The organism is Stenotrophomonas maltophilia group sp. LNF247, from assembly GCF_054083135.1.
Genome location: NZ_JBSRQL010000001.1, coordinates 55,726 through 113,396, shown reverse-complemented (window position 1 = coordinate 113,396; position 57,671 = coordinate 55,726). Strand labels below are relative to the sequence as shown.

Here is a 57,671-nt window from a genome sequence, read left to right as displayed (position 1 = left end):
GCGCAACGCGATCATGTCATCGCTGACCAGCCGCGGGCGATGGTGCACGCTGGCCAGCACATCGTCCGGCCCGGTGTATTCCCAGACATGCTGCTGGCTGGGCGACGCCAAATCGACGGTCGGCATCATCGCCAGATCGGTCGGCACCTGCGGCGCGCCCAGCCGCTGCAACAGCGCCGGGCTGGCACTGGTGCACCAGACCCGGCGCGCCAGCACGCGTACCACCAGGTCACTGTCCTCCAGCGGCGGCGGTCGCACGCGGATCGCCACGTCCACACCCTCGCCCACCACGTCGACGCGCCGGTTGGTGGCCTCCAGCTGCACCGTCACCTGCGGGTGCAGGGCGAGGAAATCGGCCAACATCGTGCCGATGCGTGCATGCAGGATCGCGATCGGGCACGCCAGGCGGATCGTGCCGCGCGGCTCGGCGCGTGACATCGCAATTGCTTCTTCGGCCGCTTCGGCCTCGACCAGCATGGCCTTGCAATGGCGGTAGTAGTCCTGGCCGACCTCGGTGACCGAGAAGCGCCGGGTCGAACGCTGGATCAGGCGCACGCCCAACCGTTCCTCCAGCAGCGCGATACGCCGGCTCAGTTTCGACTTCGGCATGGCCAGCGCCCGGCCTGCCTGCGAGAAGCCGCCGTGCTCGATCACCATGGCGAAGTAGAACAGGTCGTTGAGGTCACAACGGCGGATATCTGCGATGAACACGGGGCGATCTCCTGCGGCCCACGGCCTGCGACCATTGTTCACCAGATAGGACTATGACGGCAAATATTGGCGCCTACCGGCCTCATTGTCGCGGCGATATCGTCTTCGCAACGAAGAACAGCGGCCGGCAGCCCCGGCCAGGAGATCGCCATGAAGCGTGTCACCGGTACCTACAGCGCCCCCCGCCCGCACTGGGTGGGCGACGGATTCCCCGCCCGTTCGATGTTTTCCTACAACACCCACGGCCAGCACCTGAGCCCGTTCCTGCTGCTGGACTATGCCGGCCCCTACACCTTCGCTCCCAGCGATACCCCGCGTGGCGTTGGCCAGCATCCGCATCGCGGTTTCGAGACCGTCACCATCGTCTATGAAGGTGAGGTCGCCCACCGCGATTCAACCGGGGCCGGCGGCACCATCGGCCCGGGTGACGTGCAGTGGATGACCGCTGCCTCCGGCATCCTCCACGAGGAATTCCACACGCCGGAATTCAGCAAACGCGGCGGCACGCTGGACATGGTCCAGCTGTGGGTGAACCTGCCGGCGCGCGACAAGATGGGGTTACCGGGCTACCAGACCCTGCTCGACGCACAGATCCCCTCGGTGGATCTGCCCGATGGTGCCGGCCGCGTGCGTGTCATCGCCGGCCGCTTCGACGGTCATGCCGGCCCGGCGCGTACCCACACGCCGATGGATGTCTGGGACATCCGCCTGCGGCAGGGCCACCACGCCGAACTGCCGGTGGCCGATGGCCGCACGCTGGCGCTGGTGGTGCTGAAGGGCTCGGTGCGGATCAACGGCGGCCAGCCGGTCGGCGAGGCACAGCTGGTCACCTTCGACCGCAGCGGCGAGGACGTGTTCGTCGACGCCGACAGCGACGCCACCGTGCTGCTGCTCAGCGGTGAACCGATCGACGAGCCGGTGGTGGGCTATGGCCCGTTCGTGATGAACAGCCAGGCCGAGATCGCGCAGGCGGTCAACGACTTCAACAGCGGCCGCTTCGGCCAGATCGCGCACTGATCGTTTCAATGCTGCGGGTATTGGCCCGCCGCACCTTCCGGGCCATCGCCCACCTTCTCCAGGAGACTGACCATGAGTACCCCCGGCAACTTCAACGGTGCCCGCCCGGTGATCGATCCGGACAACGCCGCGATGCTGCTGATCGACCATCAGAGCGGCCTGTTCCAGACCATCGGTGACATGCCGTTCACCAGCGTGCGCGCCCACGCCACCGCACGGGCCAGGATGGCCACGCTGGCAAAGATGCCGGTGATCACCACCGCCTCTGTTCCGCAGGGCCCGAACGGCCCGCTGATCCCGGAGATCCACGACGCAGCCCCGCATGCCCAGTACGTGCCGCGCAAGGGTGAGATCAACGCTTGGGACAACCCGGAATTCGTTGCCGCAGTGAAGGCCACCGGCCGCAAGCAGCTGATCATTGCCGGCACCATCACCAGCGTGTGCATGGCCTTCCCGTCAATCGCCGCCGTTGCCGATGGCTACCAGGTGTTCGCAGTCATCGACGCGTCCGGCACCTATTCGAAGATGGCCGAGGAGATCACCCTGGCCCGCGTGGTGCAGGCCGGCGTGGTACCGATGGACACCGCCGCGGTGGCCTCGGAGATCCAGCGCACCTGGAACCGCGACGATGCCCAGCAATGGGCCGAGGTCTACACGAAGACCTTCCCGAACTACCAGTTGCTGATCGAAAGCTACCTGAAGGCGCAGGAGGTGCAGAAGAGCCACGAACCGTTGGATTCTCAACGCAGCTGAGCTGTCCCGGTGCCGGCCGACCGCCGGCACTTCCCCGAACCAGGAGACCCATCATGTCCAGTGAACCGATCCGCGACCCGGTCAGCGACCACCTGCTGACCCCGCAGAATTCCGCCTTCATCATCATCGACTACCAGCCGGTGCAGGTGAACTCCATCGCCTCGATGGACCGCCAGCTGCTGGTCAACAACATCGTCGGCACCGCCAAGGCCGCCGTCGCCTATGGATTGCCGATCGTGCATTCGACGGTGAACGTCAAGACCGGCCTGAACAAACCGCCGATTCCGCAGCTGCGCAAGGTGCTGGGCGACTATCCCACCTACGACCGCACCACCATCAACTCCTGGGAGGACGTCGAGTTCCGCAAGGCGGTGGAAGCCACCGGACGCCGCAAGCTGATCATGACCGCGCTGTGGACCGAGGCCTGCCTGACCTTCCCGGCGCTGGATGCGTTGAAGGAAGGTTATGAGGTGTATGTGGTGGTCGACGCCGTCGGCGGTACCTCGCTGGCCGCGCACGATGCCGCGCTGCGCCGAATCGAACAGGCCGGTGGCCAGTTGATCAGCGTGCCGCAGCTGTTCTGCGAGCTGCAGCGCGACTGGGCACGTTCGGAAACGGTGCCGGCCTTCATGAACCTCTTCATTGAAACCGGCGGTACGGCGGGCATCCAGTTCTCGTACGATCGTACCGAGTGATTGCGTGGCGGCGCCGACCCTGGCTGGCGCCGCCCTTGGGAACGGTCGAGCATGGCTCGACGCTATAGACAGATGGAGAACGTGATGGCCTACGCACGCATTGTTTCGACCGCCGACAACTACCTGCACCACATCAGCAACGGCACATTCGATGTGGATGCGGACGAGCCTGCCTCGCTGGGCGGCCAGGGCAAGGGCTTCGCACCGTTCGACCTGTACCTGGCCTCGCTGGCGGCCTGCACCGCCATCACCCTGCGCATGTATGCGCAGCGCAAGGGCTGGGAACTGGGCGAGTTCCATGCCGAGCTGCGCTCGGAACGTGACGCGGATGGACGCTTCCACGTGCACCGCGTGCTGCATGCCAGCGCCGCGCTGAGCGATGCGCAGTGGCAGCGGTTGCTGGAGGTGGTGGAAAAGACCCCGGTGACCCTGGTGATGCGCGAAGGTGCACGCATCACCAGTGAGCGTGGGGCCGCAGCGTAGCCCCATCCACGCATGGCGTGGATCTACAGACGACGCTAGCCGGGCATGGCCCGGCGGCCGCTCAGCGCCGTGAATGCAGCACGGTGCGCTGGCGCATCGCGTTGAATTCCTGCTCCACCTGCTGGATATCCTCGGCCTGGAACCCGGCCGCGTCCAACAGCTGGTCGGCGGCGGCCGCCGCCAGCGGATCGTCGTCACGCTGGCGCCAGCAGCGCGCCGGCAGGAAGTAACCCACTTCGCTGCGCCCGCGCATGATCACCACCGGCCGGCCTGCATACAGCAGGAACTCCGCCAAGTGCTGGCGCAGCCCCTCCACCGAGACATAGGCCGGCCCGATGCCCAGCGATCGACTGGACGGTTCGGAACTTTCAAACAGCTTGCGACGGCTCATCCACTCCTCCATATGTGCAACGCGTGGTCTCCTTTCCCTAGACGGGCGCATCACTGCGCCCCCGCCACGCACTACCTGATCCACATCACGCCGTCACTCAGAACCCGGAATTGAACTCCAGCTGGAACACGTCGATCGACAGTGGAGCACCGGACACTTCCTTGGCCGCCATCCACTTGCCGCTGATCCAGCTGCGCGCGTCCAGCGCGTAGGCGCCGCCCACGTAGTAGCCGCGGGCGTTGGTGCCACCGAGGTGGAAGTTCGGGTCGTTGTAGGCATCGGGCAGCGCATCGGCCTCGATATGCTTGTAGCCCAGCAGCGCCTGCCACTGGCCCTTCTCCTTCAGGTCGGTGGCACCGAAGGTGGCCTGCACCATCCAGGCGGTGTCGCCACTGCGGAAGGTATCGATGCTGGCGGCGCCACCGGCACCGTAGTTGTTGACGATGCCGTTGTTGGCGCGGCTGAACATGGCCTGCTTGTCGTAGGCCAGGTTGCGGATGTAGTCGCCATCCAGGCGCAGGCCGATGCCCTGGGCCAACTGCGTATCCCAGCGCAGGTTGAGCGTGGCCAGGCGGAATGCCGAGGCCAGGCCGACATACTGCGGGGTCGGCGTGTTGGCCGGGTCCAGCGGATTGCGCGCGATGTCGCGGATCAGCATCAGGGTATTGCCCTTCTGCATGAACGCTGGGCGCGACCAGTCGGTATCGCAGCCCACCGCGCCCGCATATAGCGCGCACGGCGAGGACAGGCGGCCGCTGATGTTCCTGAAATCGTAATAGCCCAGTGCGGCACGCAGCGCATTGTCGTCGTTGAAGCGCCAGTTCATGCCGACCTGTGCACCGGACAGCCACTTGTTCTCGTTCGGGGTCTTGACCCGGCTCTGGCTGGGCGAGCTGTCGGAGGTGTACTCCAGCGGTACCACCGCAAGGTTGCCGAACAGCTCGAGATCTCCCCCGTTGAAGTCGTGTTTCAGGTTGGCGGCCAGGCCGTCGAAGTTCAGGTCGTTGGAGAACAGCGTATCGCTGGTCCAGAACGGATTGCCGAAGCGGCCGCCGCGCACCGTCACCCAATCGGCCGGGCTGTAGGCCAGCCAGGCCTGGTCCAGCCACACGTCCTTCTTGCTCAGGCCACCACCCAGCTGTTCGGTGGTTGACACCGGGCCATTGCTGCTGCCGCTGGCCAGGCGCACGCCGGCCGTGGTGTGCTGGCCGATGGTCGCCTCGATGCCCAGGCGGGCGCGGATGCGCCACAGGTTGCGGCGGTCCTGGCGGGTGTTCAGCAGCGGCGGCAGCTGCAGGTTGGTGTTGGTGTTGGTGTCGAAGCCGTTGCCGGAATTGATCGACGACCAGTTGCTCACGATGTCGCTGTTGCGTTCGGAGAAGAAGCGCGACTCGCTGCGCACGCGCATGTCACCGGTGACCTTGATGCGCTTGGTCCACTCAGCCACTTCGTTCGGTGCCGCCCAGCCCTCGGACCTGGCCTGCGCCATCACGTCCTGGCGTACTTCGTCACGAATGCCGTCGCGCACGCTCTGCGGCACGTAGGGCACGCGCACGTCGCCGGCCTCCAGGGCCACGCCACCGCTGGCGGCCGAAGGTGCGGTGGTCGTAGTGCGCGATGCGGCCGCTGCTTCAGCCTCGGCCTGCACCAGCAATGCCTGGCCGTCTTCGGGCTTCAGCGCGCCGCTGGCGATCAGGCCCTTGATCAGCTTGACCATGGTGGTTTCGGCGGCCATCGCACTGGCCGGGGCGGCCAGGCTGAGCAGCACGGCGCAGCACAGCAGCGCCCGTCGGGCCGGCCGCGGGCGGCGGGAGTCGGTTCGTGCGCGGACGTGGTCGTTCATCACGGTTCTCATCGAAAGAAGGGAAATCACGGAGGTCGGGAATCAGGCCCCGGGCCGGCGGCCCTGGATCAGCACGCGGGCGGGGAAATCGAGCGACGGCGGCGGTGCCTGGTCGACCTTGCCGATGCGTCGCAGCGCATCGAGCACGGCCGCGTCGGCCTCCTCGTTGCCACTGCCGCGCACCAGCTCGACCTTTTCCAGGCGGCCATCGTTGGACAGCCACACATTCACCTGCAGCTGGAACGCCAGGCGCTTGACCTTGTCGTCGCGCGAGATCGCCTGCTGCATCAGGTAGCCGAGGTAGCGCCCGTAGGTGGCATTGCCGGCACCACCGCGGCCGACGCCGGACGAGCCGCCGCCACTGCCGGACTGGATACCGAAGTTGTCACCACCGGCCTGCGCATCGGCATTCATCGTCACCGGGTCTGCATTGTCCGGCGTCGGTGTGGGCTCTTCAGCGGGCGTCGGCTGATCCAGCGGCTCCGGTTCGGGCATCGTTTCTTCCGGCGGCGTCTCCGGCTCCGGTGGCTTTTCCGGCGGCGGTGGCGGCGGCGGAGGGGGGGGCGGCAATGCCAGCATCGGCGGCTGCACCACCGGCCTGCGGGTGCTGGCGGTGTCCTTGAACAGCATCCACCACACGGCGATGCCGAGCACCAGCAAAGCGGCAAGCACCAACGCGAAGGTCACCAGCAACTGGCGTCCGCGCATGCCGGGCTCCGGCCGAGGGGGTTGATGGGCCGTCATGCCTCAGCCCTGCGCCTTGCCGGTGACCAGGCCAACCTGGGCCAGCTCCAGCCGCCGCAGCAGGTCCAGCACCTCGACCACACGGGCATACTGCACCTGCGCGTCACCGCGCACGATCACCGGGAAATCCGGGGTGGTCGCGCGCTCGGTGCGCAGGCGATCTTCCAGCTCGGCCATCGTCACCGGATAGGCATCCAGGAATACCTGACCACTGGGGTCGATGGTGATCGCCTTGGTCTTCGGCTTCTCCAGCGCGACGCTGTTGCTGGCCTTCGGCAGGTTGACCTCGATGCCGGGAATGGAGGCGTTGCTGGTCAGGATGAAGATCACCAGCACCACCAGCAGCACGTCGACGAAGGGCGTCACGTTGATGCCCTTCTCGCGCTTCTTGATGCCGAACTTCGCCTTCTGGCCCATGGCGCGCCCCTCAGCCCTGGACCGCGGCCGGGCCGCGCCCGTCCTGCTCTTCGGCCAGGCGCGCGGCGAACTCGTCGATGAACACCGCCATGTCGGCGCCGATCGCCTCGGCACGTGCTCCCAGGTAGTTGTAGCCGAACAGCGCCGGAATCGCGACGCCGAGGCCGGCTGCGGTACACAGCAGCGCCGCGGCCATGCCCGGTGCCACCGAATTGATGTCCACCGCGCCGGCCATCGCCGCCACCACGAACACCAGCATGATGCCGATCACGGTACCGAACAGGCCCACGTACGGCGCGCCTTCGATGGTGGTCGACAGCCAGTTCATGCGCCGTGCCATCGCTTCCTGCTCGCGCACCATCACCGCATCCATCGAGGCGCGGATCGCGGTGATGGTGGCGCCACTGAGGTAACCGCTGTTGCCATCGCGCTGGTGGCGCTGCTGCATTTCATCGATGGCCACCTGGTAGATGCGCCACAGCGAACCGTCGTGCATCGCGGTGGGTGCCTTGCCCTGGCGGTCCATGTCGGACAGGGTGCGCAGCGGCACACCGGACAGCTTGCCGAAGCTCTCGGTGAACACTGCATTGGCCTTGCTGGTACGGCCGAAGTGCCGCCCCTTGGCGATCATGATCGCCCACGACAGCAGCATCATCAGGCTGAGGATAGCGACCACCACCCAGGCGTCGAACGGCATCGCCTTGAGGATGAAGGCGAAGTGGCTCTGCCCGGCGGACTGCTCGTCGGCACCGTAGCTGATCAGGCGCGAGTCGGCGCCCTGTGCGGTGGCATCGGCCAGCAGCAGTGCCGCCGGTCGTGCCACGCGCGAGATACGCAGCTCATCCAGTGCGCCCTCGAAATTGGCAAGCGGCTGCACCGCGCCCGGCGCATCAGCGCCCACCACCGGCGCGGTGGTCAGCGCTGGCAGCTCGCCGCTCAGCTGGGCGACCACGCGGCCATTGAGGTACAACTGCAGTGCGCCCTTCTCCGCAGTCAGCGCCACATGCGCCCACTGCCCTTCCGGAATCGGCTGCGCCGGCGTGCTGCGCTGGCCATTGAGCTGCACGAACGGCACCCGGTTTTCGATGCCCAGCACCAGTTCGGACGCACCGTCGCGACGGGCGTAGATCGCCTGTGCAGCGTTGTTGCTGCCTGGCTTGATCCAGGCCGAAACAGTGAGCGGCGCGCCCGCCTCCTGCGCAAGCGATGCGCTGGCCGGCAGCGGCAGCGGGGCTGCACCCAACTGAACGCCGCGGCCGATCACCGAGCCTTCCGATGGCGGCACCACGGCACCGGCATTGTTGCCATAAGCGGTGGTGTCGCGTGCCGGCGCATTGGCCTCGGCGAAGTGATAGACCAGCGTATAGTCCGGATCGAACACCTGCTGGCCGTTGCCGCTGGCGGGGGCCTTTTCATTGCCGTAGTACATCCAGATCGTCTGCGGTGCCGCAGCGCTGACCGCCGGCACGTCCACCCAGACCAGCGCCAGGCCCAGCCTGGGATCGAACTGTTCGATCTGGTGGGCCAGCACGGTGCGGCCATCACCCGAGACAAAGCGCAGGTCGTTGCCCGCATCCTGGGTGCCGTCGAAGCCGAAGTTGCCGGTATGCAGGCGCAGCAGCAGCGGCGTGCGACCCGGGTCACCGGCCAGGCCCGCGCCCTGCGGGCCGGCGTCGACAGTGATCGGCTTGCGGTACTTCCATTCGGCCTGCCACCAATTGGCATCGGCCGCAGCGGCCGGCAGCGCAACCAGCGCGGCCAGCAGCAACAACACTCGGGAAAGCAAACGGTCCATGCGAAGGGTCTCCGGAGAACGCATGTTCAAGGGAAGGGTCAGTAGCTGGTGCTGATGTTGAAATGCAGGCGCGGGTCGTCCTTGCGCGTGACCGGGCCATCGGCATAAGGCCAGGCGTAGTCCAGGCGCAGTTGCAGGTGTTCACCGAGGCGCAGCTGCGCGCCCAGGCCGACCGAGGCCAGGTTGTACTTGTCGCGCTGCTCGGGCAGCGGCTGGCGCAGGCGCAGGTAGGCCGCGTCGGCAAAGCTGTAGACACGCAGGTCGGTACCGCTCCACAGCGACCACGCCGGGGTCCGCCATTCCAGGCTGGCCAGGCCGCCGTAGTCGCCGATCGTCTCGGCCGACAGGTAGCCACGCACGGTGTACATGCCGCCAGCAGCGAACTGCTCGGCCGACACCAGTGGCGCATCGGTTACCTGCAGCGCGCCACGCGCATACCACTGCCAGTCACTGCTGAAGGTGTGGGTGTTGGCCACGTCGGCCTTGAAGGCGACGAAACTCGGATCGGCCCAGTAGCGCTTCTGGCCGAAGGCGGTGGCGTCACTGCCATAGCCGAACAGGCGGCGGGTACCGGCCACCAGCTGGGTGTTGATGCTCAACTGATCCTGCTCGCCCTGGCGCACACCGACAAACCCCAGGGTGATCGGCGCGTACTTCAGCGGCGTCTTCAGGCTCTCCTTGCCCATCTGCGTGTCTTCCTCGGTGTCCTTGAAGTCCACGCCGAGGCTGAGCTGGCGCCACCACTGGCTGCTGCCGGCCAGTCGATAGTTGAGCTTGAGACCGATCGAATGGCCGTTGCCTACCACATTGGTTCCGCTGCCGGTACCGACCTGCCCGCCCGCGTTCAGCACGCGGCTGTCGGACTTGTAGCCGGAGGCTTCCAGGCTCCACGGCGTGCCTTCGAACGGCATCGCGTACGAGGCCGAGAACACCTTGGCCTGCTTTGTATCTTCCGGCGCCAGGTACACGCCGATGTTGGCGCTGTGCCCCCGCTTCCACAGGTTGTCGTAGGCCAGCGACGCACTCAGGCGCAGCTTCTCGGTGTCGGCGCTGTGGTCGTTGTTGAGTGACGCGCTGGCACGCCACGGCGACTTCTCTTCGACCTGCAGGTCCACATCCATCGTGCCCGGCACCTGGCCCTCCCGTACCAGCGGCATCACCTGGCGGCGGCCACCTTCGTTCAGCGCGGTCAGTTCCTTCTGCGCCTGGTCGAAGTCCGGCACCTTGCCTTCCGCCAGCGCCGGCACGCGCTCGCGGATGCGCTCGGGCGATTCGTGCTTCGTTCCCACGACCCGCAGCTGGCCGATCGGTGTCTGCTGTACCTTCAGCAGTACCACGCCACCGCTGACCTGCTGCTCGGGCAACTCCACGTAGACCGACTGGTAGCCCGCCTGCTGGTACAACGCATGGATGGCATCGCGCGCCTTTTCGACATCGGCCAGGGTCTTGCCTGGGCCGAGGAACGGTTCCACCGCGCGTTCGATCTGGCGCGGATCGAGCACGGTGTTGCCGCGCACGATGTATTCATTGATGTTCACGCTGGGCGCAGGTGCCGCCTCCTGCGCGAACAATGGCAGCGGCATCACGGCCAGGGCCAGCACCAGCGGATGCAGGCGCAGCGGAAGGCGGACGGCTCGGCACGGAACAGGAGTCATCGAAGGCATCGCGTCGTATCGAAGGGAGTGGCCAGGGAGCGGCGCGTGGGTCTACCAACAGGACGTGCACGTCGCGTCAAAACCGCCAACAGTTTTGTGACAGCACTGTCATCTTCTGACGGCGCCACAACGCACGCAGGCGGACCCCGCCTTCGCCACACGTCTTCATTGCAGAACGGCGATTGCCGCGGGAAGTTCGAGATGCGTGAATCATTGATAATGAAGCTGCGCCCTGCCCTCACCCTTGCGTTGCTGCTGGTGTTGGCCCCGCTTCGCGCCGACGAGGCGAAGAAGCAGGAAGGCGCCGCGCCGTGCATCGAAGTACAGGTCAACGGCGAGCGCATCCCCGCCTGGGAGTGCCTGCAACGCAAACTGGCCCCGGCGCCGAAATCGGCGAAGTCACCGGCGCTGCCTGAAGCCGAACGCGTGATGCGGCAGCCCGGCAACCAGCTGATGCAGTACAACCTGGAAGGCACACGACAGCGCATGGGCGATGCGTTCGGGCGCTCGGTGGTGCCGCAGCGACCTGCGCGCTGAGCCAGCGCCTTTGTAGAGCCGAGCCCATGCTCGGCTGTCTTTGCATTCATCGGCGATGCCGCGCAGGCGCAGCCGAGCGTAGGCTCGGCTCTACGGTGCCGCGGGCACGATGCCATCGGTCGGTACCGGCGGCAGCTCGGGCACCGGGAGGCTACGCGATTGCCCGGCCTGGTTCAGTTCCACCGCGCTGGCACTGATGCTGGCCAGCACCGTGCAGGGTCCGAGCCGTTGGCCGGGCGCATACGCTTCCGCCGGGCGTCCATCCACCGAGAGCAGGGCCAATGGCGCATGGTCACCGGCCATCACGCCCAGCACCACCACCTCGGTCTGCACTGCACCGGGGGACAGCAGCCGTACCAGCGGCAGGCTCGCCACTGCATCGAACATCGGTCGTACCGGCGCCACGGCCTTCGCCTCGCTGGCCGCGGCCGCTGGCGCCACGGCAGACAGGGTGACACTCCAATAGGCCACCACGGCCAGCAGCAGGGTTGCCGCCAGCAGCGTCAGTATGCGATTGCGATCCCAGCGCCTGCCATCCATGTTCCGCACCACCGCCACGTTCGTGTCCGCCTACGCTAGCAGCTGTGGCTGACGCTTTTGTTTCATCATGCCGGCCTACGCTGGCAGGTGTCGACACGGACAGGAGGCAACGTCGATGCAGCGCGTGCAGCGTGGTTTCACCCTGCTGGAACTGATGGTGGTGCTGGTGATCATCGGCATCTGCACGGCCGGAATCGGGCTGGGCCTGGGCAGCCTGCTCGACCCGGGCCGGCAGCTGCGACAGGAAGCCGAGCGGTTGGCGCAGCGCCTGCAGGTGGCGCGCGATGAGGCGCGCATCGATGGCCGCCCCCTGCGTTGGCAGGCCGACGCCAACGGCTATCGTTTCAGCCGCCGCGAAGGCAGCGGTTGGGTGACCGTTGAACACGATGATCTGCTGCGTCCGCAGAAGTGGCAGGCAACCGGCATTGCGGTGCAGCCCGCCAACCCCATTGAGCTGAGCCCGGAGTGGATCGGTATCGCCTGGGAGCTTGGCTTGTCGCTGGATGGTCGCAAACTGCGTCTTCGTGATGATGGCAGCGGACAGTTGCAGGTCGTGCAATGAAGCAGGCGGCACGCGGATTCACCCTGATCGAAGTGCTGATCGCATTGGCGATCGTATCGATTGCACTGGCGGCGGTGATGCGCTCGGTGGCAGTGGCGACCGACGATCAGTCACGGCTGCGTGACCGTCGCCTGGCACTGTTGTGTGCGCAGGATCGCTGGCAGGAACTGCGCCTGAGCGGACAGGCACCGCAGGATGACCGGCAGCGCTGCGTGCAGGGGCGCAGCAGCTTCCTGGTGCTTCAGCATCTGGGCACGGGCAGCGACGGCCAGCCGCAGCTGGAGCTGAGTGTGGTTGCCGAAGATGCACCCCGGCAGTCGCTGGCGCGGATGCAGTTGCCATGGACGGCGGCGCAATGACGCGCGCCGTGCGCGGTTTCACCCTGATCGAGGTGATGATTGCGATCACCATCATGGGCGTACTGGCGCTGATCTGCTGGCGGGCGCTCGACAGCGTGGCCAACAGCAATCAGCGCCTGCGCCAGGCCGATGCCGAGACCACGACGGCGCTGCGCGTGCTGCAGCAGTTCCAGCGTGATATCGAAATGCGCGCAGACGATGCGTTGATGAATGGCGCAGTGCGGCCGGCCGATCAACCGCAGCGGTTGCTACCGCCGTCGCTGGTGAGCGAGCGGCACCCGGATGGGAGCTTCGCGCTGGAGATCACCCGCAGTGTCGGCAGCGATGGGCTGCACTGGCAACGGGTACGCTGGTGGCGGCAGGGAAGTACGCTTTGGCGGGCCAGCGGCGCAGCGACGGATCGGTATCCCCTGCCGGCGCCGGATCTGTCGAAGGGCATTGCCGTGGCGCGCGAGGTACAGCGGTTCGAGGTGTGGGCATGGCAGTCCGGTGCCGGCTGGGCGCCGTTGCCGAGCGAAGGCGAAGTGCTGCCGGCCACCGGGCTGGAACTGCGGCTGGGCCTGCGTGATGGGCGTGGGCCGTTGAGTTACCGGCGCGTGCTGGAGCTGTAGGATTCTTCCCAGGCAAAGCATCCAGGCATGGCGTGGATCTACTGCCGAGCGGCTTCTACTGCCCGGCCTGCCCTGGTGGGTGCCGACCGTTGGTCGGCACTGAGGCTGGCCCAGCCATCCACGCATTGCGTGGATCTACTGCCGCTCCTGCCGCCGGGCACTCTCCTGCACCCGGCGGCGTTGTGTCGGTGGTCCTCACCGCTGATGGCCGTTCCCTGCCCTCCGTGCCGTCCTGGCTGGGGCCGCCACCGCTCCTTGGCGGCTGGCCCGATGCTGTCCGTTCTTCCGGCCCGATCGCATCCACGCATGGCGTGGATCTACCTTGGTGCCGACTGTTGATCGGCACCGTTGCAAGAGGCCTACCGGCGCTGCGTGCCCTCGTCGCGACTTGCCTGCGGGAACTGGAAGGCACTGTTGGCGTCATAGCCAGCGTTGGCAGTATTGCCACGCGCCGGCGGGTTGATGCTGCTGGTGCCGCTGCCGAAACCGAGGATCTGCACGCTGATCACCGATGGCTGGTTGCGCCGCGCATCATCCTGGCTCTTGCGCATCACATCCTGTGCCGCCTGGCTGGCGCTGTTGGCTGCTGCACTGGCCGAGGCCAGCGCGTTGACGTTCACCGTGGCCAGCACGGGCAGGCCCTTGCTTTCACCCTGTACCTGGATGTTGGCGGCGTTGAGCACCTGCAGCGCGGCCAGGTTGATGTTGCCCGAGACGCGGATGCCAGCTTCGCCCGCATCGATGGTGCCCAGCGGCGCGATCAGGTCGACATCGCCCGGCCGCACTTCGGCAATGGGGTTCAACGTTGCGATGCCTGCACCACTGGCCGGGGCCTGCGGCGACAGGAGCACATTGCCCCAGCCGTCATAGACGCGGCGCGGTGGCGTGTACAACAAGGTGGTCTGCGAACCACGGCCGGCATTGATGTCACCCTGCTCCGACCAGGCCAGGATGTCACCGCCGAACGTTGTCATCACCCGCGACAGGCCCAGCAGCACGCTGTCCTGGCTGAACAGCCGGATGTCACCCTGCCCCTGGGTCACCAGCCCGGCACTGGCCGGCGGCACCACGCCCTGCACACCCACCACGATCTGTCCGCCCGGCGCCATCAGCTCGATGTTGCCGCCGGCTTCGGTACGCACGCCGGAGCTTCCGTACAACAGGATATCGCCGGTACGGTCGATGGCCGTTCCGGCAGCGTCCTTGTCCGGCATCAGCGTGGCGATGGCCTCGCGGCCGCGCAGGTAAGAACCAACGCGTGGCCCATTCCGATCATTGTACTCGCGCCCACCTTCACGCAGTTCGGCGTAGTAGACCTGGCGCAGGAAGATGCGCTGCTGTTCCTTCGGCAGCCGGTCGAATGCCGCCAGGGCCTCGGCGCCACCAACCGCCAGACCGAAGCGCTGCTGCAGCCACTCCCTCAACTCCTTGTCGTAGATCTTCACCGCCTTGCCCGGTTGCGCAGCCAACGATTGCGAGGGATCGGCGAGGTTGGCCGGATCCAGGTAGCGCGTGCGCAGTGCATCGAAATCAATGGCCTGATTGCCCGCCGTCAAGGCAATGCTTGCGCCCGGGCGCGTATCGCCCTGCACGATGCCGCCCAGGCTGACGATGCTTCCTGCCTCTTCCTGGCGCAGCTGGCGACCGGCGCTGACCTCGACATTGCCCGGGCCGGCCACCGTCAGATTGCTGCGGATGATGTCCCGGCCCGCCTCGATCCCGCTGATATCGGTTCCGCGGGTGTTGAGCGCGGTGACATCGGCGCTGATGACATCGCGGCCGGCGCGCAGCCGTACCGCCGAGCCCGCCTCAAACCAGTCAAATACGGTACGTCCGCCATTCTGGCCATTGCGCGAGAGCTGCCGCCTGCTGCCGCTGCCCAGCCCGATGATATCGCCGGCCACGGCATAGAACCGGCTGACCGCCGTCGGCGTAGCCGACAACGACGCACCAAGCGCGGTATTGGGACCGAACGCGAAATACGGCAGCACGGTGTCAGGGCTGGCGGCGTTCCCATCGACGGATACATTGCTGCGCACCGTTCCCGCGTTTCCGGGCCCCTGCGCGATGAAGCCGGGATCGAACGGACCAGGGATGCGGGCATCACTGCTGGAGCGCGCGATCTGTGTCGCTCGGTTGGCGGCCAGGATCGATCCTCCCGCCAGCACCTCCAGCCGTCCCGACGCCGAGGGCGCCAGCAGGATGACGTCCTGGGCATCAGGCACACTGCCGCTGCGCAGATTGGCGAGATTGATGTTGCCCGAGGCTGCAATGGCGGTGAACCGGGAGGGATACAACCAGTAGTTGAGATAGATGTCGCCATTGCTGGCGTTGATTTCGACCACCTCCCTGGCCTGATTGCTGCCGCTCGCATGCTGCGTGCCCACCAGGCCCGGCGACAGATTCCCGCCGGCGGAGAACAGGTCCAGCGCGGTGCGCGGCGTCCATAGCGAGAACCAGCTCGTGCCAGACGCGCGGCTGCCATCATCCAGCACGATCGTGTTGAAATTGGCCACGGGAACCCGGCCTGGATCGGCGGCACTACCCAGCACCACGTCGCCGCGCGCCTGCAACTGCGCGGTTGAGTCGCCCAGCACCAGCACCGGTCCGGCCATCGCAACCGGGCTGTCGGCCACCAGCGGATCCTTCAGGCCCAGTTGCCCATAGCTGGCCTGGACTGTACTGAGGCCACCAATGCGCGCAGCGTCGATGCGGGTATTGCCACGAACATTGGTCACCACGCCATTGACGTCCAGGTCCTGCTGATCCGATGTGCTGCCACGACTGCTGGCACGCAGGCCCGGATTCAGTGCACCCCCGCTGCGCAGGGCCATGTCACCACCGCCGGTGACATGCAACTGGCCATCGACCACGCGCCCGGTTGATCCGACCGCGACCGAAAGCGCACTCGAATGCGGCGAGATCTCGTATCCCAGCGCGTTGCCCATGCTGTCCAGCATGCCTATATGGCGGCCTGCGTCCAGGCTCAGATTGCCGCCCCCCAACGTCCCTAACCCGGTAAAGCCCACCAGGCGGGGGGTTGCATCCAGTTCGGGCCTCACCGTGCTGTAGGTTCCGAAATTGATCCACCAACTGGTCGGCGTCTGCACGACACCGCCGGTGGTGCCCGTTCCCTGCCGCCACAACCAGTTGCCCACCGCTGCGCTTGAGTGGCCAGCCTGGTCGCGCTGGACCGTGCCCGATTCCGCGCGGAAGCTCCATGTATCGCCGATGATGTCGCGCCCCGCCTCGATGCGCAGATTGCCGCCCTGGTCCGGATACCACGCCTGATAGCTGGCGAGGGCCGCGTCGTAGGCCCCGGAGGCCTGGGTCGAACCAAGCAGCAAGGTGTTCTCCGGCTTCGGCGCACGCGCCGCGTTGAAGCGCGGATCGCTGCCATCACCCAGATGGGTGGGCGTCCCTGCGGTGTAGACACCGAAGCCGGATTTCATGCGCACGTCCTGCGCCGCCAGCAGCGCCAGGTCTCCCTTGCCGGTACGCAACACGCTCCAGGCCGGCGAGCCCAGGCGCTTGCCGTAGGTAGTGACTTCGGTAAGCGTGCCGCCGCCGTAGCAGTAACCGGTGACTGCACAGATATCTTCCTCGGACATGCCCATCTCGGCGCCAAGTTCCGACGCAGGCCTGCCGACCCAGGACTCGTCCCCCCACCACATCAGCGAACCCTCCTTGTCCACCAGGCGCGGCGCCGCGCCGCAGAACGGTCCCAGTTCACAGATGTCACCTTCGGCGACACCCAGCATTTCAGCCGCCTCCCGGGGCGACTTGCCGACCAGACTGTCGTCCCCCCACCAGAACAGCGAACCTTCCAGGTTGACGACACGATCGCCTTTCCATTCCGTCGTGGTGGTCACTGTACCGATGGTGCTGTAGTGGCTGTCGGCGAGCACGATGCTGCCGTCACTGCCCCAGCGACGCGTGCGCGGATCGGCAGACGCTGTATCTGCACCAGCCACCGCAGTCAGGTCCCATGACGTGGTCCCTTCGGGCAACATCGAGGCCAACGCCCAATTGCGCCCCTGTCGGCCGCTGGCGTCGGCCACCCGCAGCTTCACCGGAGCGTCGCCGGCCAGTTCCACCTTGGTCATCGAGGGGATGATGGCACCGGCGTGCAGATCCAGCGCGCCGGAGAGCCGCATCACCATCGGCAACGCCACTCCGGCAGGCCAGACCTGGGCCGCCACCGGTGCCGGACTGCGCAGGCGGAAGCCGGCGCCCAGCCGTGCGCCTGCCTGAAGGGTGAGCGCCTGGGCCAGCACGGTGCCTGCTGCCAGCACCTGGCCGCCATCGGTGGTCACCGCCGCCCCCAGCACACTGCCGGCGGGCAGCGTGAGCTCTGCGGAAAGTGTCATGGCCACCGGCAGCACCGTACCCGACGGCAAGGTCAGCGCCTGGAACGGCAGGTCGTAATTCAGTGTCGCACCGGCGCGGAACTCAGTGCCGATCTGGAGCTTGACGCCCTCGCCGGGCACGATCAGATCGCCACCAAATGCGGTGTTCGGCGAGCCCGCGCTCCGCCCTTCCAGCAGCACCCAGCCGTCCTCATCCGGGTTGGCAGGCGGCGGTGCGAAACCGTCGTTGATGCTGCCGTAGACGTTGATATCGCCCTCGGCGCGCAGCACGAGCGCGGCCGATTCACCGAAGCCACGGCGCGCTGGATCAGTCCGGTTCGACTGCGGTCCATAGCGGTAGCCGGACAGATCGATATCACCGGCCACCACCAGGTCGCCACGCGGATTGTCACTGCTGCTCCGCGCCACCAGCTGCACGCCGGGGCGCAGGCGGTAGCTGCCCAGGGCGCTGGTGCGCTGCTGCAATCCCGTGTTGGCCAGCGCGGCATTCATCCACAGGCTGTTGTCCGGGTCCACCACCGTATCCAGCCATTGCTGGTTGATCACCTGCGGACGATGGCCGTGCACGTCTGGAGCGCTGGCCAGCGGCGCCGAATCGTAGCTGCGGAAGGCGTTGACCTGGAGGTCGCCGGCGCCGGCAATACGGATGCCGCTGGCCACTTCGATTGCTGCATCGTTGCTGCCCACGCGGGGCACGTTGAGCTTGACGCTGCCGCGTGGGCGGCCGTCGTTCTGGCCCGGGCCGCTACCGGTCGCCACCGACGTACCGGCGCGCAGGTCCATCGAGGAAGCCGCACCCAGCTGCAGGCTGCCGTTGGCCGAGGTCAGTTCAATCATGGCCCGGTTCGGGCTGTCGATGATCTTGCCGTAGCTGTCCACGCGCAGGCCGCTGCCATGCGCGTCCAATGTGCCATCGATACGCAGCACGTCGCGGGCGGACAGGCGGATGCTGCCGACCTGTTCGCCACTGGCATCAACGCGGCCATTGACCTGCAGGCTGCCGCCATCGACGCTGATATCAACGTTTCGGGCCTTCACCTCATCGCCGATCACCAGGTCGCCTTCACTCAACTGGAAGGTCCGGCCACCGGTGATGCCACCGGCGGTAAGCCGAGCGTTCAGGCCGGAGAAGTCCTGCAACCGGCGTGCACGCACCACCAGCTCGCCACCGTCATAGGGCACTTCGGTCCCACCGGCATCGTAGCGACCGCTGGCGCCGCCCAGCAGGGTCCCGGCCAGATCGATACGGCCGCCCTGCGGGCCCAGTGCAGCAACGGTCAGGCGGCCGCCGCGGTTGTTGCGGGCGGAAAGATCGATACGCGACCCGGTGTCGGCAACGATGTCACCTTCGCGGCTCGTCAGCGCCACGTCGCCGCCCCAGCTGTACTTGTCCACGTCGAACAGGCTGACCTTGCGGCCGGCCATGTCAAGCACCGCGTTGCTGCCAAGCGTCATGCCCTGGCGGGCATTGGCTTCGAACCGGCCGGACGCCAGCGCCACGCGGCTGTCGATGCCGATCCGTTCGGCCGTGATCGACAACTCTGCACCCAACGCATCGCTGCCCGTGGTCGCCGCAGCACCGCGCAGCTGCACCGTTCCTCCATTGCGGATGGCCAGCTGCGCACCCGCGTTGCCGGTCAGCAGCGGGGTGACGATATCCAGCGCGCCGCCATTCAACTGCCAGCCGCTGCCTGCCACGTAGTCGCCCTGGCGCTGGAAGACGTCCAGGCTGCCCTTGCCGGAGAACAGCATGCGATCCGACGCCGCCAGCGTTACGCCGGCGAAGCCGAGCACCTGGCGATCTGCGGCCACCGTCGAGCTGGACCGGGTGAAGGGCGCACGCCCCAGCTCCAGCACCCGCGTATTGATCTCCAGCTGCCCTTGGCCAAGCCGGCCCACCATCGCCTCGCCGGCTGGTTGGGTCTGCTCACCGCCGGCCAATGCGGTGCCGGCCAGCGTACCGTCCCAGACCAGCGTATCGGCGAAGATGCGCGCGCGGTCGGTAGCGCTGCCGTAGCCGTGAATGGCAGGGGCACCCAGCACCAGACTGCGTAGACTGCTGCGGCCGGTCGCACTGTCACGCGTATCCAGGTCCACGCTGCCGAACACATTGATGGCATCGCGCGCGGTCAGGCTGAGCGCCTCCAGCGCCGGCGCGCCGGTGGCGGTGTTTCCGCGCAGTAATCGCTGCAGTACCTCCTGGTTCATGGTCATGCCGGCCGGCAGGCCACCAGCTGCCGCTGCCGTCGCAATGGCTTCGGCACTACCGAGGTTGAGGGCCGACATGCCCAGGCCGAGCTGGCGCGTGCCATAGCTCACTGCGTCGCCAATGTTCAAGGCGCCGTCGGTGACCACATTGATGCTGCCTGCCGACAGCAACCGGGTCTGGCCACTGCAGTCCACCTCGCATCCGCCGATGTCGATCGCCACCGGACCGGCGGCACTGCCGCCCTGCGCACTGAGCGCCGTCAAGCGCTGGTTGGACACGGCAAGCAGGCCGCCCGACACCAGATAGGGCGCCGTGGGCTGCGCCACGCGCGAGGGATCGGCTGCGGCCAAGGTATCGATCGAAGCGCCCTGCTCGACCAGGATCCCCTTGCCCCCGAACGCAGCCGACAGCAGCACTTCCTGCGCCGTCAGGGTGACGCCGTTGCGCACCACGATGTGCTGCGCGCTGCCCTCCAGCGAATACGTCGTCGCGTCACGTCGCAGCACGCCGCCGATCAGCATCGTTTCCGGGCGGAACGCATTGAGCGCCGAATCGAAGAGGGTGGCACCGCTTCCACTGCCGGCACTAACGCCCTGGGTGGCAATCTCCAGCATCGCCTCATTGGAAGCGAGCAGATTGACCGAAAGCGTGCCGCCCCGTCCGTCATTGCTGCCGGCGTTGAAGCGTGACACGCCCTGGAAGATCGCGGCTGGCACGCTCGAACGTCCGGCGCCATCACCCAGCACCAGGTTGAGGTTGCCGGCATCCGTTGGCCGCCAGCGCAGCGCTTCACCACGCCGCTCGGCCACGCCCTGTACGAACGCGCTGTAGGAGGTCTCGTTGTAGCTGGCATGGCGGCGCACCACATCCGCCGGCGTCAGCACCAGATCAGTGAGCAGCGATGAGACTCCACCCCCCAGGCTCTGCGCCTGGTGTCCACTGACGCGCCAGGAACCGGTGCCGGTCGCCACTGGCTGTCGGCTGCCGACGGCGCTTTCAGCCCCGACTTCGACGCGGAATGCGCCCTTCTGCAGTGCGTAGCTGGCCGGCAGCAGCGTGTAGGTTCCCGCCGGTAGGCCTGGAACCCCGGCAGGGATGACAATCTGCTGGCCAACGCGCGGATCGGCGCTGCCGTCAGCGAGCGCCTGCGGCGCCTGCGTGCCCGAGCGTCCCGGCATGATCGCGTAGACCGCATTGTCACTGCCGCTGAAGCGGTAGCGCGGGTTCGCATCCGCCAGCGCATGCCGCAGGACGTCCACCGAGCCACCCCGTCCGGCCACGAATGCAGCGCCGGACAGCTCGCCGCCGCCGGACATGTCCAGCACGCTGCCCGCCACGCCATTGAAGGCGTTGGCCACGATGTCGATACCGATCGGGATGTTGTTCGAGCCGGGGCCCAGCACATCGAAGTCGGCACCGTTGCGGCGCCAGCCAACACCATCCACGGTGCCGCCAAACGGCAGCTGCAGGCCCGCTCCGCTCACCGACGTCACACTGCCTGCAAGCAGGTCGACGCGGCCGGCGACATCGGCGTTGAACTTCCGGCCGCCGAGCTGCACATGGCCCCACGGCACCTGCACATTGCCGCCCTGCACCACCGTCGCCGCCACCAGCTCCAGGCTTCCGAACGCAGAATCCGGTGCCGGTTGCGCGCCGCCTGCAATGCCATGAATGCGCAGCACGGCGTCGGGGTTCTGCCAGAACGGCTCGCCTGAAGGTCCGATGTCGGGGACGCCGGCCACGATGCGTCCCTTGGCCCGGGCTGCCGGGTAGAGGCGTGCGGCGCTGATGTCGATAGACCCCGGGCTTGCCAGCGTGGAGACCAGCGAACTGCTGGCGACCGGGGCCAGCAAGCGGATGTCACCGCGGCTGCGCAGCGCGACCTGATCAAAGCCCGCCAGCCAGGTCACATCGCGCAGGTCGATCAGATCGGCGCCCACCTCCAGGCGATGCTGCCGGCCGGCGTCGAGGGGCGCCTCCAGCGGGCGCAACGTGCCTTCGCCGGCCGGTTGCCACCAGCGGCCCTGCGCAAGGCGGACATACGGCGCGGCCAGTTGCAGGTGGCCGCCCTCGCTGCCACCCGGGACGAAGCCGAGGTAACGCTCGTTCAAGCCCTGGATGCGCAGGCTCTGGTCCATGCGCAGATTGACATCCCCCTGCGCACGGATGACACCGAACAGGGCCAGATGATCGAAACCACCGGCCTCGATCTGCTCCACCGACAGTGCCGCATGGCCGTACTCAAGGCGTGCAGGCAGGTCCGCCGTCTGCGCGGCGTGCTGGGTCAGTGAGATCATCCGCGGTGCCAGCACGTCCTTGCCGTCTGCCGTCCTGCCGTAGGTGCCACCACCGAAGGCAACCCCCAGGGTGCCGCCGCGCGCGCCGTCGCCGCCGGCCGCTGCGTTCAGTTCACCCTGCAGGTACAGGGAATTGCCGCTGCGCAGCACGATGCTGCCGCCATCGCTGTCCACGCGGGTGCGCCCGCTGCCATCGATATCGAGCAGCGCCGACGCACCGGAGGCATCCAGGCGCGCCCCACGCTCCACCACCACGAAGGTATCGGGTGGCAGGTGGCGTACGTTGTCCTGGTCTTCCCAGTCCAGCGCGCCCCCGATCTCGATCGTTCCGCCCTTGCGCACCTGCCCGCGCAACGTCCCGCGCGCGTCGCGCAGCGAAACGGTATCGCCACTCACGTCCAGCAGCGCGCCATCGGCGATCGTCCACTGGCGCTCGCGGCGTGCATCACCACGTACACCGGATGGATCGAACGCCTCATCCAGGCGGATGCGGCCGCCGGCTGCCCTCAGATGACCGGCCACGCTCAGGTTGCCGGCGCTGGACAGTTCGATCGACTGGCCCGGGTCGACCTCGATCCTGGCCCCCTTGCCAACGCGCAGGTCGGCCGTGGACAGCAGATGCCCCGCGCGCAGTGTCAGGCTCGCGCCGCCACGCTGCGCCACGCGACCACTGCTCGGATCGGCCTCGTACAACGATGGCATCCAGACCTGCACGCCCTGCTCGCGGACCAGAGCCTGTGCTGCGCCGTCGGCCAAGCGCAGCGCAGGTCGTTGCACCTGCAGCGGGGTGCCCTCTTCAACCGTCAAACCGTTGTGACCGGCGATGTCATAGCCGGCGAAGCCGCTGTTGAACAGCGCTGCCTGCAATCGCAGCGAGGCTGCCGATGCTTCCGTGCCAGGCACGCCGATGGACACCGCACCGCCGGTTGCCAATATGAAGTTGCCGCTGCCATTGCCGAGCGCGCTGAAGCGCGCGCCCTCGCCGAAGCCCAGCCGGCCGCTGCCGTCGGTGGCGACCTCGGTGCTGGCCGCGAGCAGACTGACGCTGCCGCCCTTGCCGACGCGCCCCTTGCCGTTGGCATCGATCGCACCGCCGGCATCAACCAGAATCGCTGCTGCCTGGCCCACGTCGATATCGTGGCTGCTGTTGAAGCGCACCTGCCCGCCGTCGATCCACGCCTGTGCGGGACCGCCCTCCGGCGCTGCAAGCGCGTTGCTCCAGCCACCGCCAAGATCGATCCGCGCGCCGGCCGCGACATCCACCGCACCACGTCCGGACGTCAGCAATGCCGTGGGCCCGCCAAGCGCCGCAAGCAGATTTCCGGCTTCCACCTGCCCGCCGGCAATCTGCACCGTTCCACCGAAGCTGACGCGGCTTGCGGTGAGCCCAAGCCGGCCGCCCTCCTGCAACCTGAGCGTGCCATCGAGGTCGATACGGCCGGCCGAAGCGAGGTCCACCTGCCCCCATCGCTGGGCGCTCAGCACCTCACTGTCCAACCACACGGTATTGCGCTGTGCTTCCCCGACCGGCGCCTGCAGCGTCCACGGCCGGGGATCGGCCTTGAGCGCTCCAATGCGGACATTCGAGTCGAACACCGCGCTGCGCCCGCTGTTGTCAAAACGCCCGAGCCACAGCTGGGCGTTGCGGGCCACCGCCGTCTGTGCCTGCGCATAGCCCTCCTGCCCCTGATCGGGCCGGCGCGTCTGCTGTGCGCCCTGGAAGGCCAACGTATCCACCTGGCCCTCCAGGACGGCCGTGGGCGCCGAGATCAACAGGCGGCCAGCATCGCGTCCCACGGTGTAGCCATTGTCGAAGCGCTGGCCCGGGGCAACCAGCGGATTGCGGAACGATTCGGTCACCCCCCAACGTTCCTGCTTCACTTCATAGCCCTGGTACAGGCCCTCGTACAGCATCTCCGCCGGCGCGTCGTCAAGGCGGTACAACTGGCCATCGCGGCCACGCAGCCAGCTCTGCTGCACCACGCCGGACTGCACATCCAGGCTGCCACCGGCCAGATTGATGTGCGAACCGGCGTGGCTGACGACTTCCTTGCCTGCCAACTGGATGGTGCCGCCCTGCGCTGCCCATTCGCTGATCGAATGCCCCTGATTGTCCAGATAGCCACCCACTTCCAGCAGGCCGCCGCCGGCATACCAGCGCGTGCCTTCATAGCCACCGGTACCGGCGGCAACTTCGGTCAACTGGCGGCGGTCGATCCACACCTCGCTGCTGATCAGCTTGCCGCTGTCACGATTGTCCGGCGAGTCGCGCAGCTCGTTGCCCTGCACCTTCACCTTGACGTTGTTGCTTTCCATCGCCACCTGCACACCCACCGCACCGGAGACGTCCACGCGCGCGCCATCATCCAGATAGCTGCGCCGGCTGGCGTCGGCGATCACCTGGCCGCCGGTGGCCACTGCCAGCGAGCCGGCCTGGAAGTTCACATCGCCGCCGGACACGACTTCGATGCGCGATTGCTCGCGGCGGTCCTGCAGGCGCGAGAGATTATCGAAGGTGCCACTGTTGCTGGAACCACGCAGCTTGTCCTGCTCGGCCGATTCCTTGATGAGCGCGTTGCGCTGGCTGTCCAGCGCCGTGCTCTTGCCATCGTCCTCCAGCAGTACTGCCGTGGTCGAGCCGGCGGCCAGAGTCACGCTGCCGGCCGCATCGGACGCCGAGTTCAACAGGTGCACCGTACCGCGCTGGTTCAACGTGGTGGTAGCAACGGCCACTCCAGCCTGCTCGACGGTGCGGCCGGCCAGCGTGACATCGCCTTCGCGCGCCTGGATCAGACCACTGTTGCGAACACTGCCCGCCGTGCTGTCAGCGACGAAGCGCGGGGCAATCTCATTGCCGCGGGTGGTGGACGCGGTGTTCTGGGCGGTTCCCACGCCGCGACGGATCACGAAACTGTCACCGGCGGCCAGCTGGGCCTGTCCCTTGCGGGTTTCAATCTGGCCCGCGTTTTCCACGCTGTGGCCAGCCAGCAGCACATAACCGCCGCCCCGTGTAGCCGTGGTCGGTTCGTGCGTGGTGATGCGCGCACCGCGTTCGACCATGACCTTGCCCACGGCGTCGGTCAGCGCCGAGGTGTTCGCGTCGGCACTGTACAGGCCCTGCTCGCGGAACTGCGCATCGCTGATGCGCGCCGCCGCCGCGACCAGATTGCGGACATTGACCTGGCTGTTGTTGCCGAATACCACACCGTTGCGGTTGGCCACGAACACCGTGCCATCGGCCTTCAGCTGGCCGAGAATCTGACTGGGTCTTGCAGCGGGATCATTGACCCGGTTCAACACGGCCCAGTCGGGGTTCTGCAGGAAGTTCAGCGTGGTGTTGCCACCAATGTTGAAGGTCTCCCAGTTCAGGATCGCCTGGTCGGCGGTCTGCTCGATGTTGACCAGCACCCGCCCCTCGGCGGTCTGCGACTGGATGGCCTCACGGGCGTTGATCCAGCCTCGGGTCAGCGGATTCTCGTCGACCTTCAGGCCATCCTTGCCCAGGCCATCGGCCACTACGAAACCCGCCTCGCGGCGCGCCTGCCGTGCCTGCTCCTGCAGGCGCTGCTGCAGGGCGATGGCCTGCGCGGCCGTGCCGAGGTTGTCGATCGACTGCTGCAGCTTCTGCCGTGCCGCATCCTGCTGCTGCGCGGGCAGCTGGAACTGGATCGGCACGCCATTGGGCATGCGCCCGCTCTGTGCCGCCGCGCCCTGCGCCGCACCGCGCTCGGCGAACCAGCCGGGGCTGAACGCCTGTTGGGCCTGAGTGGCCGGAGCCACTACGCTGCCCAGGGCCACTGCGACGGCCCAGGCCATCGGGTGGCTGCGCCACAGGGCAGCAGGGAAACGGGCGGTGGGCGAATGCGGGTGGGACATCGGGGACCTCGTCAACCTGATGGGCCGCGTCGGCCGCGGCGTGTGTACGGATGGGCCTGCGCCAGGCACGCCCTGCACCTCATAGACGGTGGCGACCGCGTGAAGGCGACAGGCGCATCACTGTCATGCAGCGGACATACGCAGAAGGCGCCGGCATTGCTGCCGGCGCCCTTGTGCATTTCCTGCAACTACAGAAGCAATGGCAGTTACAGCGGACGACCGATGCCCGAGCAGGTGCTCGGATTGTTCACCGCACCGGCATTGCTGGCGGTGGCGAAGCGGGTACGGACCGCATCACGCCAGGTCTTGGTCAGCGGAATGAACTTGTGCGCGCGGATCGCGTCGTCGTTCGGCCCCTTCTCGACGCCGCTGGCATCGACGACACTGCCGTAGTGACGTGCCAGGAAGGCACGCACGTTGGCGCCCACAGTGCCATTCTTGTAGCACTGGCCGAACACGAAGTTGGTGTACCCGGCAATCGGATAGCCCGCGTTCGGGTTGCCGAACACCGGCACCCAGTTCGCCGGGTTCTCGGCGGCGGCACCGGTCGGCGGCGCAGCGGTTTCCAGCGTGGCCTGCACACTCACTTCATCCGGCGAGAAGCCCTTGACCTTGGCGATCTTGGTGGCATCGGTCAGGCTCGGGATCACGTCCGGACCGACATAGCCGACGCGGCCGTCAACGGCATAGACGGCGTTGTACAGCGCGGTACCACCAGTGGCCGGGGCAGCGATGAAGTTCGACGGCACGCTGGTGAACAGGTTGGCGAAGGTCGACTGCACCGAGAATGCCGGCACGCCGTTGGTCAGCTTCAGGTTGGTACCCGACACGTCAGCCGGCTGGCAGGCGCTGGTCAGGAAGCGGGTCAGCAGTTCGCTGGTGCCGCTGCTTTCGCCGCGGTAGACGACCTGGATGGCGCCGGTACGGCCCAGGCCCGCCAGCTGGCTCCAGTTGTTGATCTTGCCGGAGAAGATGCCGCAGATCTGGGTGACCGACAGGTCAACCGCCGAACCAGCCTTGTTGAACGGAATGGTGACCGAGGTGGCGACCGACGGGATCTGCACCAGAGCACCATAGCGGTTGGCGTCGCCGGACACGTTGTAGGTGCTGTTGTAGGTGCTCAGCTCGGTGCTGTTCAGCACCGAATCGCTACCGGCGAAGTGCACGGTACCGGTGGTGGAGAACAGCGCCGAATTGTTTTCCAGGAAGGCCTTCTTGCCGGTGCCCGAACCGGTCACGGCATAGCTGAAGTTGGCCGGCAGGATGCTGTCGGCCTGGCCCTTGTACAGGTCGGCCGGCAGCGAAGCGCCGCCGCCGGTGACGGCGGTCTGGGCCGAAGCGGCACCAGCAGCGGCCAGCAGCGCGGTAGCAACCAGCGCGGCCAGGGTCTTGTACTTGTTCATGATCTTCTCCTGAAGGGTTTACTGCGAAGGGAAACGCCAAGGGAGGAACGGTCACTACACGCCTGCTGCCGCCGAGGGCCTCCCAGCCCACTCTGCGGCGACGTGTCCATGCTGGTCCGCACCGATGACAGGCCGCTTAAGAAACCTGTGGAAGATCGAAAAAAGGTGTGGAGGATTGTGTGGAGAATCGGCCCATGCCACATTCCAACGACGCCGTCCGATCGACTGGATGGGATCGATTCGATGGAATCGACTGGATCGAATCGATTTGATGGGATCGGCTGGATCGAATCGACTGGGTAGAGTCGACTGTTAGTCGACTGCTCTTCACACGCAGCAGCAGTACGAAGCACGCGCGCTGCGCACTAGTCGACTAACAGTCGACTCTACCTGTGATGCGCTTTGCGCATCACTGCACCAGCTGGTTCATTTCCATGATCGGCATCAGCACCGCCAGCACGATCGTCAGCACCACGCCGCCCATCACCAGGATCATGGTCGGTTCCAGCAAGGCGGTCAGCGCCATCGCGCGACGCTCGATCTCGCGTGAGATGGTCTGCGCGGCGCGATCCAGCAGCGGCGCCAGCGAACCGGTCTTCTCGCCACTGGCCACCAGATGCACCAGGATCGGCGGATATACCTTCTGTACCTTCAACGCAGCACCCAGCGCAGCGCCTTCGCGTACGCGCGCGGACACGTCATCGGCACAACGCGCCAGCAACGCATTGCCCAGTGTCTGCCGGGCAGCTTCCAACGCGCGCAGCAGCGGCACGCCGGCATCCAGCAGGATCGCCAGTGTCGAGGCGAAGCGCGCACTGTTCACGCCCAGCACGAAACGCCCGACCATCGGCAGCCGCAGCAGCATCGCGTCCCAGCGCAGGCGCAGCTCGGGCCGGCGCAGCGCCAGTCGCCATGCCACCACCAGCGCAGCGATGCCCAGCCCCGCCCACACGCCCCAACTGCGCACGAAAGCACTGGCCGCCAGCATCACCTGGGTCAGCATCGGCAGCGTCTGCCGCGCCTGCACGAACGCGGTCACCACCTGCGGCACCACGTAGCTGAGCAGGAAGATCACGATCGCCACCGACACCAGGCTGATCGCCGCCGGGTAGATGAAGGCGGTCAGCACCTTGGCCTGCAGCGCGTTGCGCTCTTCGATGTAGTCGGCCAGGCGCTCCATCACTCGCGCCAGGTCGCCGGAGTCTTCACCCGCCCCCACCAGGGCCCGATAGATCGGCGGGAAATCGCGAGGCCGCGCGGCGAGTGCCACGGTCAGGCGCTGGCCAGCACGTACATCCGCACGCACGGCAGTAAGCGCCTGCGCCACGTGCGGGCGCTCGGCCTGCTCGATCACCGCACTCAATGCAGCTTCCAACGGCAGGCTGGCGGCCAGCAGGCTGGCCAGCTGGCGCGTGGCCCAGGCCAGCTCACTGGCTGACAACCGGCGAGCACCCCAGCCACTGCCGGCACTGCGCGCCGCACTGACCTGCACAGGCGTCAGCCCACGCCCGCGCAGCAGCTGACGCGCACCGCGCGGGCTGTCGGCGTCCAGCTGGCCTTTCTCGATGCGGCCCTGCGCGTTGGCGGCCTGATAATCGAACAGTGCCATCGTCGTCTCAGTCGTCGCCGGTGACGCGCAGGATTTCTTCCAGCGTGGTCACCCCGCTGTCGACCCAGCGATGGCCGTCCTGCCGCAACGTGCGCATGCCGGCGCGCCGCGCGGCCTCGCGCAGCGCGGGCTCGCCCTGCCCTTCATGGATCAATGCGCGCACGCGGTCATCGACCACGAACAGTTCGTGGATGCCGGTACGCCCCCGATAGCCGCTGTTGGCGCAGGCCGCACAGCCCACCGCGCGCCACACGGTTCGGCCTTCGCCATCCACCTCGGCACGCCGGCACTGCGTGCACAGCCGGCGCACCAGCCGCTGCGCCAGTACGCCGCGCAGCGACGAAGCCAGCAGAAAGGGCTCCACACCCATGTCGGCCAGGCGGGTCACCGCCGAGACCGCATCGTTGGTGTGCAGCGAAGCCAGCACACCGTGCCCGGTCAGCGACGACTGCACCGCGATCTGTGCGGTCTCCAGGTCACGGATCTCGCCGATCATGATCGTGTCCGGATCCTGGCGCAGGATCGCGCGCAGCGCGGTGCCGAAGCTCATGCCGATGCGCGCATTGACCTGGATCTGGCCGATGCCGGCGAAGTCGTACTCCACCGGGTCTTCCACGGTGAGGATGTTGCTGGTGCTGCTGTCGAGCTGGCCCAGCGCGGCGTACAGCGACGTGGTCTTGCCGCTGCCGGTCGGCCCGGTCACCAGCACGATCCCGTGCGGCTGCCGGATCAGCCCGGTGAATGTGGCCAAGGTGTCATCGGCCATGCCCAGGCGCTGCAGCTGCAGGCGGCCGGCATCCTTTTCCAGCAATCGCAGCACGGCGCGCTCGCCATGCCCGGTCGGTACAGTGGAAACACGGATGTCCAGCGGCCGCCCGCCCACGCGGATCGCAATGCGCCCATCCTGTGGCAACCGCTTCTCGGCGATGTCCAGGTGGGCCATGATCTTGATGCGCGACACCAGCGCTGCGTGCAGTGCGCGCTGTGGCTGCACCATGTCGCGCAGCGTGCCGTCCACCCGGTAGCGCACCACCGAATGGGTCTCGAACGGCTCGATATGCAGATCGCTGGCACCGTCGCGTGCAGCCTGTGCCAGCAATGCATTGATCATGCGGATCACCGGCGCATCGTCCTGCGCATCCAGCAGGTCGGTGACCTCCGGCATGTCCTGCATCAACCGGTCCAGATCGACTTCACTCTCGGCGGCCCCCACCACGGCAGCGGCATCGCCGCCGTCACGGTACTGCTCGCCCAAGCGCTGCTGCCAGGCTGCCGCATCCAGCATCTGGAACGGAAGCGGGCCATGCCGCCGGCGCAGCTCGGCCACGGCCCACGCTGCGGTGTCGGCGGTGCCCAGCAACACGGGCTCGCCGCCAACTTCGGACAGCATCACGCCATGGCTGCGCACCCAGGCGTACGCCAGCGGCGCGGAAGCGCTCACGGCCCGATCACCAGTTCCGGCGTGTAGCCCAGCCCGCGCAGCTGCTGCAGCGCAGGGTCCAGCGTCGCCGGATCGCGCGGCAATCGCACGCGCAGGCGTTGCCCGCTCTCGCCGGGCGTCGCTTCAGCATAGGCCTGCAGGCCCAGTGCCCGCACCTGCGCCACGCCCTGGCTGGCACGCGCCGGGTCCAGCCCCTGCGCGAACTGCACCAGCTGCGCATCGCCGTCACCGGACGGATACAACGCGGCCAGGCTGGTGTTCTGCAACGGCTGGCCCCGGCCATCGCGCGCATTGCCCTGGCCGAGTACAGACAGGTCCTGCGGTGGCAGCTGCGGTGCCGACAGCGCCGGCAAGGCCCAGCTCTGTACTGGCTGCGCGCCCGCCTGCGCGTTGCGCATGTAGTCGTAGCGGTCGCGGGTCAGGCGCTGGCCGGCGGCCGGGTCACGCACCACGTGCGGGCGCAGGAACACCATCAGGTTGGTCTTGGCGCGCTTGCGCGTGTCGCTGCGGAACAAGGCGCCCAGCACCGGGATCTTTCCCAGCCCCGGCACCGCATCACGGCCATGGCTGACGCTGTCTTCCAGCAGGCCACCCAGCACCATGATCTGGCCATCGTCCAGCAGCACGCTGGTATCCAGTGCGCGCTTGTTGGTGATGATGCCGGCCGTGCTGTTCGCGCTCTGCGCGTCGATGCTGCTGACTTCCTGGTAGATGTCCAGCTTCACCGTGCCGCCTTCGGAAATCTGCGGGCGCACGCGCAGCTTCAGGCCCACGTCCTCGCGCACGATGGTCTGGAACGGGTTGTTGCTGCCGCCGCCACCGTCGGTCACGTAGCGCCCGCTGACAAACGGCACGGTCTGGCCGACCATGATGCTGGCCGCTTCGTTGTCCAGCGTCATCAGGTTCGGCGTGGACAGGATGTTGGCGCCGCCCTTGCTCTGCAGTGCGTTGGCCAGCGCTTTCATGTTGAGGATCTGGCCGACACCTGGAAGGTTGATGGTGCCGTCGATCACGCCGATCTTCAGGCCATCCCGGGGAAGCACGTCCAGCGTGGTGCGGGCACCGGTATTGAGTCCACTGCCGCCGGTGGCGCCACCGAAGTGGGTGCCACCAAAGGTGCGTCCATTGCCCAGCATCCACTGCACGCCCAGCTCGGCCGCATCGGTCTGGTTGACCTCCACGATCAGGCTCTCGACCAGCACCTGTGCACGGCGCTGGTCGAGCTGGTCGATCACCCGTCGCAGGTTGCGGTACACCGGCTCCGGCGCCGAGATCAGCAGCGTGTTGGTGGCCACGTCCGCCTGCACCGAGATGCCGTTCTCGCTGAAGCCGGTGCTTCCCGCATCGATCGGGTCACGCCGGCTCGGGTCCAGCCGCTGCGATTCCAGCGCATTGCTTCCGGTCTTGGCCTGCTGCGGTTGCGACGGCTGCGCCGGTGCGGAACGGCTTGCATCGCCAGGCAGTGGCGTGATGCCTTCATTGCTGCCCACTGCCGGCGCATCGCTCTGCCCCGCAACCACGCCCCGCAGCACGCCGGCGAGCTGATTGGCCTGGGCATTGCGCAGGTAGACCACATGCAGGTTGCCGGACTCGTCCTGGGCGCGGTCCAGCTTCTCCACCAGCTGCCGCGCCAGACGGGTGCGGCCGGGGCTGCTGGAACGCAGCAGCACGCTGTTGCTGCGCGGGTCGGCCATCACCACCACCTTCTGGCTGGGCTCGGCGCCCTGCGCATCCAGCAGCGGCGCGACCATCGCCGCGACGTCCACAGCGATGCCCTGCTGCAGCTTCACTACATCGGTGTCCATGCCGGCCGGAGTATCGACGCTGGCGATAACCCGTGCGATGCGCTCCAGGTTGTCGGCATAGTCGGTGATCACCAGGGTGTTGTTGCCGGGGTTGGCAGTGATCGGATTGTCCGGACTGATCATCGGCCGCAGCACTGCCACCAGCGCGGCAGCATTCTCGTAGCGCAGAGGGAAGGTGCGCGTGGCGATCTCGCCCCCTGCACCACCGGCGCCCACCCGGCCGCCAAGCAGCTTGGCGTCGGCCTGCGGCACCACCCGGCTGACGCCGCCGTTCTCGACCACCGCAAAGCCGCGCATGCGCAACGCCCCGAGCAGCAGCTGATAGGCCTGGGTACGGCTGACCGGGCCATCGGAAACCACTGTCATCTTGCCGGTCACCCGTGGATCGACCAGGAACTGGCGCCCGGTGAAGCGCGCTGCCATGCGCAGTACGCCACCGATATCGGTATCCACCAGGTTCAGCTGCACCGGCTCATCGCCTGTGTCCTGCGCCGCCACCGGCGCCGGCATGTGGGCCACGCCCACGATCAGGGCCAATGCGGCACTGCAGGCAAGGCTGCGCATCGCCCTCATGGATGGGCACCCGCAGGGGCCACCATCACGATGTGTCCTGAAATCCGTGCCGCCGGCATGTTCGCATCCCCTGTGCGTGTCAATTGCAGCTGCTGCAGCTCGATGGCAGGGTCGGCCAGCAGCGGCAGCATCCAGTTCCATAGCGCATCGGCAGGTACGGCCCGTACCTGCAGGTGCCAGCGCCCGTCGCGCGCTTCGATATGCAGGCCGCCAGCCAGACCGGCAGCCTTGATCTGGTCACGCAGTCCGGCCAGGGTCGGATGCTGGCCCTGCGCCAGCTGCTGGCGCTCACGGGCGTGCAGCAGCGGTGCCAGTGCGCGCTGCTGCGCCTGCAGCCGTGGGAGTTCGGCCTGCCAGTGCGTGCGCTGCTTCAGCAAGGGCTCCAGCCATAACGACCACAGGCCCGCCACCAGCAGCGCCACCGCCATCACCCACAGCATCAGCCGGTCGCGCGGTGGCAGGCGTTGCCAGCGCTGCTGCACGCCCGCCAGCCCCTCGCTCAGCCGCAAGGTTCGCGTCGTCACTGTCCCGCTCCGCTCACCCGCAGGCGTCCACCGGCATCGCGCACCAGCTGCAGCCCCTGCGCCTGCACCGCTTGCTGCCAGCGCTCAAGCCGCTGTGGATCGTCGGCCAATGCCCGAGCATCAGCGTCCAGCTCCAGGTACACCTGCCCGGGTTGGTAGTGCAGGCTGTGCACCTGCCCCGCCAGCTCCGGAACCGCGTGCAGCGTGCTGGCGACCTGACGCTGCAGCGCCGGCAACGGCGGCGCTGGCGGCGGAACCGCAAGCGCTCGCCTTGCCTGCAACACCGGGTCCACCACATCGGTGATCTCCGGGAAGCGTGCGCTGAACTGCCGTGCCATGTCCTGCTGCAGCGCCTCACCCTCGATCCGCCAACGCGAGACCTGCCACTGCAGCCCAAGTGCGGCCAACAGCACCGCCGCCAGTGCCAGGCCGATCGCCAGTCGCGGCGCTTGACGGCCTGCGCCGGGCAGCGGCAATGACCAACCCGGCAAGGGGCCACAGGCCTGCAGTTCATGCGCGACGGCGGTGGCCGGCAGGCTGCCCGGCCACGCCGGCGGTACGCTGTCGATCCATTGCACGGCCTGCACGCCGGCCTGTTGCAGGCGGGTGGCCAACGCCTGCATCACCGCAGACGCATCACGTCCGCCATACCATTGGACAAGTCCCCGATCGCGCCCGCTGCGCACCAGCAGATGCTCGCCGCTGACCTGCAGCGTGGCGTGGCGGTCCTGCCAAGGCAGCAGCAGTGGCGTCGGATGCAACGCCTGCAGCTGCAGCGCGCACGAGGCCAGCAGCTGCTGCGCCTGCGTAATGGCCTGTTGGCCGAGCCAGGCCACCGGAACCGTACCGTCTGCCGCCTGCGCACCGTGGGCCAGCGCCACCTCCTGCAGATCATCCAGCAGCATGGCCTCCACCTCGCCCTGCAACGCCGCGTGCAGGCGGCGCCCGGACAGCGGCGGCAGCTGCAGTTCCAGCAGGATCAGGTCGTTCGGATCAAGGCAGGCGTGCACCGTGGCCCGCGGATGCCGCAGGCCCAGCGCCGCCAGCGTGTCGCGGCCGTGGGCGAGCACCTCGCCCATGTGCAGCTGCGCCCAGTCCACCTCGCTGTCAGCGCGCAGGTGCGCCAGCGCCGGCAGGCGCACCCGAAGCTGCACGGTCATGCGCCGATCCTCGTCCACACCCGTTGTACACGCACCCCGTCGTCGCGGTACTCGCGCCAGAGCAGCGCGCGGAAATCAACCGCGCTGCCGTCGGCCTGCACCCGGCCGACGGCCAGGAACCACTCGCTATGGATACCCAGCGGAAGCACGGCCATCTGTTCGTTGCTCAGTTGGAGTCGGTTGGCGATGTCACCGCGGTTGAGCAGCCAGTGGCCGGCGTCGCGCTCAGCGAGCAGCGCCTGCAGCCTTGCCGGTTCCACCGCAGGCGTCACTGCCTGCAGGACGCTCAGGTCGCAGGTATTGGCGTTGACCAGGGTCTGCGCGGGCAACACCACTGTGCGCCGCGCCAGCGCCTGCAACGCCACCGGGTCGGCGCCGGCCAGCGCCTGTTCGATCAGTGATTCGCGCGGCAGCGGCGCCTGCGCCGGCATATCACCGTCGCGCAGGCGCGCCTGGATGCGGTCCACCGCGGATGCGCAGGTGCCCTGGCCCAGCCCCTGCCCGGCACACAACGCGACGAACGCGCCCCGCGCCTCGGGGTCCGGCCTGCCATGGGCCAGCAGGTTGCGCAGGTTGAACATCGACTGGGCATCGACCAGCTGCACCTGCACCGGCAACGGTGCCTGCAGCTGCAAAGGACGCGCCCAGCGCCCGCCGCGCACCGTGGTCAGCTGTTCCTTGACATCCTCACGCAGCTGCTGCGCCGCACGCTCCAGCGTGGCGTCCACCGCCATGCGCACCTGCGCGCGCAACTGGTCGCCGCGCAGCGCACGCAGCTGCGCCGACTGCCGGGTCAGCAGCGCAGTGGCAATCACAGCCACCAATGCCACCACCAGCAAGGCGACGATCACCGCCACGCCACGCTGGCGGATGCACGAGACCGAACGCGTCCGGGCTGCCATCAGCACGCCTCACAGCTGCCAGGAGCCGATGTCTGCATTCCCGACGTCGCCACCGGGCTTGCCGTCCGCACCCAGCGAGAACACATCGATGTCGCCATGAGTGCCTGGAACCTGGTACTGGTACGGATGGCCCCACGGATCATTCGGCAGGCGATCCAGATACGGCGTCACCGGCAACCCACCGCTGCCCTGCGGCGGCTTCACCAGCGCCTGCAGGCCCTGCTCGGCACTGGGATAGCGACCGTTGTCCAGCTTGAACAGCTTCAAGGCCTGCATCAATGCGGCAATGTCCTGGCGCGCTGCCACCACGCGCGCCTGGTCCGGACGGTCCATCAACCGCGGCACGATCAGCGCGGCAAGAATGCCGATGATCACCACCACCACCATGATCTCGATCAGGCTGAAGCCCTGCTGCCGAGCCCTGCAACCACCTGCCTGCCTTGCCATTGTTCCGCCCTCGTCATCCTGGAAGAGACCGCTGCACCATGGTCAGCGGTGCATGTGTCAGTACGATAAACATCCGCCTGCGATTCGCTGCGCGGTTGCCTGTGCGGGCGCACGTGCAGCCGGCACGCGTGCTGCCTCGAGCAGGTGTGGCGGCACGCTGGCCAGTGTCTGGTCGATGCACTCGCGCAACAACGGATGCACGCACGCCTGCAGCAGGCGCACGCACTGCGTCGGCGACCACGCGGTGCCGTGGTCGAGGCCGATGAACATGCGGTAGGCCTGGTGGTAGCGCAGGTCGTCGTACACGCGCTGCGCAGTGTTGAGATCACGCACGATCACCAGCAGGGCCGCACGTTGCAGCAGTCGCGCATCGGCTGCGCCAAGCGGCAGCGCGCTCATGGCCGCGTCGGGCCAGGGCCACAGCCGCAGGTCGAGGGCCTTTCGAAGTGCCGCCAGTGGATGCGCACTGTTGTCCAGTGCCGCCCAGCGCGCCGCATCCGCCCAGGCGTCACTGGACAGCACCCAGACCCACGAGCGCCCATAGCGCTGTACGTTCAGGGGCGTGTGCCGTGCCTGCTCCAGCGACTGGCTCAGGTGGCGATCCAGCTCCAGCATGCTGATCCTGCGACTGTCTTCCATCTGCGCCGCCCGTGCTCCACGACGCGTGGTGCGTCGTACTCTGGAGAAGACGTCAGCAAGGCAGGTGAAGCGACACCGCGAATGCAACTCTGTGCACGGGGTGGCGCTTCACCGGCAACGTCATCGCAGCGTCATCCGCCTGCAGGCTTCGCGCTGCAGCCGCGGTGCGTCACCCCCACAACGGCGGGCCAGTACCGCCACGTCGCTGCGGGCAGCGAATGCGACCAGTGCATCGGTCATGTCCACGTCATCGCACCATGACGCCAGCGCAACGCGCAGTGCGGGCAGCTGCCAGCCCTCCATCACCCCATGGGCGCCCGCCACGAACCAGTGCCAGAGCCGATGATGCAGTACCTGCTCATGCAGCTGCGTGAGATCGTCGATGCCATGCATGCCCGCCAACAGCAGTGCGCGTGCGAGCACCGCAGGCGGCAGCGCCCCGGATTCGACCAAAGGCATCTCCTGCTGCTGCAGCCGCAGCAGCATCGCCAATGGGTGTGACTGCGGATTGAAGTCCAGCAGCACCGCCTGCTGCTGCCACTGCGCGTCAGACACCACGCACACCCAGGGCGAACCATAGCGATGCACCATCAGGGGCCTTCGCTGGGTGGTTTCCAGCAATGCAGACAGATTGCGGCGCAGATCGAGCACACCGATGGTCTCGTTGCGCATCCTTGGATTCTCCTTGCTTGCAACAGCCCGGCGCGGCGCGCACGGCCAGCGCCTTCATCTATCCAAGGACGGCGATGCCACCCGGAAAGCGACGCAGATCCAGCGACATCGTCCGTCGCAGCTGCTCCAGCGCCGCGTCCGGATCATCGATGCGGAAGCGGCCGCTGACCGGGGCGCGCGCCAATGCCGATTCGCCCAGCAGTACCTTGCCGCGGCGGTAACGGTTGATCTCCTCCACCACCTCACGCAGCGGTGCGCGGCGGAACACCAGCATGCCCTCCGTCCAGGCACTCACTTCCGACGCCACGGCCTCGGCCACCACACCACTGAGGCGCTCGTCGTACCGGGTCTGCTGGCCCGCCTGCAGCCGCAGCCGACCCTGCGGATGCTCGATGCGGGCACTGCCCTGCAGGCAGGTCACCCGCACCTGGCCCTGGGTGTTGCGTACGTCCAGGCGCACCGCGCCCTCATCGGCAATCACGCAGCCCGGGCCCGCGAACAACGCCAGGCGCAGACCGGCCTGGGTCTCGATCGCGGCCTGGCCCTGCACCAGCTCGAAGCCTTCGCCCTGCGTGTGCGCGCGGCGGCGCAGGCTGCTCTGCGTATCCAGTTCGATCTTCAGTTGCGGCGAGGGCGCGATCTGCAGTCGCTCACCGGTGCCGGTATGGAAATCGGCTGCCATGGCTGTCACCGAGGGCCACAGGCCCATCGGCGGGCGGATGGCCGCCACCACTACCAGGCTGGCCGGGGCGGCAATCGCGGCGCCCAGGAAGGCGCGTCGGCTCCAGCGCTGGGCCGGCGTCGGCGCGACCGGTTGACGCGCGGCCGCTGGCAGCTGCTCGCCGGCCAGCCGCACCTGCTCCCACTGCCGGCGCGCACGGCCAAACGCTTCGCGATGGCGCGGGTCGGACTCGCACCACGCGCGGAACCGGCGCCCGTCGGCGGCGGTCGCCTCGCCCGAGGTCAGCCGCACCACCCACGCGTGCGCCTGACGCTCGACGGCATCCAGCGGGCGTTGCGGGCGATCGTCAGGATCCATGGGGGCTCATGCCGGACCCGCACGCTGCGGGGTTCTGCTCGGCGTCAAAGTGTAGACGGATGCCGCCGTTCAGAACCGCACCTGGCGCCCCGTTCCACTGCGCTCGGCCAGATAGTCCTGGGCGGCCTTCAGCTCACGCTGCACCAGCCGCAGCGACACACCGAGGTGATCGGCGACATCGCGCTGCTGCAGGCCGTCGACACGGATCGCCAGCAGGATGCGGCGACGGCGCTCGGGCATGCGCTGCAGCAGGCCGACCATGTCTTCCAGCGCGAAGTCCAGTTCAGCCGCCTGCGCCGGGCCGGGTGCAGGGTCGGCCATGTCCATCAGCGTATCCACCTCCTCCAGGCTCAGCAGGCGGTGGTCAGCACGTTGGCGGTCGATCACGGTATTCATTGCCATGCGCAGCAGGTAGGCCGCGGGGTTCTGCACGGCATCCAGGCGGTCACGCCGCGCGCTCAGGCGCATCCACGTGTCCTGCAGCGCGTCGCCGGCCAGCTCCTCCGAGCCCAGCTTGCGCACCAGCCGGCGCTTCAGTTCATCGTAGGCACCCAGAAGGTGGTCCATCAGGTCAACTGCCCCAGCCGTACCGTTGCTCATGTTCGAATCCTTGAAGTCATGGAAGGGGCGCGCGCCCGCCACAGTCGTGGTCGGTGCCGGAAGGTCGGATCTGCAGCGTCACCGGCTGCGGTAGCGCAGCGGCATCGGGCGACAGCACCAAGTGCTGCAGCGCCTGCAGCAGGCGCGCATCGCGGCGCTCGCTGCCACTGCCTGACAGCAGCTCGGGCGCATGCACCTGGCCCTCGCTGTCGACACGGAAACGCAGCGTCGCGGCATAGCGGCCGGGAGCGATCTCCGGGTCGTCACAGAACACCCCACGCAGCCGCTGCTGCAGCCCACCATAGCGACGTCGACGTTCCGCATCGGCGAGCTCCGCGCCGACACCGGGTTCGGCAGCCAAGGGCGCGCCCCGGCGCAGCACCACACGCTGTTTGCCGATCACCTCGGCCTCGACGCCGGAGTCCTGCAGCAGCGCCTGCAGGGCGGGCAGCGGCGGCAGGCTGGCGCGCAGCGCACGGCTGCTGCGGCCTGCGGCAAGATCGCCCGGGTACATCACGGACCACCCACTGATGACGCTGAAGCGCTCGACCGCCTGTTCCAGTGGCTGCGCAGGGATGTCGTAGGCATGAACACCGTCCTGCCCGGCAGCGGCAAAGGACAGCAGCAGCCATGCCGCGATGGCCACCTTCCAAGTTCTGACCGCATGGTGTCCATTCAGCCCCCTGACGTAGAACACATGACCCTCGGCAGCGACAGCAGCTGCAGTGGACGCGCGCCAAGACCGGAACCCCGGCCCGCGCGCGACCCGCAAGCGGGCTCAAACCGTACCGGCGTCACATGTCATTGCGATGACCGCCGCCTACAGCCGACCTGAAGCCAGTCACCCATCAGGAATCAATAAATCGAACAGACCACCTCATCCACGCCTGGGGTCAGAGCCCGTTGCGCAGCAACGGGATCCGACCCCGTGCCGACCCAGACGTGTCGACCAAGGTCGACACCCACCAAGAGCAGCTCATGCCGTTCCGGCAGATCGTGGAAATCTGTCGAAGGCGGGGTGGGTCCGGTTGCGGGGGCGTGAGCCGCATGGGCCCGAGGCATGCCTCGGGCGGGTTGGGCAGGACGCCCAACCCCGGTCTTGCCGTGTGCGCAGGACAGCGCACACGAGCAAGCGGCGACCGAGCTTACATGGGTGAGGGCGCTTTGCTTGCGAAGCACTGCTTCGCAAGCGCCCGAACGCACAGCCGCCAGCGGCTGGGCCGGGCCCCGGAGGGGGACTTGCAGCGTCCCCCGCAACCGGACCCACCCCGCCATCCCTCAGTAGGCCCGCTGTTGCTGTTGCTGTTGAGGTTGCCGGCCAGCGGCCGGCACTACCCGCGGGTGCCGGGTGCAACCCGGCCGCAAACCCCATCCCTCAAAGCGGCAGCTGGGTCGTCTGCTTGATCCGCTGCATCGGAATCTCCGTCTTGGTGTTCTGCACCCCGGCGATCCGGTTCAGGTGCTGCATCTGGAACTGCCGGTAGGCATCAAGGTCCGCCACCGCCACCCGCAGCAGGAAATCGCAGTCACCGGCCATCAGATGGCATTCCAGCACTTCCGGGAACGACTTGATGCTGTTGATGAAGTGATTGGTGGTGTCCTCGTCCTGCCCCCGCAGCCACACCCGCACGAACACCGTGAAGCCACGGCCCACCTTGGCCTCGTTCAACAAGGCCACATAGCGGTCGATGTAGCCGCCCTCCTCCAGCAACCGCACCCGGCGCAGACAGGCCGACGGCGACAGCCCGACCAGGCGAGCCAGCTCCAGGTTCTGCAGGCGACCGTCGCGCTGCAGGGCGTCGAGGATGCGCCGATCGAGGTTGTCGAGCTGGTACTGCATGGGATTTCACCCGTTTCGCTTCTGGCCGCATGAAATATCAATCATCCAGAATCAAGTGGCATCAACGCAACCCGATTTCGTGATTGGACCGCTAGCATGGGCCACCCCCACCTTGTTGTGCCGTTCCATGGACGCCCGTACCACCCTCCCCCCGCCCGCCACCTGCGATACCGCCCCGCGTGCCGAATTCCTGCGCGGCCTGCGCGCCGCCGTGCCGGTGATGATCGGCTTCATTCCGTTTGCCCTGGTGCTCGGTGCGCAGGCGGCCCAGAAGGGCCTGAGCGCACTGGAAGTACCGCTGATGACCGGTCTCAACTTCGCTGGTGGCTCGGAGTTCGCCGCCGTCGAACTGTGGACCTCGCCACCGCACATCGCGCTGATCGTGGCCATCACCGCCCTGGTCAACAGCCGCCACCTGCTGATGGGCGCCAGCCTGGCCCCGCTGCTCCAGCACCTGCCGCGCCGACGCGTGCTGCCGGCCCTGTTCTTCATGTGCGACGAAAGCTGGGCGATGGGCGTGGCCGATGCGCGCCGGCGCGCGCTTGGCTTCAGCCTGGCCTGTACCTGGGCGTGTCGGCAGGCCTGTACACGGTCTGGGTGGCCTGCACCGCACTCGGCGCGATCATCGGGCCGCTGTTGGGCGACATCCACGCCTATGGTTTCGACATGGCCTTCCCCGCCGTGTTCCTGGTGCTGCTGCGCGGCATGTGGCAGGGCATGAAGGCGGCGCGGCCGTGGCTGGTCAGCCTGGTCGTGGCCGCCGCCACTTATCTGCTGGTCCCGGGCGCGTGGTACGTGGCCAGCGGCGCACTGGCCGGCCTGGCCGCAGCCTGGCTGCTGGCGGAGGACGCAGCATGATCTTCAATGGCCTGATCCACTGGACCTCGGTACTGACCATCGTGCTGATGGCCGCCGCCACCTACCTGACCCGCATCGTCGGCTTCCTGGCGTTGCGCAACCGCACCCTGAGCAAACGTGCGGTGACGGTGATGGAAGCCGCGCCGGGCTGCGTGCTGATCTCGGTGATCGCCCCGGACTTCGTTGCCGACAAACCCGCCGACCTGGCCGCGCTGGCCATTACCCTGCTGGCCGCCACGCGGCTGTCGATGCTCCCGACCGTGCTGATCGGCGTGGTCTCGGCGGGTGTGTTGCGCTATCTGGTGGGGTAGCTACCGGTACGCCGGGCAACGCCCGGCGCACCGTAGTGGCGCAGCAGTGCAATCACGCGCTGCTGCTTGCCGCCAGCAGGCACAGGCTGCGCGGCGGCAGCGTCCAGGCGCCTTCCTCATCCGGCTCCAACGGCGTTTCGTCGGTCTGCAGGAGTACGCGCCGGAACGACAGGGCGTCGTCTGACACACAGAACCGCTGCGGCTGCTCCCCGGCGTTCAACAGCAGGGCCAGGCTGACATGCCGCCCGGGCTCGCGCAGGCCACTGTCCGGACTGCGACCGTCCAGCACGATCAGCAGCGCACGCAGCCCTGCGTCATGCCAGTCCGCTTCCTCCATGCCGCGACCATCGGGATGCCGCCAGTCGATATCGCGCAGGCCCAGCGCCTCATCGTACTCGCCGCGCAGGAACCGGTTCCGGCGCAGCAGGCCGTAGCGCCGGCGCAGTGACAGCGCCCGCCGCACGAACGCCACCTGCGCCTGTGCAGCCGGCAATGCTGCGCGCTCCCAGTCGATCCAGCTCAGTGGATTGTCCTGGCAGTAGGCGTTGTTGTTGCCCTGCTGCGAATGGCCGAACTCATCCCCGGCGAGCAGCATCGGCGTGCCCTGCGCGAGCAGCAGCGTGGCCAGCAGGTTGCGCATCTGCCGCGCACGCAACGAAAGGATCGCCGCATCATCGGTGTCTCCCTCCACGCCGTGGTTGCTGGAAAGGTTGTGCGAGTGGCCGTCACGGTTGTCCTCGCCGTTGGCCTCGTTGTGGCGATCGTTGTAGCTGACCAGATCGTGCAGGGTGAATCCATCATGCGCCGTCACCAGATTGATGCTGGCCGACGGCCGCCTGCCGTGGTGTTCGAACAGGTCGGCCGAGCCGGTGAAGCGCGTGGCAAACTCCGCCAGCTGCCCGCCATCGCCACGCCACAGCGCGCGCACCGTGTCGCGGAAGCGGTCGTTCCATTCGGCCCAGCCCGGCGGAAACTGGCCCAGCTGGTAGCCGCCCGGGCCGATGTCCCATGGCTCGGCAATCAGCTTCACCTGGCTCAGGATCGGGTCCTGGCGTACCGCATCGAGGAAGCTGCCCGAGGCGTCGAAGCCATGCCGTTCGCGGCCGAGGATGGTTGCCAGGTCGAAGCGGAACCCATCCACCCGCATCTCGGTCACCCAGTAGCGCAGAGAGTCCATGACCATGCGCAGCGCACCGGCATTGGTCAGGTCGAACGTATTTCCGGTGCCGGTATCGTTGATGTAGTAGCGGCGATCATCGGCCAGGCGGTAGTAGCTGGCGTTGTCGATGCCCTTGAAGGACAGCGTAGGGCCCAGCTCATTGCCTTCGGCGGTGTGGTTGTAGACCACGTCCAGGATCACTTCGATGCCGGCATTGTGCAACCGCGCGACCATCTGCTTGAACTCGGCCACGATGCCCAGCGACAGGTAGCGAGGCTGCGGCGCGAAGAAGCCGATGGTGTTGTACCCCCAGTAATTGCGCAGCCCGCGCTCGAGCAGCTGCTGGTCATCGACGTATGCGTGCACGGGTAGCAGTTCGATGGCGGTCACGCCCAGATGGCTGAGGTGGTCGACCACTGCGTCATGGCGCAGGGCAGAGAAGGTGCCACGCTCGGCCTGCGGGACATCGGGATGCTGCATGGTCAGCCCGCGCACATGCGCTTCGTAGATCACGGTCCGGTCCCAGGGCGTGGCAGGTGCACGCTCGACACCCCAGCTGAAGGCCGGGTCAATCACGGCGCAGCGCGGCATGTAGCTGGCGCTGTCGCGGCGGTCGAAACTGAGATCGCCATCGCGGTGACCCAGGGTGTAGCCGAACAGGTGGGGGGCCCACTTCAGTTCGCCGACGATCTGCTTGGCGTAGGGGTCCAGCAGCAGCTTGTTGGGATTGAAGCGATGGCCCTCTTCCGGCGCATACGGGCCGTGCACCCGGTAGCCGTAACGCTGCCCGGGCCGCACGTCCGGCAGGTAACCATGCCAGATCTCGTTGGTGTACTCGGGCAGCGCGATGCGTTCCACTTCGCGGTTGCGTCCATCGAACAGGCAGAGTTCCACCCGCGTGGCGTGCCGCGAGTACAGCGCGAAGTTCACACCCAATCCGTCCCAGGTCGCCCCCAGCGGGAACGGCCGGCCTTCGCGCACCCGCGAGGTCTGCGTCCACTTACGGCTCGCCATCAGTGCCCTCCTCCCCGCGCGCGGCGGCAATCTCGGCTTCCACCAGCCGCTCGGCCATGTGCCAGTGCCGTTGCTGCTGGTCGTCCGGGCGCCCTTCTGCCTCCCAGATCTGGTGGGCAAGTGCCTCAATCCGCTGCCGTCGTTCCCTGCTGTCCATCCCTACCTGTCTCCTCGTTGATCCATATCGCCAACGGGCTGCCAGCCAGAAGCCCGGCCACGTCCGCGGTTGCGTTGAAATGTTCGATGCGCCCGTCCAGGACATTGCGCATGGGGCCTGCCGGCAGCCCACGCAGCGTCACGCCGCTGCCGACGTCGCGCGGAATGTGCAGGCTGGGCCCCGGCATGGTGGTGGGCGAACTTCGCCGTACGACCACCAGCAGCACCTGCGCCTGATGCCTGCGCGTGAACGCCAGCCACGGCGAGCGCGCAGGCGCGGACAGCGGCTGCAGCGCGCCGTGCAGGAAAAGATGCGGGTGCCTGCGGCGGCAATCGAGCAACTGCCGGAGCAGGAATGCCTTGATCCCACCGTCCCGCCAGTCATCCAGCAGCGCGGGCCACCCGCGCGCATCACGCAGCCACGCGTGCCGCGCCGGATAGTCCACCGCGTACCGGTTGTCCGGGTCCACCAGGCTCAGGTCCCAGCCTTCGCCGCCCTGGTAGAGGTCGGGCACGCCGGGCAGGCAGTGCTGCAGGCACAGCTGTGCCAGGCCGTTGCAGGCGCCCGCCGGCGCGATGCGCGCCACGAACGTCGCCAGCGCCTCCCGCACCGGCTGCAATGGCGCTCCATCCAGCAGCGCGTGCAGCCACTGCGCGGCGGCCTCCTCCACGGCCACGTTGGGATCGGACCAGCTGCTGACCCGTTTACCCTCGCGCAATGCCTTGGTCAGCCATTGCACCATCCTCGATGCGAAGTCGGCGCCGGGGGTACCGTGCATCGGCCACGCGGCGACGAGCGCCTGCCATAGCGCATAGGTCTCGGCACCCGGCAACGGCATCGGCGCGCCGGCGTGGGTCGCCATCCGGCTCCAGCGCCGCACCGCGTCCCGCCACTCGACCGTGCAGGTACTGAGAACCGCCAGCCGTGCCCGGCTGTCGGCCCCGCGCTTGTGATCGTGGGTGGCCAGCGCAAGCAGCGCCCTGGGATGGCGCCGCAGGCGCCCGGCTGCATGTTCCAGCAGCTCGCGCCCTTCCATGCCCAGCCGCTGCGGATCACTGCCGACTTCGTTGCGCGACAGCAGCCTGAAATAGCGATAGAACCCGGTATCTTCCACCGACTTGGCATTCAGCGGCGCGGCCAGCTGCCCGAACCGTACGCGCAGCTCGGTTTCAGCCGGCGCCTGGCCGGGAAGTGCCTGCAGCAGCAGATCCAGCGCGGCGCGTGCGGCACCGTCCAGCGCCTCGCGCGCAGCACCGGCAGCGTCCACCAGCGCCTTTCGTTCACCCGCCCCCTCCAGCGAATAGGGCCGGTAGGTGCGGTAATGCCGCAGCAATGAAGCCAATGCGCGTGCCAGCGCAGCCACTCCGATATCGGCCTCGGCCAGCCGGGGCTGCAGGACCTGCTGCGCACTGCGCAGCAGCCGCTGGAAGTCTGCGTGAAGGCCCTGGCGCAACATCATGCCGCGAGCGTCCTGCTGAATCCGGTCAAAGCTGCGCGAGTCACCGCCCAGCGCCTGCCACGTGCGCGAGAGCGCGGGGGCAGCCGCCGGATCGTGCAACCAGGCACCGGTCTGGTCCATGAAGTCATAGCCGGTGGTACCGTCGCAGGCCCAGCTGTCGGGCAGCTGCTCGCCCTCGGCCAGTATCTTCTCCACATGCAGGCTCACCGCCTGCGGATCACGGTCGCCGGCCGCGCACGCCGTCCTGATCGATTCACGCAGGCGCTGCAGGTAGGCGCCCGGACGCGACAGGCCATCCACATGGTCGACGCGCAGGCCGTCAACCCATCCCTCACGCACCAGCCGCAGCGGCAGCGCATGCACCGCCTCGAACACGTCGTCGCGCTCCACCCGCAGCGCGGCCAGTTCATTGATATCGAAAAAGCGCCGGTAATTCACCTGATCGCCCGCCGTGCGCCACCAGGCCAGCCGGTAGTGCTGCCGCTGCAGCAGGGTATGCAGCCGTTCAACGCTGCGGTTGCAGCGCTCGGCCCACGCCGGCCACTGCGCGGGGTCCAGTGGATGGCTGCGCGGCGACAACGGCAACGCCAGCCCATGATGGCGCAGCACGGGCCGCGCCTTGTCCACCACCACGCGCACGACGCCATCGCGCACCGCGTCGTGCAACGGCCGGTCCAGCACAGGCAGCCACAGCCGGCCCTCGCAGCCCGGCGCCTCCCAGTCGATGTCAAACCAGTCTGCGTGCGGGCTCCGACGCCCGTGCATCAGCACATCGCTCCACCAATGGCTGTGCGGGGAAGCCGCCAGATGGTTGGGTACGATGTCCAGAATCAGGCCCATGCCGTGCGCCCGCGTCGCCGTAGCCAGTTGCCGGAAGGCTTCTTCGCCGCCCAGTTCCGGATTGATGCGGGCCGGGTCGATGCCATCGTAGCCATGCGTAGACCCGGGCAGCGCGGCGGCGACAGGCGACAGGTAAAGGTGGCTGACGCCCAGCGCGGCGTAATACGGCACCTGCGCCGCGGCGGCCCCGAGGTCGAAGCCTGCATGCAATTGGAGGCGCACGGTGGCACGCAACGGAGTCATCGCTGCTCCTTCCTCCGCGTGGCGCTGAACCGGGCAATACGCGCGTCGGCCGCGTCCTGGTCCCACGCCAGCGGCAGCCGTCGGCGCCAATTGGGATGGCCGTCGACGGTGCCCGGCAGGTTCACCTGCGCGCGACTGCCCAGGGCGTCTTCCAGCGGGAGCAGCGCCAGCCGTGACGATGCGTGCGCGACCAGCGACAGCGCACGCGCTTCAAGCGTGGCCCCCTCGCCCCGGGCGACTGCGGACAGCGCCTGGACCTCTCTGGAGCGCGCGTGCAGCGCCGACGGAAGTCCGCTCAGCTCACCCAGGCGGGCACGCCAGCGCAGGTCGCGCCCGTGCAGCCAGCCGGACAGCGGTGGCAGATCATGGGTGGAGGGCATGGCCACCGCATCGCGGCGCCACCGTGGCGCCGGCAGGAAGCGCTCACCGTTGCGGGCGAACGGCAGCACCTCGATGCCCAGGATGCCGCGGGCTGCCAGCCGCTGGCGAACGCCCGGCGGCACCACGCCCAGGTCTTCACCAATCAGCACGCAGCGATGCCGCCACGATTCCAGCACCAGCAGGTTGATCAGATCATCGAACGGATAGCGCAGGTAAACGCCCTGCCCGGCGCCCGCCCCGCGGGGAAGCACCCACAGGCGCTGCAGGCCAAGGATATGGTCGATGCGCAGCCCGCCACGGCCGGCCATCACAGCGCGCAGCACGCGGATGAACGGCTCAAAGCCCTCGCGCTGCAGGGCGAAGGGTGACCAGCTGGTGATACCCCAGGCCTGGCCCAGCGGATTGAACGCATCCGGCGGCGCGCCCAGTTCAAGGCCCTGCAGCAGTTGGTCGCCGCCGGTCCGCGCCTCGACGCCCTGCGGTGCGCAACCCACCGCCAGATCCGCGATCAGCCCGATCGACGCGCCGTCGATGCGCAATCCCGCCTGCACCTGCGCCCAGCCCTGCCGCGCCAACCATTGCGCAAACGCATGGTCGTCGGCGCTTCCAGTGAACCGGTCGGCGGCGTGCTGGCAATAGCGCAGCAGGGGTTCGCCTTGCGCATCGCGCCACGTCTGCATCTGTTCGCACTGTGCCGGCGCCTGCTGCCGCAGCCACTGGTGCACCTGGCGCAGCCAGCGCCACTTCAACGCCGCCGAGTGCGGCCAGTCGATGCGGCGCGCTGCGGTGGCGGCTGCAACTGCCGTCGCCAGTGCTTGGTCTTCAGCCAGCACGGCGTCGGCTGCCTCCGGCAGTACCTGCGGCAGGGACACCTGCAGTGGATCGAGCCAGTGCCGGTCGCTGGGCGAATAGGGGCTGTAGCCTGGCCCAGGTGGCAAGCCGGCATGCAGCGGGCTCAACGCCACTGCATCGCCGCCGTGACGGTGCAGCAGTTCGCTCCATCGTGCACAGCCGGCGCTGTCACCGATGCCAGCGTCGCAAGAGGCGCGAAGGCTGTAGACCTGCGCCGACAGGCCCCAGCCGCGCAGCGTGCCCTGCGGCCACCAGGCACGTTGTGGCGCCACCGCAACCGCCTGTTGCCGGTCGCCCCGGCGCCACTGCCAGTAACCCGGCTGGTCCGGCACGCGCCAGCGCCCTTGCGCATCGGCGCGTGCCGGCAGCACGGCGCCATGCTCATCCACCCAGCACGCTGCGCCGGCTGCGTCCGGCATCGCCAGCAGCTGTCCACAGCAGGCCGTGCGCAGGCCACCGTGCTCGAGCGCTGCATCGCCCTGCAGCCCCTCCAGCACCGCGCGCAGCACGTCCGGTGCGACCTCGCGCTCGACACCGGCCACGTCGGTCCAGCGAACCAGCAGGCCCGCGCGCCGTGCCGCCTCCAGAACCGCCGCATCGGTCCTCATGCGGCGACCCAACAGGCAAGCACGCCGCCGCCTGCGGGCAGCAACGTGGCAGCGTCCGGCCCTACAACGTGCTCCCCGGCCGGCATCGCATGCACCACCGGCGACGGGCCGACATTGACCGCGATCCACCACTGGCCCGACGGCAGCTGCCAGCCCGCCTGCACCGCGCCTTCGCCCAGCACGCGCGCACCCAACGACCGCGCCTGCAGCAACCCGGGCTGCAGATAGCGCCTGCGCAGTGCCAGAAACCCGCTCGTGCAGTGCAGCCAGTGCTGCGACCAGTGATCATCGCCGGGCGGCGACGTGTAGGACGCCTGCAGGGTGGCCGGGTCGTTCGGGTCGGGAATACGCGCGCGCGCGGCGGCGTCGGCAAAGGCGCTGAAACCAGCGAACTCGCGGCGACGCCCTTCGCGCACCGCCTCGTCCAGCGGCGGCGCGTAGTCGGTGAAGAACAGGAACGGCGATTGCGCCTGCCACGGTTCGCCCATGAACAGCAGCGGGATCATCGGCGTCAGCAGGGTCAACGCCAGCGCCGCACGCAGCCGCGCAGGATCGGTCAGCATCGACAGGCGCTCGCCGAGAGCGCGGTTGCCCACCTGGTCATGGTTCTGCGCGAATACCACAAAACGCGCGGGCGACAGGTCGGCGCTGGGTTCGCCGCGGGGATCGCCGCGCAGGTCCGGTTCACCCTGCCAGGCGAATCCTTCGGCCAGGCAGCGCGCCAGCAGTGCTTCGGCGCGACCGGCATAGGCCGCGTAATAGCCCTCCTGCTCGCCGGTCAGCATCACGTGCAGCGCATTGTGGAAGTCATCGTTCCACTGCCCCTGGTAGGCGCCGCGCAGCCACCGCGCCTGGTTGCGCTCGTTCTCCAGCACCAGGTGCGCGTGCGGGGCCACCGCACGTACCTCATCGGCCAGCTGCTGGAGGAAACGGTCATCGTCAATGGCGTGCACCGCGTCCAGGCGCAGGCCATCGAAGCCGTAGTCGCGCAACCACATCAGCGCGTTGTCGATGAAAAAGCGCCGCACCCAGGGCTGGCGGAAGTCGATGGCCTCGCCCCACGGCGTGCTGCGGTCGTCACGGAAGAACCCGCGCGCGTAGTCGCGCAAGTGGTTGCCCTGTGGTCCGAAGTGGTTGTAGACCACATCCAGCAGCACCGACAGCCCTGCATCGTGCGCCGCTTCGATGAAGGCCCTCAGCGCTGCCGGCCCGCCATAGGCATGGGCCGGCGCATACGGGAACACGCCGTCGTAGCCCCAGTTGCGCTGGCCGGGAAACTGCGCGACCGGCATCAGTTCAATGGCGGTGATGCCCAGCGCGGCCAGCATCGGCAGCTGCGCGGTCAACGCCGCGAAGCCGCCGCCGGCCTCGATGTGTGCTTCATAGATCACCAGATCCTGCCAGGCATGCCCGCGCCAAGCGGGTTGCGCCATGGCCGTGTCCAGCACGACCGCGCTGTCTCCGTCGATGCCGTCCGGCTGCCAGCGCGAGGCCGGGTCGGGCACGTCCTGGCCGGAAGGAAGGCGAAAACGGTAGCGGTCGCCATGCGATGCCGGTGTCCGCAGCCAGTGGCAGCCGTCCGGGTCACGTTGCATCGGCTGTTGCGTGCCGCGCAGGCACAGCGCCACCATCCTGGCGTCCGGTGCCCACACACGGAACTCCACCCTGTCACCAGCCACAGGCCATGCGCCCAGGCGCGGCGTTACTGCCGTCATGCATCAACCTGCAGGTACAGCGTGGAAAGCGGCGGCAGCGTGAGCCGCAGCGACTGCGCGTGGCCGTGCATCGGCCTCGACTCGGTATGCACTGCACCGAGGTTTCCCGCATTGCCGCCACCGTAATACGCGCTGTCGGTGTTGAGCCGTTCGCTCCAACGCCCCGGGTGCGGCACGCCGACCCGGTAGCCGTCGCGACGTACCGGAGTGAAGTTGCTCACCACCAGCAGGGTGCGGCCGCTACCGGCCGGATCCCGGCGGATGAAGGCGTAGACGCTGTTGCGGTTGTCATCGGCCACGCTCCAATCGAAACCCCGCTCGTCACGCTCGTCGCGATGCAACGCAGGTTCGGCGCGGAGCACGCCGTTGAGGTCTCGCACCAGGCGCGACAGGCCCTGGCCCTCACTGCTGGCCGCCTGTGCCCAGTCCAGTACCGCATCGTGCGACCACTCGTGGCCCTGGCCGAACTCGCCGCCCATGAACAGCAGTTTGCTGCCCGGGTGCGCCCACATGAAACCGTAGTACGCGCGGAGCTGGGCCAGCCGCTGCGCCGGCTCGCCCGTCATCTTGGCCAGCAGCGCTCCCTTGCCATGCACCACCTCGTCATGCGACAGCGGCAACACGAACCGTTCGGAGAAGGCGTAGACCAGGCCGAAGCTGATCTCGCTGTGGTGATGCTGGCGATGGACTGGATCGCGTCCCAGGTACTGCAGGGTGTCGTGCATCCAGCCCATGTTCCATTTGTGGGTGAAGCCAAGCCCGCCCTCCTCCACCGGCGCGGTCACCCCCGGCCACGCGGTGGATTCCTCGGCGATCACCAGCACATCCGGGAAACGCTCACGCAGCGCCTGGTTCATCCGCCGCAGGAACGCGACCGCCTGCAGGTTCTCGCGCCCGCCCTGCTCGTTGGGTATCCACTCCCCCTCGGCACGGCTGTAATCCCGGTACAGCATCGACGCCACAGCATCCACGCGCAGACCGTCGATATGGAACCGCTCCACCCACTCCAAGGCACTGCCGATCAGGTAGGCAGCCACTTCGTTGCGGCCGTAGTTGTAGATCAGCGTGTCCCAGTCGGCGTGCACGCCTTCGCGCGGGTCGGCATGCTCGTACAGCGCGGTGCCATCGAACCCGGCCAGGCCATGCGCATCGTTCGGGAAGTGCGCGCTCACCCAGTCCACGATCACTCCCACGCCGGCCTGGTGGCAGCGGTCCACGAAGCGTGCGAAGGCCTGCGGCGTGCCATGGCGTGCCGTCGGCGCGTAGATCCCCAGCGGCTGATAGCCCCAGGAGCCGCCAAAGGGATGCTCGCTGACCGGCAGCAGCTCGATGTGGGTGAAGCCCAGCCCGGCCACGTAGGGAATCAACCGGTCGGCCAGGGCGTCCCAGTCCAGCGGCGCGCCCTCGTCGCTGCGCTGCCAGGAGCCGGCATGCACTTCGTAGATGGACAGCGGTGCGCAGGTTCCGGCCTGGCGCCGGGCCTCCAACCAGGCGTCATCGTGCCACTGCATCGGCGCCGCCGAAGGCACCCGCGAAGCGGTGGCCGGTGGCAGCTCGGCCCAGCGCGCCATCGGATCGAACTTGTCGGGCATCACCCGGCCGTCGGCGCCGACGATGCGGAATTTGTAGCGGGCACCGGCCTGCACGCCCGGCAGGAACAGTTCCCACACGCCGGCGGTGTGACGCAGCCGCATCGGATGGCGTCGGCCATCCCATCCATTGAAATCGCCAACCACCGCGACCCGCTGGGCATTGGGTGCCCACACCGCGAAGCGCACGCCCGCGATGCCCTGCACCTGCATCGGCACCGCCCCCAGCTGCCGCGCCGCATCGGCATCACCGGCATGGAACCGCTGCAGCAGTGCTTCGTCCAACAGTGGACCGAACGCATAGGCATCATGCACCTGCTCCACGCCCTGTTCGAAATGCAGGGCAAGCAGCGGTATCGCCGCGTCACCGGCCGCGCCCTCGAACAGGCCGGGCAACGGGCCAGGAGACAGGTCCCAGCGTTGCCCATCGTCTGCAATCACCTCGACGCGCGGCGCGTGCGGCACCAGCACGCGCAGCTGGCGTCCGCCTTCTGGCTGGCGATGCGGGCCCAGCCAGGCAAATGCATCGGCCGGGCGCGCGTGGACGAGGTCCTCCAGCGCCGGGGCGATACGCTGATCCAATCCCGTCTCCGTGATCGCTTCATCCTCCAGGGCGGCCAGATGCAGGCTGTCGTGGCTCATGCGGCCACCTGGCAGGTCTGCTGGTACAGGGCCAGATACGCGCGACCGGCCGCATCCCAGCCACCCGGCCGCAGCATGGCGGCGCGGCGCATGGCCTGCAGCAGGCCCGGCAGGCGGAAGGTGCGCATCGCCCGTTCCACGCAGCGGCGCAGGCCATCGGCATTGGCGCCGTGGAACAGGAATCCGGTCACGCCATCCTCCACCGTATCCACCAGCCCGCCGGTCGCGTGTGCGATGGGCAGGCAGCCGAAGCGCTGCGCGTACATCTGGCTCAGCCCGCAGGGTTCGAAGCGTGAAGGCATCAGCAGGAAATCGGCGCCGGCAAACATCTGGCGGGCCAGCGCTTCCTCGAACCCGATGAACGCGCCCACCCGCCCCGGGTAGCGGCGGGCCAGCGCCTGCACCTGGGCTTCCACCTGCGGCTCGCCACCGCCGATGATGACCAGCTGGCCGCCGGCCGCCACGATCTGGGGTGCCACGTCGCAGGTAATGTCCAGGCCCTTCTGGTGCACCAGCCGCGAGACCACCGCGAACAGCGGGCCGGTCGACGGCGCCAGGCCGAACGCCTTGCGCACCGCATGCGCGTTGGTGGCGCGCCCGGTCCACTCACCAATGCCGAAGTGGGCCTTGAGATGGATATCGCGGCGCGGGTCCCAGCTGGCGTCGATGCCGTTGACGATTCCACTCAGGTGCCCGCCGGCCGCGCGACGCGCCAACAGATCATGCAGCCCGCAGCCGTCATCCGGGGCGGTGATCTGCTGCGCGTAGCGCAGGCTGACCGTGTTCAGGCGCGTGGCGTTGGTGATCCCGCCCTGCAGGAACGACATCTGCCCGTGGAAGTGCAGTTCATCCAGGTGTTCGGCCGGCACGCCCAGCACGGGTGCAAGCGCGTACGGAAACAGCCCCTGGTAAGCCAGGTTGTGGATCGTCAGCAGGGTCGGCACGGCCGTCCGGTCCCAACGCACGTAGGCGGCCGCCATGGCCACCGGCCAATCATTCAGGTGCAGCAGCTGCGGCGACCAGTCCAGCCCGGCACGCCCGGCCGCAATCTCCGCAGCCGCATGCGAAAGCGTGGCGAATCGAACCGCGTTGTCCTTCCACTCCTGTCCCTGCCCGTCCACGTAGGGCGAGCCCTCACGCTCGTACAGCTCCGCCGACAGCAAGACGTAGATCGGAAGGCCGTCGGCCTGCACCGCCATGCCGATCGTGCACGCTGGCAAGCCGGCCCGCGCGCTGACGTGCCCCACCCGCTGCAGCTGTGGCAGGCGCTGCAGTACCTCCGGGTAGCCGGGCAGCAGCACGCGCGAATCACACGCACCGCGCACCGCACGCGGCAGGGCCGCAGCTACGTCGCCCAGGCCACCGGCCTTGACGAAGTCCGCCATCTCGGTGGCAACGAACAACACCCGCTGCACCAGTTCCGGCAGCTCCAGCGGTTGCGAATGGCCGCGGCGGGTACCGATCGGCACGGGCGTGACCGGAGCGATCGCAACGGGTGAAGCGGACTGGGTGGCGCGGGCCATGGGGATGATCTCGGTTGCTTCAGGCAGACAGACGCCAGCGGCGCCCGGACGGGCGCTGGTGCTGGGAAGGAAGTCGACGCAGGACGTGGGGGACGCCAGCGAGAGGCTCAGGACGACAATAGCCCTCCATGCGATCAATCAACCGTGAAGCCATGGCGATTTCTTTGTGACAAGGCGTCATGAGCTCAGTACGCATGAGGTACGCCCGCCAGCCGCCCGTGCCTCTCCTGTAGAGCCGAGGCCACGCTCGGCTGCGGGCAGTCCCGTTGGAGCTCGAGCCGAAGTGGGCTCGGCTTTACAGAGATTCTCCCTGCGACACCCGGTCGCAGGCCTTCGCGCCACGCGCTTGACCAATGTCAAATCGCCCGCCGCCACGCGGGCGTATTCCTATGCAGGACCCGAACACACCGGCGCTGCCGGCCTCTACAAGGACCCCCGCGATGAACTACTCCCCCGACAACGACCAGCTCGTGAATGCGCTGCAGAACGTCATGGTGATCTCCACCACCGACCTGCAGGGCAACATCACCTACGCCAATGACCTGTTCTGCACGCTCACCGGCTTCGCCCGCGAAGAGCTGATCGGCCAGCCGCACAGCATCGTGCGCCATCCGGATGTGCCCAAGGCCGTCTACAAGGACATGTGGGACACCATCAAGGCCGGCAAGACCTGGACCGGGATCGTGCCCAACCTCGGCAAGGGCGGCGTGCTCTACGTGGTCGACACTACCGTGCAGCCGCTGTTCGACGCCGACGGCAACATCACCTCCTACATCAGCATCCGCCGCGTGGTGAACGACCTGATGCAGAACTACGACCTGGTCGAGTTCAGCAAGGAAAAGTTCGACGACTTCTACGAGGCCGCGTGAACGCTCTCCCGACCAGTACGCCCTTCAGCCGCCTGCTGGTGGGTTTCGCGTCCGAGTCGGGCAACGCCCGCGCCCTGGCCCAGCGTCTGGGCGCGGACCTGCAGCCGCATGCGCCGCAGGTGCTTCCGTTCAACGACATCGACGTGGCCAGTCTCGGCCAAGGCGACGTGCTGCTGGCGATTTCCAGCTCGTTCGGCGATGGCGAACCGCCGGCCAATGGCGAGCGGTTCTTCGAAACCCTGCGCCAGACCACGACGCTGAGCGGCCTGCGCTATGCCGTGTTTGGGCTCGGTGACACCGGCTACCCGAGCTTCTGCGGCTTCACCAAGGCGCTGGATGCCGCGCTGAGCGAGCGCCAGGCGCAGCCGCTGCTGCACCGGGTGGATGCCGACCTGGGCTACGAGCAGTTCTTCCAGCAATGGCAGCCGGTGCTAAGCCAGGTGCTGGGTGGCGACCTCAGCGCTGGCCAAGACCTGCACCTGCAGGTCACCGCCTATGGTGAAGACAACGCCTTTGCCGCGCGCATCCTCGAACGCCGCCGCTTGAACAGCAGCGACCCGGCCGCGTGGCACCTGCAGCTGGACATTGCCGGCAGTGGCATGGTCTATCGCGCGGGCGACACCCTGCACGTGGTGCCGGAGAACGACCCAACCCTGCTGCACGCATTGGCCCGCTGGTACGGCGATACCACGGCCGTGGCCGCCCTGCGCGACCGCGAGCTGCGCCTGCTGAGCAAGAGCGTGCTGCGCGAACTGGCCCGGCTCGGTGGCAGCGAAACGCTGAAGGGCCTGCTGAAGGTCAGCCAGAAGCGCGAGCTGGACGCCTACCTGCACGGCCTGGACCTGCTGGACGTGCTGCAGGACCACGCCACCCCGGACAGTATGCCGCTGCCCCGGCTGCGTGAACTGCTGTCAGCGCGGCTGCCGCGTGCCTATTCAATCGCCTCGCACCCGCGCGACGACCAGCTGAGCCTGTGCGTGCGCGAAGTGCATTACACCCTGCGCGGCCGCGAGCGCTTCGGCACCGCTACCGGCAGCCTGCTGCACGGTGGCGACCACGCCCGTGTGTACTGCCGTTCCAACCCTGGCTTCCACCTGCCCGATACCGGCCAGGCACCGCTGCTGCTGGTCGGCACCGGCACCGGCATCGCGCCCTTGATGGGCCTGATGCAGGAACTGCAGGCCAACGGCTGCGAACGCGAGGTGCACCTGGTGTTTGGCGAGAAGCACAGCAAGCACGACTACCTGTACCGCGGCCAGCTGCAGGACTGGCATACCCGGGGCGTGCTGGCCGGCCTGCATACCGCGTTCTCGCGCGATGGCACCGAAAAGGTCTATGTGCAGCATGTACTGCGGCAGCGCGCCAGCGAAGTGCGCGATGTGCTGGGCCGCGGCGGGCATCTATACCTGTGCGGCAACAAGCGCCACCTGGAAGGCGCGGTGCGCGAGGCCATCGATGACATCGCTGGCGAAGGGCGCTGGGACGCGCTGCGCGGTGAAGGCCGCACGCACTGTGAGCTGTACTGATCCATGGCCACCGGACCGCACGGACCTTGAACCGGTAGAGCCGGCCGCTGGCCGGCTGCTCCGGATGCCACGGTTGCCGGCCAGCGGCCGGCACTACCATCAGATGTGACCAACCATCGCCGGTGCGTCCATCACGGGTCAATTGCCTACAATGCGGCCGTCCACCACGCGCGCGACCTGCTGGCCGAACATGGCCACATCCTGCGGGTCATGGCTGATCAACAGCAACGGGATGCCGGTCCGGTCCAGCACCGTTTCCAGCTCCTGACGCAGGTGCTGGCGCAGGTCATGGTCCAGTGCGGAGAACGGCTCATCCAGCAGCAGCGCCTGCGGCTGCGTCACCAGGGCGCGCGCCAATGCAGTGCGCTGGCGCTGGCCACCGGAGACCTGCGAGGGCAGCAGATCGCCCACCGTGTCGATGCGGAAGGCGTGCAACCACTGCTCCACCGCATCGAAACGCTGGCCGAGCCCCGGATTCAACCAGCCCTTCTGCAGCCCGAACGCCACGTTCTGGCGCACGCTCAGGTGTGGGAACAGCGCGTAGTCCTGGAACACATAGCCCAGCCGGCGGCGCTGCGGCGGCAGATCCACGCCGGTGGCCGCATCGAACAGGGTCTGCCCCTGCACGCGCACATGACCATGGCCCGGCCGCAGCAGCCCGGCCACCGCCTTCAAGGTCAGGCTCTTGCCGGCGCCCGAGGGCCCGAACAACACCACTTGGCGCTGCGTGCACTGCAGCGATACGTCCAACACGAAATCCTGGCCGGCCGCCTGCAGGCGACGTTGCACCTGCAGGTCAAGCCACATCGCGCAGCTCCCGGCGACGCCCGCCCACCAGCCGCGCGGCCAGCAACAGGATCACGATGCAGACCACCGAGGTCAGGATCACCAGCGCATTGGCCTTGCCGTCCTGGCCGGCCTGCACCGCCTCGTAGATGGCGATCGACAGCGTCTGCGTGCGGCCCGGAATGCTGCCCGCCACCATCAGCGTGGCGCCGAACTCGCCCATCGCGCGCGCAAACGCCAGCAGCAGGCCGGCGAGGATGCCGCGCCAGGCCAGTGGCAGCGTGATGCGGAAGAAAACCGCCGCTTCGGATACACCCAGGGTGCGTGCGGCCTGCTCCAGCTGACCGTCCACTTCCTCGAACGCCGCGCGTGCCGGCTTGAACACCAGCGGCAGCGAGGCCACCGTCGCAGCAATCACGGCCGCCTGCCAGGTGAACACCAGGTTGATGCCGAACCACGATTGCAGCCACGCACCGATCGGACCATTGCGACCGATCAGCACCAGCAGGTAATACCCCAGCACCGTCGGCGGCAGCACCATCGGCAGGGTCAGCAGCGAATCCAGCAGCTCACGGCCGGGAAATCGCCGCCGCGCCAGCAATGCGCCCAGTGCCACGCCC

Annotated in this window: 43 protein-coding genes and 1 pseudogene (2 of these 44 only partly in view); 12 read left to right on the top strand and 32 right to left on the bottom strand. The window is 67.9% G+C overall.

The genetic code is table 11. From position 1 onward, the window contains the following. Nucleotides 1–711, bottom strand: partial view of a LysR family transcriptional regulator gene (locus ACTXG9_RS00500; RefSeq protein WP_180832525.1) — the 5' portion only. 216 nt of this gene lie to the left of the window's left edge; only the first 711 of its 927 coding nucleotides appear in the window; it begins with the start codon at nucleotides 709–711; its stop codon lies beyond the left edge, outside the window. Between the two features lie 150 nt (nucleotides 712–861). Between ACTXG9_RS00500 and ACTXG9_RS00495 the strand changes: the two genes are divergently transcribed. From ACTXG9_RS00495 to ACTXG9_RS00480, 4 genes are all read left to right on the top strand, one after another. Then, nucleotides 862–1,728 carry a pirin family protein gene (locus ACTXG9_RS00495; RefSeq protein WP_021202288.1) on the top strand — a complete coding sequence of 289 codons (867 nt, stop codon included), beginning with the start codon at nucleotides 862–864 and terminating at the stop codon, nucleotides 1,726–1,728. Nucleotides 1,729–1,800: 72 nt separating this feature from the next. After that, on the top strand, nucleotides 1,801–2,481 hold the full coding sequence (locus tag ACTXG9_RS00490; protein ID WP_329866283.1) for a hydrolase: 681 nt from the start codon (nucleotides 1,801–1,803) through the stop codon (nucleotides 2,479–2,481). A 53-nt stretch (nucleotides 2,482–2,534) separates the two neighbouring features. After that, nucleotides 2,535–3,176 carry a hydrolase gene (locus ACTXG9_RS00485; RefSeq protein WP_024956505.1) on the top strand — a complete coding sequence of 214 codons (642 nt, stop codon included), beginning with the start codon at nucleotides 2,535–2,537 and terminating at the stop codon, nucleotides 3,174–3,176. Nucleotides 3,177–3,260: 84 nt separating this feature from the next. After that, a complete protein-coding gene (locus tag ACTXG9_RS00480; RefSeq protein WP_021202286.1) occupies nucleotides 3,261–3,659 on the top strand; it encodes an OsmC family protein in 399 nt (132 codons plus the stop codon). 61 nt (nucleotides 3,660–3,720) lie between these two features. Here the strand turns inward: ACTXG9_RS00480 and ACTXG9_RS00475 are convergent, their stop codons facing one another. The 6 genes from ACTXG9_RS00475 to ACTXG9_RS00450 all read right to left on the bottom strand — a co-directional run bounded on the left by ACTXG9_RS00475 (nucleotide 3,721) and on the right by ACTXG9_RS00450 (nucleotide 10,504). Continuing rightward, nucleotides 3,721–4,050, bottom strand: a complete 330-nt coding sequence (locus tag ACTXG9_RS00475; protein WP_005416760.1) for a hypothetical protein — start codon at nucleotides 4,048–4,050, stop codon at nucleotides 3,721–3,723. A 97-nt stretch (nucleotides 4,051–4,147) separates the two neighbouring features. Then, on the bottom strand, nucleotides 4,148–5,893 hold the full coding sequence (locus ACTXG9_RS00470; protein ID WP_180832529.1) for a putative porin: 1,746 nt from the start codon (nucleotides 5,891–5,893) through the stop codon (nucleotides 4,148–4,150). Between the two features lie 42 nt (nucleotides 5,894–5,935). Next, a complete protein-coding gene (locus tag ACTXG9_RS00465) occupies nucleotides 5,936–6,601 on the bottom strand; it encodes a cell envelope integrity protein TolA (protein WP_180832530.1) in 666 nt (221 codons plus the stop codon). Nucleotides 6,602–6,640: 39 nt separating this feature from the next. Further along, on the bottom strand, nucleotides 6,641–7,054 hold the full coding sequence (locus ACTXG9_RS00460; protein ID WP_005409874.1) for an ExbD/TolR family protein: 414 nt from the start codon (nucleotides 7,052–7,054) through the stop codon (nucleotides 6,641–6,643). A gap of 10 nt (nucleotides 7,055–7,064) precedes the next feature. Continuing rightward, the gene (locus tag ACTXG9_RS00455) at nucleotides 7,065–8,849 is read right to left on the bottom strand and encodes a DUF2341 domain-containing protein (RefSeq protein WP_456115462.1); all 1,785 of its coding nucleotides are present in this window, start codon (nucleotides 8,847–8,849) and stop codon (nucleotides 7,065–7,067) included. A gap of 38 nt (nucleotides 8,850–8,887) precedes the next feature. Further along, nucleotides 8,888–10,504 carry a ShlB/FhaC/HecB family hemolysin secretion/activation protein gene (locus tag ACTXG9_RS00450; protein ID WP_456115461.1) on the bottom strand — a complete coding sequence of 539 codons (1,617 nt, stop codon included), beginning with the start codon at nucleotides 10,502–10,504 and terminating at the stop codon, nucleotides 8,888–8,890. Between the two features lie 201 nt (nucleotides 10,505–10,705). Here ACTXG9_RS00450 and ACTXG9_RS00445 point away from each other — a divergent pair, with 201 nt between their 5' ends. Further along, on the top strand, nucleotides 10,706–11,041 hold the full coding sequence (locus ACTXG9_RS00445) for a hypothetical protein (protein ID WP_111103330.1): 336 nt from the start codon (nucleotides 10,706–10,708) through the stop codon (nucleotides 11,039–11,041). 90 nt (nucleotides 11,042–11,131) lie between these two features. Here the strand turns inward: ACTXG9_RS00445 and ACTXG9_RS00440 are convergent, their stop codons facing one another. Next, a complete protein-coding gene (locus ACTXG9_RS00440; RefSeq protein ID WP_031269449.1) occupies nucleotides 11,132–11,581 on the bottom strand; it encodes a general secretion pathway protein in 450 nt (149 codons plus the stop codon). Between the two features lie 115 nt (nucleotides 11,582–11,696). Between ACTXG9_RS00440 and gspH the strand changes: the two genes are divergently transcribed. From gspH to ACTXG9_RS00425, 3 genes are read left to right on the top strand one after another with little or no spacing between them, the layout of a single operon-like run. Continuing rightward, nucleotides 11,697–12,143 carry a type II secretion system minor pseudopilin GspH gene (gspH, locus tag ACTXG9_RS00435; protein ID WP_021202279.1) on the top strand — a complete coding sequence of 149 codons (447 nt, stop codon included), beginning with the start codon at nucleotides 11,697–11,699 and terminating at the stop codon, nucleotides 12,141–12,143. Continuing rightward, on the top strand, nucleotides 12,140–12,502 hold the full coding sequence (gspI, locus tag ACTXG9_RS00430; RefSeq protein ID WP_111098538.1) for a type II secretion system minor pseudopilin GspI: 363 nt from the start codon (nucleotides 12,140–12,142) through the stop codon (nucleotides 12,500–12,502). The genes gspH and gspI overlap by 4 nt, the downstream gene beginning before the upstream one ends. Continuing rightward, a complete protein-coding gene (locus tag ACTXG9_RS00425; RefSeq protein WP_134729060.1) occupies nucleotides 12,499–13,113 on the top strand; it encodes a prepilin-type N-terminal cleavage/methylation domain-containing protein in 615 nt (204 codons plus the stop codon). The genes gspI and ACTXG9_RS00425 overlap by 4 nt, the downstream gene beginning before the upstream one ends. A gap of 359 nt (nucleotides 13,114–13,472) precedes the next feature. Here the strand turns inward: ACTXG9_RS00425 and ACTXG9_RS00420 are convergent, their stop codons facing one another. The 15 genes from ACTXG9_RS00420 to ACTXG9_RS00350 form a co-directional block, all read right to left on the bottom strand. Next, a complete protein-coding gene (locus ACTXG9_RS00420) occupies nucleotides 13,473–25,865 on the bottom strand; it encodes a filamentous haemagglutinin family protein (RefSeq protein ID WP_456115460.1) in 12,393 nt (4,130 codons plus the stop codon). A gap of 206 nt (nucleotides 25,866–26,071) precedes the next feature. After that, nucleotides 26,072–27,268: a substrate-binding domain-containing protein gene (locus ACTXG9_RS00415; RefSeq protein WP_111103349.1), complete on the bottom strand. Its 1,197-nt coding sequence runs from the start codon at nucleotides 27,266–27,268 to the stop codon at nucleotides 26,072–26,074. Nucleotides 27,269–27,677: 409 nt separating this feature from the next. After that, nucleotides 27,678–28,877 (bottom strand): type II secretion system inner membrane protein GspF, encoded by a 1,200-nt coding sequence (gspF, locus tag ACTXG9_RS00410; protein ID WP_134735426.1) that lies wholly within the window; start codon nucleotides 28,875–28,877, stop codon nucleotides 27,678–27,680. A gap of 7 nt (nucleotides 28,878–28,884) precedes the next feature. Continuing rightward, a complete protein-coding gene (gene gspE, locus ACTXG9_RS00405) occupies nucleotides 28,885–30,318 on the bottom strand; it encodes a type II secretion system ATPase GspE (RefSeq protein ID WP_197575914.1) in 1,434 nt (477 codons plus the stop codon). Next, nucleotides 30,315–32,696: a type II secretion system secretin GspD gene (gene gspD / locus ACTXG9_RS00400; protein WP_197575913.1), complete on the bottom strand. Its 2,382-nt coding sequence runs from the start codon at nucleotides 32,694–32,696 to the stop codon at nucleotides 30,315–30,317. The genes gspE and gspD overlap by 4 nt, the downstream gene beginning before the upstream one ends. Then, nucleotides 32,693–33,220, bottom strand: coding sequence for a type II secretion system protein GspM (gene gspM, locus ACTXG9_RS00395; RefSeq protein ID WP_456115459.1), 528 nt, complete (start codon nucleotides 33,218–33,220; stop codon nucleotides 32,693–32,695). Before gspM ends, gspD begins: the two co-directional genes overlap by 4 nt. Further along, nucleotides 33,217–34,380: a type II secretion system protein GspL gene (gene gspL / locus ACTXG9_RS00390; RefSeq protein ID WP_111103355.1), complete on the bottom strand. Its 1,164-nt coding sequence runs from the start codon at nucleotides 34,378–34,380 to the stop codon at nucleotides 33,217–33,219. Before gspL ends, gspM begins: the two co-directional genes overlap by 4 nt. Further along, complete coding sequence (gspK, locus tag ACTXG9_RS00385) at nucleotides 34,377–35,282, bottom strand: type II secretion system minor pseudopilin GspK (protein WP_111103370.1); 906 nt, start codon at nucleotides 35,280–35,282, stop codon at nucleotides 34,377–34,379. Before gspK ends, gspL begins: the two co-directional genes overlap by 4 nt. Nucleotides 35,283–35,291: 9 nt before the next feature. Beyond that, the gene (gene gspG, locus ACTXG9_RS00380) at nucleotides 35,292–35,729 is read right to left on the bottom strand and encodes a type II secretion system major pseudopilin GspG (RefSeq protein ID WP_180876715.1); all 438 of its coding nucleotides are present in this window, start codon (nucleotides 35,727–35,729) and stop codon (nucleotides 35,292–35,294) included. Nucleotides 35,730–35,786: 57 nt separating this feature from the next. Continuing rightward, the gene (locus ACTXG9_RS00375) at nucleotides 35,787–36,368 is read right to left on the bottom strand and encodes a hypothetical protein (RefSeq protein WP_180832547.1); all 582 of its coding nucleotides are present in this window, start codon (nucleotides 36,366–36,368) and stop codon (nucleotides 35,787–35,789) included. Nucleotides 36,369–36,488: 120 nt separating this feature from the next. Continuing rightward, entirely contained in the window at nucleotides 36,489–37,040 is a 552-nt protein-coding gene (locus ACTXG9_RS00370) for a hypothetical protein (RefSeq protein ID WP_111098548.1), read from the bottom strand. A gap of 58 nt (nucleotides 37,041–37,098) precedes the next feature. Beyond that, the gene (locus tag ACTXG9_RS00365) at nucleotides 37,099–38,079 is read right to left on the bottom strand and encodes a FecR family protein (protein ID WP_111098549.1); all 981 of its coding nucleotides are present in this window, start codon (nucleotides 38,077–38,079) and stop codon (nucleotides 37,099–37,101) included. Nucleotides 38,080–38,148: 69 nt separating this feature from the next. Beyond that, nucleotides 38,149–38,679: an RNA polymerase sigma factor gene (locus ACTXG9_RS00360; protein ID WP_026347004.1), complete on the bottom strand. Its 531-nt coding sequence runs from the start codon at nucleotides 38,677–38,679 to the stop codon at nucleotides 38,149–38,151. A 16-nt stretch (nucleotides 38,680–38,695) separates the two neighbouring features. Then, complete coding sequence (locus ACTXG9_RS00355; RefSeq protein WP_111098550.1) at nucleotides 38,696–39,376, bottom strand: STN domain-containing protein; 681 nt, start codon at nucleotides 39,374–39,376, stop codon at nucleotides 38,696–38,698. A 678-nt stretch (nucleotides 39,377–40,054) separates the two neighbouring features. Beyond that, the gene (locus ACTXG9_RS00350; RefSeq protein WP_005413654.1) at nucleotides 40,055–40,519 is read right to left on the bottom strand and encodes an Lrp/AsnC family transcriptional regulator; all 465 of its coding nucleotides are present in this window, start codon (nucleotides 40,517–40,519) and stop codon (nucleotides 40,055–40,057) included. Between the two features lie 127 nt (nucleotides 40,520–40,646). Here ACTXG9_RS00350 and ACTXG9_RS00345 point away from each other — a divergent pair. Next, nucleotides 40,647–41,377 (top strand): annotated as a pseudogene (locus tag ACTXG9_RS00345) (AzlC family ABC transporter permease). Then, the gene (locus ACTXG9_RS00340; protein WP_111102601.1) at nucleotides 41,374–41,688 is read left to right on the top strand and encodes an AzlD family protein; all 315 of its coding nucleotides are present in this window, start codon (nucleotides 41,374–41,376) and stop codon (nucleotides 41,686–41,688) included. The pseudogene ACTXG9_RS00345 and the gene ACTXG9_RS00340 overlap by 4 nt, the downstream one beginning before the upstream one ends. Nucleotides 41,689–41,740: 52 nt before the next feature. Here the strand turns inward: ACTXG9_RS00340 and glgX are convergent, their stop codons facing one another. From glgX to glgA, 7 genes are read right to left on the bottom strand one after another with little or no spacing between them, the layout of a single operon-like run. Continuing rightward, entirely contained in the window at nucleotides 41,741–43,861 is a 2,121-nt protein-coding gene (gene glgX / locus ACTXG9_RS00335) for a glycogen debranching protein GlgX (protein WP_171952994.1), read from the bottom strand. Beyond that, nucleotides 43,848–44,018, bottom strand: a complete 171-nt coding sequence (locus ACTXG9_RS00330; protein ID WP_080352942.1) for a DUF2934 domain-containing protein — start codon at nucleotides 44,016–44,018, stop codon at nucleotides 43,848–43,850. The genes glgX and ACTXG9_RS00330 overlap by 14 nt, the downstream gene beginning before the upstream one ends. After that, entirely contained in the window at nucleotides 43,987–46,560 is a 2,574-nt protein-coding gene (gene treY / locus ACTXG9_RS00325) for a malto-oligosyltrehalose synthase (RefSeq protein ID WP_180832553.1), read from the bottom strand. Before treY ends, ACTXG9_RS00330 begins: the two co-directional genes overlap by 32 nt. Then, a complete protein-coding gene (locus ACTXG9_RS00320; protein WP_456115699.1) occupies nucleotides 46,557–48,401 on the bottom strand; it encodes a 4-alpha-glucanotransferase in 1,845 nt (614 codons plus the stop codon). The genes treY and ACTXG9_RS00320 overlap by 4 nt, the downstream gene beginning before the upstream one ends. Next, nucleotides 48,398–50,116: a malto-oligosyltrehalose trehalohydrolase gene (gene treZ, locus ACTXG9_RS00315; RefSeq protein WP_180832557.1), complete on the bottom strand. Its 1,719-nt coding sequence runs from the start codon at nucleotides 50,114–50,116 to the stop codon at nucleotides 48,398–48,400. Before treZ ends, ACTXG9_RS00320 begins: the two co-directional genes overlap by 4 nt. Beyond that, nucleotides 50,113–52,347, bottom strand: a complete 2,235-nt coding sequence (locus tag ACTXG9_RS00310) for a 1,4-alpha-glucan branching enzyme (protein ID WP_111098112.1) — start codon at nucleotides 52,345–52,347, stop codon at nucleotides 50,113–50,115. Before ACTXG9_RS00310 ends, treZ begins: the two co-directional genes overlap by 4 nt. After that, entirely contained in the window at nucleotides 52,344–53,870 is a 1,527-nt protein-coding gene (glgA, locus tag ACTXG9_RS00305; RefSeq protein ID WP_019659881.1) for a glycogen synthase GlgA, read from the bottom strand. Before glgA ends, ACTXG9_RS00310 begins: the two co-directional genes overlap by 4 nt. 440 nt (nucleotides 53,871–54,310) lie before the next feature. Between glgA and ACTXG9_RS00300 the strand changes: the two genes are divergently transcribed. Continuing rightward, the gene (locus tag ACTXG9_RS00300) at nucleotides 54,311–54,739 is read left to right on the top strand and encodes a PAS domain-containing protein (protein WP_026347009.1); all 429 of its coding nucleotides are present in this window, start codon (nucleotides 54,311–54,313) and stop codon (nucleotides 54,737–54,739) included. Beyond that, a complete protein-coding gene (locus ACTXG9_RS00295; RefSeq protein WP_329866586.1) occupies nucleotides 54,736–56,265 on the top strand; it encodes a sulfite reductase flavoprotein subunit alpha in 1,530 nt (509 codons plus the stop codon). The genes ACTXG9_RS00300 and ACTXG9_RS00295 overlap by 4 nt, the downstream gene beginning before the upstream one ends. 138 nt (nucleotides 56,266–56,403) lie before the next feature. Here the strand turns inward: ACTXG9_RS00295 and ACTXG9_RS00290 are convergent, their stop codons facing one another. Beyond that, entirely contained in the window at nucleotides 56,404–57,072 is a 669-nt protein-coding gene (locus ACTXG9_RS00290; protein WP_329866584.1) for an ATP-binding cassette domain-containing protein, read from the bottom strand. After that, nucleotides 57,062–57,671 carry the 3' portion of a molybdate ABC transporter permease subunit gene (gene modB / locus ACTXG9_RS00285; RefSeq protein WP_021204216.1) on the bottom strand. The gene runs 74 nt beyond the window's last position, so only the last 610 of its 684 coding nucleotides appear in the window; its start codon lies off the right edge, out of view; its stop codon occupies nucleotides 57,062–57,064. The genes ACTXG9_RS00290 and modB overlap by 11 nt, the downstream gene beginning before the upstream one ends.

Excerpts from the sequence above, each read along its gene's own strand:
- ACTXG9_RS00495 (WP_021202288.1), top strand. The coding sequence starts at position 862 with ATGAAGCGTGTCACCGGTACCTACAGCGCCCCCCGCCCGCACTGGGTG.
- ACTXG9_RS00490 (WP_329866283.1), top strand. The coding sequence starts at position 1,801 with ATGAGTACCCCCGGCAACTTCAACGGTGCCCGCCCGGTGATCGATCCG.
- ACTXG9_RS00485 (WP_024956505.1), top strand. The coding sequence starts at position 2,535 with ATGTCCAGTGAACCGATCCGCGACCCGGTCAGCGACCACCTGCTGACC.
- ACTXG9_RS00480 (WP_021202286.1), top strand. The coding sequence starts at position 3,261 with ATGGCCTACGCACGCATTGTTTCGACCGCCGACAACTACCTGCACCAC.
- ACTXG9_RS00475 (WP_005416760.1), bottom strand. The coding sequence starts at position 4,050 with ATGAGCCGTCGCAAGCTGTTTGAAAGTTCCGAACCGTCCAGTCGATCG.
- ACTXG9_RS00470 (WP_180832529.1), bottom strand. The coding sequence starts at position 5,893 with ATGAACGACCACGTCCGCGCACGAACCGACTCCCGCCGCCCGCGGCCG.
- ACTXG9_RS00465 (WP_180832530.1), bottom strand. The coding sequence starts at position 6,601 with ATGCGCGGACGCCAGTTGCTGGTGACCTTCGCGTTGGTGCTTGCCGCT.
- ACTXG9_RS00460 (WP_005409874.1), bottom strand. The coding sequence starts at position 7,054 with ATGGGCCAGAAGGCGAAGTTCGGCATCAAGAAGCGCGAGAAGGGCATC.
- ACTXG9_RS00455 (WP_456115462.1), bottom strand. The coding sequence starts at position 8,849 with ATGGACCGTTTGCTTTCCCGAGTGTTGTTGCTGCTGGCCGCGCTGGTT.
- ACTXG9_RS00450 (WP_456115461.1), bottom strand. The coding sequence starts at position 10,504 with ATGACTCCTGTTCCGTGCCGAGCCGTCCGCCTTCCGCTGCGCCTGCAT.
- ACTXG9_RS00445 (WP_111103330.1), top strand. The coding sequence starts at position 10,706 with ATGCGTGAATCATTGATAATGAAGCTGCGCCCTGCCCTCACCCTTGCG.
- ACTXG9_RS00440 (WP_031269449.1), bottom strand. The coding sequence starts at position 11,581 with ATGGATGGCAGGCGCTGGGATCGCAATCGCATACTGACGCTGCTGGCG.
- gspH (WP_021202279.1), top strand. The coding sequence starts at position 11,697 with ATGCAGCGCGTGCAGCGTGGTTTCACCCTGCTGGAACTGATGGTGGTG.
- gspI (WP_111098538.1), top strand. The coding sequence starts at position 12,140 with ATGAAGCAGGCGGCACGCGGATTCACCCTGATCGAAGTGCTGATCGCA.
- ACTXG9_RS00425 (WP_134729060.1), top strand. The coding sequence starts at position 12,499 with ATGACGCGCGCCGTGCGCGGTTTCACCCTGATCGAGGTGATGATTGCG.
- ACTXG9_RS00420 (WP_456115460.1), bottom strand. The coding sequence starts at position 25,865 with ATGTCCCACCCGCATTCGCCCACCGCCCGTTTCCCTGCTGCCCTGTGG.
- ACTXG9_RS00415 (WP_111103349.1), bottom strand. The coding sequence starts at position 27,268 with ATGAACAAGTACAAGACCCTGGCCGCGCTGGTTGCTACCGCGCTGCTG.
- gspF (WP_134735426.1), bottom strand. The coding sequence starts at position 28,877 with ATGGCACTGTTCGATTATCAGGCCGCCAACGCGCAGGGCCGCATCGAG.
- gspD (WP_197575913.1), bottom strand. The coding sequence starts at position 32,696 with ATGAGGGCGATGCGCAGCCTTGCCTGCAGTGCCGCATTGGCCCTGATC.
- gspL (WP_111103355.1), bottom strand. The coding sequence starts at position 34,380 with ATGACCGTGCAGCTTCGGGTGCGCCTGCCGGCGCTGGCGCACCTGCGC.
- gspK (WP_111103370.1), bottom strand. The coding sequence starts at position 35,282 with ATGGCAGCCCGGACGCGTTCGGTCTCGTGCATCCGCCAGCGTGGCGTG.
- gspG (WP_180876715.1), bottom strand. The coding sequence starts at position 35,729 with ATGGCAAGGCAGGCAGGTGGTTGCAGGGCTCGGCAGCAGGGCTTCAGC.
- ACTXG9_RS00375 (WP_180832547.1), bottom strand. The coding sequence starts at position 36,368 with ATGGAAGACAGTCGCAGGATCAGCATGCTGGAGCTGGATCGCCACCTG.
- ACTXG9_RS00370 (WP_111098548.1), bottom strand. The coding sequence starts at position 37,040 with ATGCGCAACGAGACCATCGGTGTGCTCGATCTGCGCCGCAATCTGTCT.
- ACTXG9_RS00365 (WP_111098549.1), bottom strand. The coding sequence starts at position 38,079 with ATGGATCCTGACGATCGCCCGCAACGCCCGCTGGATGCCGTCGAGCGT.
- ACTXG9_RS00360 (WP_026347004.1), bottom strand. The coding sequence starts at position 38,679 with ATGAGCAACGGTACGGCTGGGGCAGTTGACCTGATGGACCACCTTCTG.
- ACTXG9_RS00350 (WP_005413654.1), bottom strand. The coding sequence starts at position 40,519 with ATGCAGTACCAGCTCGACAACCTCGATCGGCGCATCCTCGACGCCCTG.
- ACTXG9_RS00340 (WP_111102601.1), top strand. The coding sequence starts at position 41,374 with ATGATCTTCAATGGCCTGATCCACTGGACCTCGGTACTGACCATCGTG.
- glgX (WP_171952994.1), bottom strand. The coding sequence starts at position 43,861 with ATGGCGAGCCGTAAGTGGACGCAGACCTCGCGGGTGCGCGAAGGCCGG.
- ACTXG9_RS00330 (WP_080352942.1), bottom strand. The coding sequence starts at position 44,018 with ATGGACAGCAGGGAACGACGGCAGCGGATTGAGGCACTTGCCCACCAG.
- treY (WP_180832553.1), bottom strand. The coding sequence starts at position 46,560 with ATGACTCCGTTGCGTGCCACCGTGCGCCTCCAATTGCATGCAGGCTTC.
- ACTXG9_RS00320 (WP_456115699.1), bottom strand. The coding sequence starts at position 48,401 with ATGAGGACCGATGCGGCGGTTCTGGAGGCGGCACGGCGCGCGGGCCTG.
- treZ (WP_180832557.1), bottom strand. The coding sequence starts at position 50,116 with ATGACGGCAGTAACGCCGCGCCTGGGCGCATGGCCTGTGGCTGGTGAC.
- ACTXG9_RS00310 (WP_111098112.1), bottom strand. The coding sequence starts at position 52,347 with ATGAGCCACGACAGCCTGCATCTGGCCGCCCTGGAGGATGAAGCGATC.
- glgA (WP_019659881.1), bottom strand. The coding sequence starts at position 53,870 with ATGGCCCGCGCCACCCAGTCCGCTTCACCCGTTGCGATCGCTCCGGTC.
- ACTXG9_RS00300 (WP_026347009.1), top strand. The coding sequence starts at position 54,311 with ATGAACTACTCCCCCGACAACGACCAGCTCGTGAATGCGCTGCAGAAC.
- ACTXG9_RS00290 (WP_329866584.1), bottom strand. The coding sequence starts at position 57,072 with ATGTGGCTTGACCTGCAGGTGCAACGTCGCCTGCAGGCGGCCGGCCAG.